The 56385-nt window shown below is 65.7% G+C and carries 57 protein-coding genes (2 of these 57 cut by a window edge); 25 read left to right on the top strand and 32 right to left on the bottom strand.

The window, feature by feature from the left end:
• Positions 1–535, bottom strand: partial view of a suppressor of fused domain protein gene (locus ACFQZZ_RS27890; RefSeq protein ID WP_378686662.1) — the 5' portion only. It extends 140 nt beyond the left edge of the window; 535 of the gene's 675 nt are visible here — the first part of the coding sequence; the start codon lies at positions 533–535; the stop codon falls past the left edge of the window.
• A 384-nt stretch (positions 536–919) separates the two neighbouring features.
• On the opposite strand from ACFQZZ_RS27890, the gene ACFQZZ_RS27885 reads away from it, so the two are divergent.
• Positions 920–1141: a hypothetical protein gene (locus tag ACFQZZ_RS27885; RefSeq protein WP_378686660.1), complete on the top strand. Its 222-nt coding sequence runs from the start codon at positions 920–922 to the stop codon at positions 1139–1141.
• 220 nt (positions 1142–1361) lie between these two features.
• Complete coding sequence (gene groL, locus ACFQZZ_RS27880) at positions 1362–2987, top strand: chaperonin GroEL (protein ID WP_378686658.1); 1626 nt, start codon at positions 1362–1364, stop codon at positions 2985–2987.
• A gap of 92 nt (positions 2988–3079) precedes the next feature.
• On the opposite strand, the gene ACFQZZ_RS27875 is transcribed toward groL, so the two are convergent.
• The 3 genes from ACFQZZ_RS27875 to ACFQZZ_RS27865 form a co-directional block, all read right to left on the bottom strand.
• Positions 3080–4189: a DUF6585 family protein gene (locus ACFQZZ_RS27875; protein WP_378686656.1), complete on the bottom strand. Its 1110-nt coding sequence runs from the start codon at positions 4187–4189 to the stop codon at positions 3080–3082.
• 95 nt (positions 4190–4284) lie between these two features.
• Positions 4285–5562, bottom strand: coding sequence for a PepSY-associated TM helix domain-containing protein (locus ACFQZZ_RS27870; protein WP_378686654.1), 1278 nt, complete (start codon positions 5560–5562; stop codon positions 4285–4287).
• Positions 5563–5684: 122 nt separating this feature from the next.
• Positions 5685–6707, bottom strand: a complete 1023-nt coding sequence (locus tag ACFQZZ_RS27865; protein WP_378686652.1) for an SMP-30/gluconolactonase/LRE family protein — start codon at positions 6705–6707, stop codon at positions 5685–5687.
• 124 nt (positions 6708–6831) lie between these two features.
• On the opposite strand from ACFQZZ_RS27865, the gene ACFQZZ_RS27860 reads away from it, so the two are divergent.
• The 4 genes from ACFQZZ_RS27860 (at position 6832) to ACFQZZ_RS27845 (ending at position 12019) form a co-directional block, all read left to right on the top strand.
• Positions 6832–7290, top strand: a complete 459-nt coding sequence (locus ACFQZZ_RS27860; protein WP_378686650.1) for a MarR family winged helix-turn-helix transcriptional regulator — start codon at positions 6832–6834, stop codon at positions 7288–7290.
• A gap of 90 nt (positions 7291–7380) precedes the next feature.
• Positions 7381–10011, top strand: coding sequence for an ATP-binding protein (locus ACFQZZ_RS27855; protein ID WP_378686648.1), 2631 nt, complete (start codon positions 7381–7383; stop codon positions 10009–10011).
• A 464-nt stretch (positions 10012–10475) separates the two neighbouring features.
• On the top strand, positions 10476–11108 hold the full coding sequence (locus ACFQZZ_RS27850; protein WP_378686646.1) for a TetR/AcrR family transcriptional regulator: 633 nt from the start codon (positions 10476–10478) through the stop codon (positions 11106–11108).
• Positions 11109–11158: 50 nt separating this feature from the next.
• Positions 11159–12019 (top strand): alpha/beta fold hydrolase, encoded by an 861-nt coding sequence (locus ACFQZZ_RS27845; protein WP_378686644.1) that lies wholly within the window; start codon positions 11159–11161, stop codon positions 12017–12019.
• On the opposite strand, the gene ACFQZZ_RS27840 is transcribed toward ACFQZZ_RS27845, so the two are convergent.
• Positions 12016–12453, bottom strand: a complete 438-nt coding sequence (locus tag ACFQZZ_RS27840) for a nitroreductase family deazaflavin-dependent oxidoreductase (RefSeq protein WP_378686642.1) — start codon at positions 12451–12453, stop codon at positions 12016–12018. The genes ACFQZZ_RS27845 and ACFQZZ_RS27840 overlap by 4 nt on opposite strands.
• A gap of 8 nt (positions 12454–12461) precedes the next feature.
• The gene (locus ACFQZZ_RS27835) at positions 12462–12950 is read right to left on the bottom strand and encodes a winged helix-turn-helix transcriptional regulator (protein WP_378686640.1); all 489 of its coding nucleotides are present in this window, start codon (positions 12948–12950) and stop codon (positions 12462–12464) included.
• Between the two features lie 39 nt (positions 12951–12989).
• Here ACFQZZ_RS27835 and ACFQZZ_RS27830 point away from each other — a divergent pair, with 39 nt between their 5' ends.
• Positions 12990–13475: a luciferase family protein gene (locus tag ACFQZZ_RS27830; protein ID WP_378686638.1), complete on the top strand. Its 486-nt coding sequence runs from the start codon at positions 12990–12992 to the stop codon at positions 13473–13475.
• 112 nt (positions 13476–13587) lie between these two features.
• On the opposite strand, the gene ACFQZZ_RS27825 is transcribed toward ACFQZZ_RS27830, so the two are convergent.
• Positions 13588–15651, bottom strand: coding sequence for a prolyl oligopeptidase family protein (locus ACFQZZ_RS27825; protein ID WP_378686636.1), 2064 nt, complete (start codon positions 15649–15651; stop codon positions 13588–13590).
• A 41-nt stretch (positions 15652–15692) separates the two neighbouring features.
• Positions 15693–16106: a hypothetical protein gene (locus ACFQZZ_RS27820; RefSeq protein ID WP_378686635.1), complete on the bottom strand. Its 414-nt coding sequence runs from the start codon at positions 16104–16106 to the stop codon at positions 15693–15695.
• 275 nt (positions 16107–16381) lie between these two features.
• Between ACFQZZ_RS27820 and ACFQZZ_RS27815 the strand changes: the two genes are divergently transcribed.
• Positions 16382–17359 (top strand): dipeptidase, encoded by a 978-nt coding sequence (locus ACFQZZ_RS27815; protein ID WP_378686634.1) that lies wholly within the window; start codon positions 16382–16384, stop codon positions 17357–17359.
• A 70-nt stretch (positions 17360–17429) separates the two neighbouring features.
• On the opposite strand, the gene ACFQZZ_RS27810 is transcribed toward ACFQZZ_RS27815, so the two are convergent.
• Positions 17430–18470 (bottom strand): NADP-dependent oxidoreductase, encoded by a 1041-nt coding sequence (locus ACFQZZ_RS27810; RefSeq protein WP_378686632.1) that lies wholly within the window; start codon positions 18468–18470, stop codon positions 17430–17432.
• A 151-nt stretch (positions 18471–18621) separates the two neighbouring features.
• Positions 18622–19704: an AraC family transcriptional regulator ligand-binding domain-containing protein gene (locus tag ACFQZZ_RS27805; protein ID WP_378686631.1), complete on the bottom strand. Its 1083-nt coding sequence runs from the start codon at positions 19702–19704 to the stop codon at positions 18622–18624.
• Between the two features lie 182 nt (positions 19705–19886).
• Between ACFQZZ_RS27805 and lpdA the strand changes: the two genes are divergently transcribed.
• Both lpdA and ACFQZZ_RS27795 read left to right on the top strand, forming a co-directional pair.
• Positions 19887–21287: a dihydrolipoyl dehydrogenase gene (gene lpdA, locus ACFQZZ_RS27800; protein WP_378686629.1), complete on the top strand. Its 1401-nt coding sequence runs from the start codon at positions 19887–19889 to the stop codon at positions 21285–21287.
• 114 nt (positions 21288–21401) lie between these two features.
• Entirely contained in the window at positions 21402–22103 is a 702-nt protein-coding gene (locus ACFQZZ_RS27795; RefSeq protein ID WP_378686627.1) for a polysaccharide deacetylase family protein, read from the top strand.
• Positions 22104–22157: 54 nt separating this feature from the next.
• Here ACFQZZ_RS27795 and ACFQZZ_RS27790 read toward each other — a convergent pair whose 3' ends face one another.
• Together ACFQZZ_RS27790 and ACFQZZ_RS27785 are read right to left on the bottom strand one after the other, a co-directional pair.
• Positions 22158–22574 carry a PPOX class F420-dependent oxidoreductase gene (locus ACFQZZ_RS27790; RefSeq protein WP_378686625.1) on the bottom strand — a complete coding sequence of 139 codons (417 nt, stop codon included), beginning with the start codon at positions 22572–22574 and terminating at the stop codon, positions 22158–22160.
• A gap of 85 nt (positions 22575–22659) precedes the next feature.
• Entirely contained in the window at positions 22660–23058 is a 399-nt protein-coding gene (locus ACFQZZ_RS27785; RefSeq protein ID WP_378686623.1) for a winged helix-turn-helix transcriptional regulator, read from the bottom strand.
• A 99-nt stretch (positions 23059–23157) separates the two neighbouring features.
• Here ACFQZZ_RS27785 and ACFQZZ_RS27780 point away from each other — a divergent pair, with 99 nt between their 5' ends.
• Complete coding sequence (locus tag ACFQZZ_RS27780) at positions 23158–24009, top strand: SDR family oxidoreductase (protein ID WP_378686621.1); 852 nt, start codon at positions 23158–23160, stop codon at positions 24007–24009.
• 58 nt (positions 24010–24067) lie between these two features.
• Here the strand turns inward: ACFQZZ_RS27780 and ACFQZZ_RS27775 are convergent, their stop codons facing one another.
• Positions 24068–24445 carry a VOC family protein gene (locus ACFQZZ_RS27775; protein WP_378686619.1) on the bottom strand — a complete coding sequence of 126 codons (378 nt, stop codon included), beginning with the start codon at positions 24443–24445 and terminating at the stop codon, positions 24068–24070.
• 144 nt (positions 24446–24589) lie between these two features.
• On the opposite strand from ACFQZZ_RS27775, the gene ACFQZZ_RS27770 reads away from it, so the two are divergent.
• Entirely contained in the window at positions 24590–25375 is a 786-nt protein-coding gene (locus tag ACFQZZ_RS27770) for a TetR/AcrR family transcriptional regulator (RefSeq protein ID WP_378686617.1), read from the top strand.
• A gap of 15 nt (positions 25376–25390) precedes the next feature.
• Here the strand turns inward: ACFQZZ_RS27770 and ACFQZZ_RS27765 are convergent, their stop codons facing one another.
• Complete coding sequence (locus ACFQZZ_RS27765) at positions 25391–25924, bottom strand: carboxymuconolactone decarboxylase family protein (protein ID WP_378687134.1); 534 nt, start codon at positions 25922–25924, stop codon at positions 25391–25393.
• 117 nt (positions 25925–26041) lie between these two features.
• On the bottom strand, positions 26042–26263 hold the full coding sequence (locus ACFQZZ_RS27760; RefSeq protein ID WP_378686615.1) for a hypothetical protein: 222 nt from the start codon (positions 26261–26263) through the stop codon (positions 26042–26044).
• On the opposite strand from ACFQZZ_RS27760, the gene ACFQZZ_RS27755 reads away from it, so the two are divergent.
• Entirely contained in the window at positions 26247–27137 is an 891-nt protein-coding gene (locus ACFQZZ_RS27755) for a nuclease-related domain-containing protein (RefSeq protein WP_378686613.1), read from the top strand. The two genes, ACFQZZ_RS27760 and ACFQZZ_RS27755, sit on opposite strands and share 17 nt — an antisense overlap.
• Before the next feature lie 126 nt (positions 27138–27263).
• Here ACFQZZ_RS27755 and ACFQZZ_RS27750 read toward each other — a convergent pair whose 3' ends face one another.
• The 6 genes from ACFQZZ_RS27750 to urtA form a co-directional block, all read right to left on the bottom strand.
• A complete protein-coding gene (locus ACFQZZ_RS27750) occupies positions 27264–27995 on the bottom strand; it encodes a GntR family transcriptional regulator (protein ID WP_378686611.1) in 732 nt (243 codons plus the stop codon).
• 10 nt (positions 27996–28005) lie between these two features.
• The gene (gene urtE / locus ACFQZZ_RS27745) at positions 28006–28698 is read right to left on the bottom strand and encodes an urea ABC transporter ATP-binding subunit UrtE (protein ID WP_378686609.1); all 693 of its coding nucleotides are present in this window, start codon (positions 28696–28698) and stop codon (positions 28006–28008) included.
• A complete protein-coding gene (gene urtD / locus ACFQZZ_RS27740; RefSeq protein ID WP_378686607.1) occupies positions 28691–29536 on the bottom strand; it encodes an urea ABC transporter ATP-binding protein UrtD in 846 nt (281 codons plus the stop codon). Before urtD ends, urtE begins: the two co-directional genes overlap by 8 nt.
• Positions 29536–30705: an urea ABC transporter permease subunit UrtC gene (gene urtC, locus ACFQZZ_RS27735; RefSeq protein WP_378686605.1), complete on the bottom strand. Its 1170-nt coding sequence runs from the start codon at positions 30703–30705 to the stop codon at positions 29536–29538. The genes urtD and urtC overlap by 1 nt, the downstream gene beginning before the upstream one ends.
• The gene (gene urtB / locus ACFQZZ_RS27730) at positions 30702–31586 is read right to left on the bottom strand and encodes an urea ABC transporter permease subunit UrtB (RefSeq protein WP_378686603.1); all 885 of its coding nucleotides are present in this window, start codon (positions 31584–31586) and stop codon (positions 30702–30704) included. The genes urtC and urtB overlap by 4 nt, the downstream gene beginning before the upstream one ends.
• A gap of 105 nt (positions 31587–31691) precedes the next feature.
• Positions 31692–32972 carry an urea ABC transporter substrate-binding protein gene (urtA, locus tag ACFQZZ_RS27725; protein ID WP_378686601.1) on the bottom strand — a complete coding sequence of 427 codons (1281 nt, stop codon included), beginning with the start codon at positions 32970–32972 and terminating at the stop codon, positions 31692–31694.
• 411 nt (positions 32973–33383) lie between these two features.
• Here urtA and ACFQZZ_RS27720 point away from each other — a divergent pair, with 411 nt between their 5' ends.
• Entirely contained in the window at positions 33384–35213 is a 1830-nt protein-coding gene (locus ACFQZZ_RS27720; RefSeq protein WP_378686599.1) for an acyl-CoA dehydrogenase, read from the top strand.
• 84 nt (positions 35214–35297) lie between these two features.
• Here ACFQZZ_RS27720 and ramB read toward each other — a convergent pair whose 3' ends face one another.
• The gene (gene ramB / locus ACFQZZ_RS27715) at positions 35298–36704 is read right to left on the bottom strand and encodes an acetate metabolism transcriptional regulator RamB (RefSeq protein WP_378686597.1); all 1407 of its coding nucleotides are present in this window, start codon (positions 36702–36704) and stop codon (positions 35298–35300) included.
• 93 nt (positions 36705–36797) lie between these two features.
• Here ramB and ACFQZZ_RS27710 point away from each other — a divergent pair, with 93 nt between their 5' ends.
• From ACFQZZ_RS27710 to ACFQZZ_RS27685, 6 genes are all read left to right on the top strand, one after another.
• Entirely contained in the window at positions 36798–38309 is a 1512-nt protein-coding gene (locus tag ACFQZZ_RS27710; RefSeq protein ID WP_378686595.1) for an ATP-dependent DNA ligase, read from the top strand.
• Positions 38310–38590: 281 nt separating this feature from the next.
• Positions 38591–39949, top strand: coding sequence for an inorganic phosphate transporter (locus ACFQZZ_RS27705; RefSeq protein WP_378686593.1), 1359 nt, complete (start codon positions 38591–38593; stop codon positions 39947–39949).
• 103 nt (positions 39950–40052) lie between these two features.
• Positions 40053–40337, top strand: coding sequence for a hypothetical protein (locus tag ACFQZZ_RS27700; protein WP_378686591.1), 285 nt, complete (start codon positions 40053–40055; stop codon positions 40335–40337).
• Positions 40338–40347: 10 nt separating this feature from the next.
• Positions 40348–40683: a DUF3349 domain-containing protein gene (locus ACFQZZ_RS27695; RefSeq protein WP_378686589.1), complete on the top strand. Its 336-nt coding sequence runs from the start codon at positions 40348–40350 to the stop codon at positions 40681–40683.
• A 9-nt stretch (positions 40684–40692) separates the two neighbouring features.
• The gene (locus ACFQZZ_RS27690; RefSeq protein ID WP_378686588.1) at positions 40693–41001 is read left to right on the top strand and encodes a DUF3349 domain-containing protein; all 309 of its coding nucleotides are present in this window, start codon (positions 40693–40695) and stop codon (positions 40999–41001) included.
• 96 nt (positions 41002–41097) lie between these two features.
• Positions 41098–41463: a hypothetical protein gene (locus ACFQZZ_RS27685; RefSeq protein WP_378686586.1), complete on the top strand. Its 366-nt coding sequence runs from the start codon at positions 41098–41100 to the stop codon at positions 41461–41463.
• Here ACFQZZ_RS27685 and ACFQZZ_RS27680 read toward each other — a convergent pair.
• Positions 41448–41906 carry a DUF4254 domain-containing protein gene (locus ACFQZZ_RS27680; RefSeq protein ID WP_378686584.1) on the bottom strand — a complete coding sequence of 153 codons (459 nt, stop codon included), beginning with the start codon at positions 41904–41906 and terminating at the stop codon, positions 41448–41450. The genes ACFQZZ_RS27685 and ACFQZZ_RS27680 overlap by 16 nt on opposite strands.
• 67 nt (positions 41907–41973) lie before the next feature.
• Positions 41974–42276: a hypothetical protein gene (locus ACFQZZ_RS27675; RefSeq protein WP_378686583.1), complete on the bottom strand. Its 303-nt coding sequence runs from the start codon at positions 42274–42276 to the stop codon at positions 41974–41976.
• A gap of 191 nt (positions 42277–42467) precedes the next feature.
• On the opposite strand from ACFQZZ_RS27675, the gene ACFQZZ_RS27670 reads away from it, so the two are divergent.
• Together ACFQZZ_RS27670 and ACFQZZ_RS27665 are read left to right on the top strand one after the other, a co-directional pair.
• Positions 42468–43328: a DUF5753 domain-containing protein gene (locus tag ACFQZZ_RS27670; protein WP_378686581.1), complete on the top strand. Its 861-nt coding sequence runs from the start codon at positions 42468–42470 to the stop codon at positions 43326–43328.
• 21 nt (positions 43329–43349) lie between these two features.
• Positions 43350–43559: a DUF397 domain-containing protein gene (locus ACFQZZ_RS27665; RefSeq protein ID WP_378686580.1), complete on the top strand. Its 210-nt coding sequence runs from the start codon at positions 43350–43352 to the stop codon at positions 43557–43559.
• A gap of 54 nt (positions 43560–43613) precedes the next feature.
• Here ACFQZZ_RS27665 and ACFQZZ_RS27660 read toward each other — a convergent pair whose 3' ends face one another.
• From ACFQZZ_RS27660 to ACFQZZ_RS27625, 8 genes are all read right to left on the bottom strand, one after another.
• Entirely contained in the window at positions 43614–44480 is an 867-nt protein-coding gene (locus ACFQZZ_RS27660; RefSeq protein ID WP_378686578.1) for a type IV toxin-antitoxin system AbiEi family antitoxin, read from the bottom strand.
• 301 nt (positions 44481–44781) lie between these two features.
• Positions 44782–45513: a hypothetical protein gene (locus tag ACFQZZ_RS27655; RefSeq protein ID WP_378686577.1), complete on the bottom strand. Its 732-nt coding sequence runs from the start codon at positions 45511–45513 to the stop codon at positions 44782–44784.
• A 407-nt stretch (positions 45514–45920) separates the two neighbouring features.
• Positions 45921–47222, bottom strand: a complete 1302-nt coding sequence (locus tag ACFQZZ_RS27650; protein WP_378686575.1) for a glycosyltransferase 87 family protein — start codon at positions 47220–47222, stop codon at positions 45921–45923.
• Between the two features lie 360 nt (positions 47223–47582).
• A complete protein-coding gene (locus ACFQZZ_RS27645; protein WP_378686572.1) occupies positions 47583–48437 on the bottom strand; it encodes a class II fructose-bisphosphate aldolase in 855 nt (284 codons plus the stop codon).
• Between the two features lie 139 nt (positions 48438–48576).
• Entirely contained in the window at positions 48577–49527 is a 951-nt protein-coding gene (locus ACFQZZ_RS27640; protein WP_378686570.1) for a 1-phosphofructokinase family hexose kinase, read from the bottom strand.
• Positions 49524–50693: an N-acetylglucosamine-6-phosphate deacetylase gene (locus ACFQZZ_RS27635; protein ID WP_378686568.1), complete on the bottom strand. Its 1170-nt coding sequence runs from the start codon at positions 50691–50693 to the stop codon at positions 49524–49526. Before ACFQZZ_RS27635 ends, ACFQZZ_RS27640 begins: the two co-directional genes overlap by 4 nt.
• A 142-nt stretch (positions 50694–50835) precedes the next feature.
• Positions 50836–52155 (bottom strand): ROK family protein, encoded by a 1320-nt coding sequence (locus ACFQZZ_RS27630; RefSeq protein WP_378686566.1) that lies wholly within the window; start codon positions 52153–52155, stop codon positions 50836–50838.
• A gap of 85 nt (positions 52156–52240) precedes the next feature.
• The gene (locus ACFQZZ_RS27625) at positions 52241–53185 is read right to left on the bottom strand and encodes an SIS domain-containing protein (protein WP_378686565.1); all 945 of its coding nucleotides are present in this window, start codon (positions 53183–53185) and stop codon (positions 52241–52243) included.
• Between the two features lie 163 nt (positions 53186–53348).
• Here ACFQZZ_RS27625 and ACFQZZ_RS27620 point away from each other — a divergent pair, with 163 nt between their 5' ends.
• The 3 genes in view from ACFQZZ_RS27620 to ACFQZZ_RS27610 are tightly spaced (at most 32 nt apart) and all read left to right on the top strand, a layout consistent with a single transcriptional unit that may run on beyond the window.
• Entirely contained in the window at positions 53349–54599 is a 1251-nt protein-coding gene (locus ACFQZZ_RS27620; protein ID WP_378686563.1) for an extracellular solute-binding protein, read from the top strand.
• A gap of 1 nt (position 54600) precedes the next feature.
• On the top strand, positions 54601–55509 hold the full coding sequence (locus ACFQZZ_RS27615) for a carbohydrate ABC transporter permease (protein ID WP_378686561.1): 909 nt from the start codon (positions 54601–54603) through the stop codon (positions 55507–55509).
• Between the two features lie 32 nt (positions 55510–55541).
• Positions 55542–56385, top strand: the 5' portion of a protein-coding gene (locus ACFQZZ_RS27610) for a carbohydrate ABC transporter permease (protein WP_378686559.1). The gene runs 62 nt beyond the window's last position; 844 of the gene's 906 nt are visible here — the first part of the coding sequence; the start codon lies at positions 55542–55544; the stop codon falls past the right edge of the window.

Below are 56385 nucleotides of genomic sequence, written 5' to 3'. Positions count from 1 at the left end.
TTCCGCCATGTGCGGCCCGGTACTCGGGCATGGTCAGGCCGACGATCTGTAGGAACCGCAGGCGGCCGTTCGGGGTGTCGATGGCGCCGAGTTCGGGGTCGACGGCGAATCCGACGGCGTGGACGGTCGAGTCCGCGTGGTCGGCGGCGATCGGCCCGTTCGCCTTGATGGTGTGTCCCGGCTCGAACCATTTGCCGGACTGGAAGACGTAGCGGGCGAGGTTCTGCATGAAGTCGGCAGGCCATATCGGCGGCTCGGTATCGGTGGGCAGGCGCACCAGTCGGAAGGTGAACTCGAATCCCCAACCGGATTCGGCCGGGTTGTCCCACTCCTTCTCGTACAGCTCGCTCATCCCATAGCTGAGGTAGTGCCAGTGCGGGACCGGGTCGGTGCGCGGATATACGCTGATTCCGTCGAGTGGATCGGGCCCGCCGAGCGACCAGTAGAGTTCCGGCGCCCAGTGGGCAGGTTCGACGCCGTCGTACAACTGTGCGAGGGCGCCGTCGATGGCGTCCCAGCCTGGTGCTTCACTCACGTCGCCACTCTAGTTCCGTGTCGCCGGCCCGGCGCGTCGCGCGGAATCGGAAGACGTTGGCGGACAGCGGTTTGCGGATTACCTGCGGGCGGGTCGTGCCGCTCGTTCCCCGCGACCTAGACTTCCGCCCTTTCGAGCGACCTGCAAGCAGTCGCTAGCGGTGCTGTTTCGAGCGACCTGCAAGCGTCGCTAGCGGTGCTGTTTCGAGCGACCTGCAAGCGTCGCTAGCGGTGCGACAGCCATGCGAAAGGCGAGGCGCGCCGACGCACGATCTGGACGGCGGTCAAGATCGCCGACCGGTAAGCTATAGCAATGGCGGATGACACGGATTCCGACCTAGTGGCAGGAGAGCGGCGCTCTGACCTGATACACGCGCTGTCATATGTGTCCACAGAGTCGGGCCCGGACGGCGAGTACATCGTCAACGGCGACCTTCCCCCGGAGGTGGCACCGCCATTCATCCGAGCTGTCATGCGGGTCGAGGCAGAGTTGCTGTTGCACGATGCCGAGCTCGTCACGGTCGAGGGCGGGGAGCCGCGCACGCCCGAGGAGCGTCGTACCGACGCCTTCGTGGCATTGGTGCTGCGTGTCGACGACAGAGACTGAGCGGGTGCGGTTTCGTCGTACCTTGCACTCGGCACCACTGAGTGCTAAAAATGGCTTTGGCACTCTCTACCTGTGAGTGCCAGGTCGGGACGGTGAGACCGGGTTCCATCGACACCCCCGGTCGTCCGTCGCGGGCACCGAACCTGGCCAGCGTAAATGGGGCGATCCGACAAGCGGTCGTCCTGCGTGTCAGCCTCATTACTTGGAGGATCACTTCGCAATGGCCAAGATGATTGCGTTCGACGAAGAGGCCCGCCGCGGTCTCGAGCGGGGCCTCAACGCCCTCGCCGACGCGGTAAAGGTGACGCTGGGCCCCAAGGGTCGCAACGTCGTTCTGGAGAAGAAGTGGGGCGCCCCCACGATCACCAACGATGGTGTTTCCATCGCCAAGGAGATCGAGCTGGAGGACCCGTACGAGAAGATCGGCGCTGAGCTGGTCAAGGAAGTCGCCAAGAAGACCGATGACGTCGCCGGCGACGGCACCACCACCGCCACCGTGCTCGCCCAGGCGCTGGTGCGCGAGGGCCTGCGCAACGTCGCGGCCGGTGCCAACCCCCTCGGTCTGAAGCGCGGCATCGAGAAGGCCGTCGAGGCCGTCACGGTGCGCCTGCTCGACACCGCCAAGGAGATCGACACCAAGGAGCAGATCGCTGCTACCGCTGGTATCTCCGCAGGCGACTCGTCCATCGGTGAGCTGATCGCCGAGGCCATGGACAAGGTCGGCAAGGAAGGCGTCATCACCGTCGAGGAGAGCAACACCTTCGGGCTCCAGCTGGAGCTCACCGAGGGCATGCGCTTCGACAAGGGCTACATCTCGGGTTACTTCGTCACCGACCCGGAGCGTCAGGAAGCGGTCCTCGAGGATCCGTACATCCTGCTGGTCGGCTCGAAGATCTCGACCGTCAAGGACCTGCTGCCGCTGCTGGAGAAGGTCATCCAGGCCGGCAAGCCGCTGCTGATCATCGCCGAGGATGTCGAGGGCGAAGCCCTGTCGACCCTGGTGGTCAACAAGATCCGTGGCACCTTCAAGTCCGTCGCCGTCAAGGCGCCGGGCTTCGGTGACCGCCGCAAGGCTCAGCTCGCCGATATCGCCATCCTGACCGGTGGCGAGGTTGTCAGCGAAGAGGTCGGCCTCTCCCTGGAGACCGCGGGCGTCGAGCTGCTCGGCCAGGCGCGCAAGGTTGTCATCACCAAGGACGAGACCACCATCGTCGAGGGCGCCGGCGACGCGGAGGCCATCAAGGGCCGCGTTGCGCAGATCCGTGCCGAGATCGAGAACTCGGACTCGGACTACGACCGTGAGAAGCTGCAGGAGCGTCTGGCCAAGCTGGCCGGCGGTGTTGCGGTGATCAAGGCCGGTGCCGCGACCGAGGTCGAGCTCAAGGAGCGCAAGCACCGCATCGAAGATGCCGTGCGCAACGCCAAGGCTGCCGTCGAAGAGGGCATCGTCGCCGGTGGTGGCGTGGCCCTGCTGCAGTCGGCTCCGGCTCTTGACGACCTGAAGCTCGAGGGTGACGAGGCGACCGGCGCGAACATCGTGCGTGTCGCGCTGTCGGCTCCGCTGAAGCAGATCGCCTTCAACGCGGGCCTCGAGCCCGGCGTTGTCGCCGAGAAGGTTTCCAACCTGCCTGCCGGCCACGGCCTCAACGCCGATTCCGGCGTGTACGAGGACCTGCTGGCTGCCGGTGTCGCCGACCCGGTGAAGGTCACCCGCTCCGCGCTGCAGAACGCGGCGTCTATCGCGGCTCTGTTCCTCACCACCGAGGCCGTTGTCGCCGACAAGCCGGAGAAGGCCGCCGCTCCCGCCGGCGACCCGACCGGTGGCATGGGCGGCATGGACTTCTGAGTCCAGCCACTCGGCAACACCTTTAGAAACCGAAGGCCGGTCCACCATCAGGTGGACCGGCCTTCGGCCTTGCTACGGCTGACGATCGTTGGTCACTTCGTCGCGGTACTCATGTCCGCCGGGTTCACGCTGTCGCGTGAGCTGTTCGGTCCCGCCTTATCCTGCGGCTTGTCGACCGCACCGGTCGCTTCGACGGTGCGTGGCTCGTCGGGCTCGATAACCGGTGTGCCGGAGGCGGGCGGTTCGGCCTTGGCGGCGGCTGGCTCGACCTCCGTACCTGCGGCCGGTCGCTCGAGCTCCGCGGTTTCCGATACTTCGGGCCCCTCGCTCGGGGCCGGTGCAGCGGCTATCTCCGGCGAAGGTTGTGCGCTCGTAGTCTCGGCTGCCGATAGTTCGGCGGCGGCGGTGAGGCGTAGCCGTTCGGCGAGTTCGTTGAAGATGTAGAAGTTCGGGATCCTGCCGACCGGGGTGAGCGATACCCAGTTGCCGTCGACTTTCATGCGGACCAATCCGCTGCGGGCGTCGATCAACTGGATGTGCTCCCACGCGAAGGTCTTACCTCGGAAGGTGAGTGCTTCCAGGTTCAACGCGATCTCGCCGAAATCCACGGTCGCACCGTCATCGATCGCGGCGACCGCGCGGGGCAACTGGGTCGCGGTGACCGCGGACTGGATCGCCCTGCCCCAATCTCGCGCATCGCCGAACAGCGTGTCGTCGAATGCGGCCTCGGCACCGCCGGGACCGTACATCGCGAGCGAGTAGTCGGAGGGTGCGGAGTTCTGGAACGGAATCACCTGCTGGCGTACTTCGGCACTGTCCCAGCGAAATCCGGCGATCTTCTCGCCCGAGCGATACACGGTCATGCCGAATTCGAATAGGTCGAGGCGTGCGGCACGGTTATGCCGGTTGCGCCGCCCCCAGAACAACGCCGATGACGCTGGGAGTAGCGCGAGCAGACCGACCGCGATGGCGCCCGGGTACGCGCCGACCACGGCACAGATGGCGCCGACCGTGACAAACCCGCCCGCGACGATCCCGCAGCCGCGCACAAAAGTATCGCTCGCAGGCGCCGGGAGAAATGTCTGACGGTGCGTGCCGAGCTTTTGGTATTCGGCCATCAAGTGGATCAGCTGCGACGGCGGAACCTTTTGCGGCACGCCGGTTCCGATTTCGCCTTGCTTCACCGTGCTCGGAGTGGTCAATTGTCCCTCCATGAGGCGGTTTTCCTCCGCGGCGAAGCGTATGCCACTCGACCGAAGGTCGCCACCCCAGTGCCGCTTGCCGCAGTCGGTCGATCTTATGCCACTGATGCGGGTCGATCGGGGAGGGTGCGGGCGTTTCGTCCAGTTCGGCGTTTGACCAGCCAGGTCGATATGCCGGTGATAGCGAGGGCCGATGGTGTCAGGCCGAGCAACAGCCAGAGAATTCGCCACCAGCCATTGACCAGCCAGCCGAAGTGCGCGGGGCGGAAGACCTTGTCGTAGAAGGTGTTTGCCACCGGTCGGTCGTGACTCGAGTCGACGACTTTGATATCGGAGTCGTCCCTGGCGTTGATGTAGACCAGGACATCGCCGCTGTAGAAGGCACGGTTTTCGTAGGGCGAGTACCCGCCGGCCACCGCGGCTCGGTAGTAGTCGGTTTTTTCGCTCGGCAGCATCAGGTAGGCGAGTCGCCCCGGGACCCGCTGTAGCGCAATGGTGCTCGCCTCGCTGATGGATACCGGTGAGTTCCGTGGCGACGTCGGCCGGGGAACGAAGGCGTCCTGCGGCATCTCGGTGACGGCTTCGCCGCAGGTGACGGCGAGCCAGGCCCGTTCCACCGCGGGGAATTCGAATGCGACGCCGGTGATACCCCACATGAGCAGGAAGGGGACGCTGATGATGCCGATGACATTGTGCAGGTCACGGTCCCGAGCGAAGCGGCCCTTGTTCGTCCGGACTCGAAAGCCGTGGCGCCAGCGCTTCAGCGACGGCCACCACACCACCGCGCCGGACACCGCGAGCAGTACCAGGAGCAGTCCCAGTATGCCGAGGATCAGGTAGGCCCAGGTGACGTCGAGAACCGGCGCCTTGCCGTTTACGGCGGGGACCGCGCCCGCGAAGCGTGGGCAGCCGAATGCGCAGTCGTGCAGGTTGACCAGCCAGCCGAGCACGCCGTCGGTCAGTCCGGCGTGCGCGTTGATCCGGCCGGTGCCGGGGTCCACCGAATACGCGGTGGTGAAGCCGCTGTCGCCGACGGCGATGACGCCGCCGTCCGCGCCGACCCAGCCGATGTCGAAGTCGGGGTCCGCGGCGCGCACGATGCCGACGGCCTGCTCGGTGCTGACCGTCGGCGCGGCTTCGGACTGCTGATAGAAGGAGCGGTGCCCGGCCCGGAAGAGTTCGCCGTGATAGAGCAGGACCGCACCGGTCGTACATTGGATGACCAGCAGCAGGCCGAGCGTCAGTGCGGACCAGCGGTGGGTGACGATCAGCGCGCGCCGGATCGGCTTGCGTTTGCGGCGTCGTGGGCGGTTCGCGGGTGCTGCGCGAGCGGACAACGGTGGCGTCGGAACACGCGTATCCACTCCTGTCATGCAGGGCAGGCTAACCTAAATCACGATGCCTGGGTAAGCCCGTGGTGTTCCTGGCGATGGTGAGTGCGGCCGCCGAAGGCCGGTCGGCGCTGTGGCGGTCCGGCCCCTGGCGCGCGGGGTGATCAGATTCCGTCGACACTCAGCACGGCGAACGGGGTTGTGGGTGTTCCCGGTCCCATCGGCCCGCCCTTGTCGAATTGAGAGGCGACGACCAGGGTCCGGTCGCCGACGCGAACCAATGTGGTTGGGATGCGCAGGGATTCGTCGGTGATGGAGTGCTCCAGGGTCGCCGTGGCTCCGTCGTCGGTGATCTTCCAGCGGGTGATGGTGTTGGTGGTGTTCTGGGCGGCCCACAGGGTGGCGCCATGGATTTCCAGGCCGTCGCCGTTTTTCAGGTCGGCGCCGTGCATGGCGATCTTGCGAATCGGGTCGGGTGAATTCGGTGCTGTCGCAACGCGATACAGGTCGCCCCCGTTCATGTCGACGATCAGCAGGTAACGGCCCGCGTCTTCGGACACGATGCCGTTCAGGGTGAAGCCGCCGGGGGTGTGCGGTGCGATGCTCGAGTTCAGGTCGAATTGAGTTGTCAGGTCGGCGCGTCCGCCGTGCGCCGCCGTGTCGGTCAGCTGCTCCACGGTGATGCGGTAGACGACGCCGCGGATGCTGTCGGTCAAATATGCGGTGCCGTCCGGTGTGATCGCCAGGTCGTTGACGAAGTGGGGGTCGGTGCCGGTGATGTCGAAGCGGGCGATCATGGCGCGACTGCCGGTGTCGTAGACGGCGACTCCCATGGTCGAGTCGATCACCCACAGGCGTCCGGCCTGATCGACTTTCAGGCCATTGGCGGTCTTGCGGCCGTCGGCTCCCTCGGCCAGGAAGGTCTCGGCCCGGTGGGCGCCCGGCGTGGCGCGGTAGATCGCGCCGTTGGCGTAGGAGCCGACATAGATGTCGCCGCTGCGAGGATCGACCGCGATGCCCTCCGGGTAGACGCGGTCGCTCGGCAGTTCGTACGCGGTGTCGATCCGAGCGGCGGCATGGTCGGTGGACTCGGTGGCATCCGTTGTCGTGCCGCAGGCGGCGACGGTGGTCAGCGCGACGGCGGTGGCAATGGTTGAAAAGTGGCGGCGGCGGATCGTGCGGGACATGGTCGTGCCTCTCATCGGGTCTATCAATCAGATGTAGTCACATCTAAGAGCGAGCACGAATGTATATTAGAGCTCGAATAATCGTCAAGATACTAATGATGGAATGGGCGGATACGATGCACCCATGACGTCGATGCCCGTGTCGGAGCGGATTGGATCCGCGATCAAGCGGGCTGAGCAGGCACTCGGCGGGGCCAAAAACGCCGCGTTGAAGCCCGCGGGTGTGACAGTCCCGCAGTACGCGGCCTTGATGTTCCTCAGCGAAAATCCCGGTATCTCGGCCGCCGCACTGGCCCGCCTGTGCGGCGTCACCCCGCCGACGATGAATACGGTGCTGACCAATCTGCAGGACCGGGGCCTCGTCGAGCGGACGCCACACGAATGGCACAAGAACGTCTTGGAGACCCGCCTCACCGAAAAGGGTGAGGCGGTCATGCGAGACGCGGACGCCCGGGCAGTCCGGGCGGAGCGCGCACTCGCCGCGGGCTTCACCGAAACCGAACGGGCGACACTGATGGAGTTGCTCACCCGCTGCGCGGATCTACTCGATTCCATCCGCCCCGAAGCCGTCCCCGAGAAGTAACGCCGAACGCCCCCGAACCGGGCTTGCCGATCGCATCAGCGCGATCCGAACTCCAGCGCGTGCCACCCGACGCGCGGGATACTGCCTGCTATGCAGGCTGCGTTCGTCGGTCGCCACCGCGAGCTCGCCAGGCTGCGGGCCACGGTGTTGTCCGCGGCGGGCGGCGCGGGCCGGTTGGTGTTGATCGACGGTCCCGCCGGGATCGGCAAGTCTCGGCTGGCGGATCGAACCGTGGAACTGGCCGCCGAATGCGGCATGCGCGTCGGGCGGGCATTCGCGGTGGACGACGCGGGGATGCCGCCGTTGTGGCCGTGGCACCAGCTGATCCGCGACATCCCGGAACTCGCCGAACCGCTGTCGGCCGATCTCTCGGATGGCCCGGTCCTGGATGCGGCCGCCCGGCGGTTCCGGATGTTCACCGCGGTCGCGGACACCCTCGAGCAGCTGACCGAGACCGCCGCGCTCGCGCTGTTCCTCGAGGACCTGCACTGGGCCGATCGGACCTCACTGCTGCTATTGCGGCATCTCGCGGCCGAGTTGCCCCGGCTGCGGCTCCTGGTCGTGGCCACCGCGCGAGATCCCGCGACCGCGACCTACCTGGAGCAAATGCCGTGGTTGCTTCGGATGCCGCACACCCAGTCGATGGCGCTGTCCGGATTGTCGGTCGAAGAGATCCGCTATTGGCTGGATCGGACCTGTCCGACGCTCGGCCACGACGACGTGGATCGGCTGCACGCCCGAACCGGCGGGAATCCGCTGTTTGTCCGGCTGGTCGTCGAATCACTGTCCGACACAGCCGATTCCGATGTCGCACCACTGGATCCGATGTCACCTACCGGCTTTCGTCGACTCGCGCTTGTCCAGATGGATCGGCTGGATCCGGCGAGCCGATCGATGCTGGGTGCGGCCAGCGTGCTCGGCGAGCGGATCGAACCCGAACTACTTCAGCTCGTCGTCGGCACCGGTATCGATGCGGCCTTGGATGCGGCCATCAGCGCGGGCGTGGTCCGACGACTCGACGATGGCGGGTTCGCGTTCGTGCACGCACTGATCCGTGACGCCGTCTACGCCGAGCTGGCCCCGTCGGAGCGCATGGCACTGCACCGCGCCGCCGCCGAACTGCTCGCCGTGCGCGCTGACGGCAATCCCGCGGCGGCGGGAACGATCGCGAGCCACTGGCGCAAGGCGAGCGGTCGGGATGCCGGTGCCAACTGTGCGTACTGGGCCGGGATAGCCGCGGCGGACGCGCGCGCAAGCGCGGCCTACGACGAGGCAATTCGATTCCAGCAGTGGGTTATCGACGCGATCGGACCGACGACCGCAGCGGCAGCGCTTGCCGAATTATGGCTCGACCTCGCGCGCGGCGAGTTCGCGGCCGGGCGGATCGACGACAGCGCGGCGCATTCCGCGCGCGCTGGCGAACTCGCCGACCAGGCGGACCGCCCGGATCTTATCGCCGCGGCCGGCCTCGTGGTCCACGGCATCACTACGCCACAGGTGATGGCAAGTGTAGATCGGCTGTGTGTCAACGCATTACGGCAACTATCGCCTGCGGCCGACAGCGAATTGCGTGTTCGGCTGCTGGCGCAGCGCGCCATGTCCGCCGCCGATATGTCCGAATGTATACGGGCAAGGGAACTTTCCGCGGCGGCCATGGCGGAAGCCGAGCGCGGCGGCGACCCCGATGCGCTGCTGGAGGCGATCCACGCCAGGCACCTGTCCCTGTCGGCGCCGCCCTACCTTGCCGAACGCCGCATCCTCGCGGACCGTGCCATCGAAATCGGCTCCCGCGCACAGCAACCCCTTGCCCGACTATGGGGGCACCTGTGGACCGCCGACGCCGGGTTCCAACTCGGTGATCTCGGCATGGTCGACAGATCAATGGACCAGATCGAACAGGTGGCGGACACCCGACTGCTACCGGTGGCACGCTGGCACCTGTATCGACTCCGCGCGACCCGCGCGGTCCTGGTAGGCGACCTGGCCGCCGCCGCGGACAGTGACGCGGCGGCCCACGCGCTCGCCCTGCGTATCGGTGATAATTCGTTGATCGGCTCGCATTACGCCTTCCGCGGCCAATTCTGCGTGATGCAGGGATATGCCGACGCGGCCGAGATTGCCGAGTATCTCGACGCGTTCCGCTTCGCGCCGAAAACCACACTGTCCCAGGTGTATTCGCCGATGATGCACGCACTGGCCGGGGACATGGCCGAGGCGCGGGCCGGATTCGAGGAGTTCCGCACACTGCCCGACACGCTCGAGGTCGGGCCTCGATGGCTCGGTCTGCTGTACATGATCGGCGTTGTCGCGGTGCTGCTGGGGGATGGGGACACCGCCGACCGCGTGTACCGGGTGCTCGGAGTGTCGGACGACTACTACATGGGCGACGGTAGCTGCGCGGTGTTCTGTGCCGGTTCGATCGCTCGTCCGATCGCCGACTTCGCCCGCACCGCAGGTCGGTTCGACGTGGCGATCGACCACTATCGGCACGCGATCGACATGGATGCCCGCCTCGGGGCGCGCCCCTTCCTTGCCCTCGGCCGGCTCGGCCTGGCAGGCGCCCTCCTCGACCGCGGCAGGCAGACCGACCTGCGCGAGGCTCGCGCAGTGGCAAACCAAGCGGCACAGGAGTTCCGACGGCTCGGCCTGACGCATCGGCTGCAATCGGCGGACGCGCTGCTGGTCGATATCGATCGCGCGGGCCGCAGCGCGAACCACTGACCGCGAGACCGAGCTCGCCGATTTACGCGGGCGCGGCACCCAATCCATTACACGGCTCGAGTCGCGGCACACGCCTCCCAATGGCCGCACATGTATACCCGCCACCGCCACACCGGACCGCACTGATCCGGGCTCGAAAATTTGCCCGCGAACCGCCGGAAAACATTCTAGAAAATTCCTTCAAAACTCTTCCTGCGGCTCGGTGCGCTCGGTATCGCCCGTTTCGGCAAACAGTCAGTGACAGCACCGTCACGTCAGTCGGATCGGGGTAACACCTTGAGCGGGTTCCCATTCGGCGTCCATGTGGGCGTGGTTGCTGAGTTGGCAGCAGGCGGTTCGGCGGGCTTGCCGACGCATTGGCAACCAAGCCGCCAACTTTCGGCAAACGCGCGTTCGGCCGAAGGTTTTCCCGAAGGGGCCGATCCATGACGAGGGGATCGAGCCCTTCGGTATTGTCTGCCCCAATGTCACAGGATGCGAATACGGGACGAATGTATGCCGGGCAACCCGTAGAGGACCGGCAACGTCAGCGGCGTGCGCGTTTTCTGGAATCGGGCCTCACGGTCTTTGCGCGCGACGGCTACGCCAATAGTTCGGTCGGCGCTATCTGTAAGGACGCCGGGCTCTCGTCGCGGCAGTTCTACGAGGAGTTCACCGGCCGCGAATCTCTCCTACTCGAGCTCTACGAGCAGATCGATAAGGAGTCGCGCGAGGCGGTCTCCGCCGCCTTGGACAAGAAGTCCGACGCGACCGCACTCGAGATCATCGACGCGTCCGTACGCGCCTATGTCGAGGCTATCGGGGCCGATCCGCGCAAGGCGCGCGTGGCGCTGGTCGAAGTGGTCGGCGCGGGGCCGAAGGTAGAGAAGTTCAGACTCGAGTTGCGCAGAGTCTGGGGTTCGCTGCTGGCGAGTGCCGCGGAGGATGCGGCCATGCACGGCGAAATCCCCACCGGCGACTACGAGATGCGCGTGCTGGCGATCATCGGCGCGGTCAACTATGTCGTCGACTCATGGAGCGGCGCGGACCCGCGTCCGCCGCTCGACGATGTGATCAGAGTGCTCAGCCGGGTGATCATGGGTGCGGTCGGCGCCTAAACGCCTGGTCGGAATCGGCGCTGCGCCCCGTGGCGCGGTAGCGTCGCGGCATGGAGACAGTTCCGATCCAGATGCCGGACGGCAGTGTCGTTCCGGTGCGGCTGATTCCGGCGAGCGGTGCGCACAGCCATCCGGTGACCCCGGACGCGCCGCGCCCGGTCGTGGTGATGATCCCGGGGCTCGGTGTCCCGGCCGGATACTACGAACTGTTCGCCGCCGGATTGGCTGAGCGCGGGTTCGATGTGGCGATCGGGGAGTTGCGCGGCCAGGGCGACAGTAAGCCGCGGCCGAGCTCCTCGAGTGCGTACGGCTACCACGAGCTGGCATCGGTCGACTTCCCGGCGATCTTCGAGGTCGTGCGCGACCGCTTCCCGGCCAGCACGCCGTACCTGCTCGGTCACAGCATGGGCGGCCAGCTGGCCGTGCTGTACGCCTCGCGGATCCGAGGCAGGCTCGGCGGGCTGATCCTGGTCGCGTCCGGATCTCCGTATTACCGCGGCTTCCGCGGCCTTTCGGGGCCCGGCATGCTGATGGGTACCACGGCGATCTCGCTGACCGCCAACATCGCGGGCTTCTGGCCCGGCGACCGGATCTCGCTGGCAGGCTTCGGCAGACAGTCGAGGGTGTTGATCTCCGACTGGGCGCGCCTGTCGCGCACCGGCCGATTCGTGCCGGTCGGCGCGGACATCGACTACGAGGAGCGGATCGGCAGACTGAAGCTGCCGATCCTGTCCATTACGATGACCGACGACGATCTCGCGCCGCCGAGTTCCGCGGAGCACCTGCTCGGCAAGATGCCCAAGGCCGACGTGACGACCTGGCACCAACCGGAACCATTGGGCCACAACGGCTGGATTCGCCAGTACCGCAGCACCGTCGATCAGATCGAGAAGTGGCTGCGCGACCGCTAGCCCGCGGCGTCGCCGTTGGCCGGGGTGAGTGCGAGGACCGGAATCTCCCACGGCACCGCGTCCTGGAAGTTGGCCAAGAAGGGCGCGACCACCAACTCGCTGTCCCACAACCGCTTCCGCTCCTCGCCCTCGACAATCGAGGCGACCACCGGCCATGAGTCGGTGCCGACCTCGACGGTGGCCTCGGGGTGTGCCACGAGATTGTGATACCAGCCTGGCTTGTTCGGCCGACCGCCGTTCGCGGCGAAAACCACCACCCGATCGCCGTCGCGCAGATAGCCGAGCGGCCAGGTGCGCTGCTCGCCCGTGCGCGCGCCGGTCGTAGTCAGAAGAAGCAAGCTCATGTTCGCGAACTGACCGCCGACGGCTCCACCGTTGGCGCGGAACTCCGCGATAATTTCCCGATTCAGTTGCTGCCGTTGCTCATTGGACACGCCTCATGCTATCCGCGGCCATCCGTTTCGGCGCGCCGATCGCTGCCCGCTGCCGCGTCGTATCGGAGGCGGGCGGTGGCCATGTACTCGCGGTGCCCCTCTGCCCAGTCGATGAGCGCGTCGACCTGGTTCGAGAGCGTGGCGCCGACGGGAGTCAACGCATAGTCCACTCGTGGCGGCGAGGTCGGAGTCACCGTACGCGCGACCATGCCGTCGCGTTCGAGGCTGCGCAGTGTGAGGGTGAGCATCCGCTGCGAGATGCCCTCGATCGAGCGCTGCAATTGTGAGTAGCGCTTGGGCCCGTCGGCCAGCAGCGCCATCACCAGGACGCTCCACTTGTCGCCCACTCGATCCAGCACCTCGCGCAGCTGACAGCTCGCGGTCTCGGCGCCGATCGGCGGCGCGGCATCGACCGGGTTACGCACATCGGTGTGCGGTAGGCGGGGCAAAGTGCCTTCTTCCATCACCGTGTCATTGTCGGCCAGACTCGAAGTCACGCACAAGAAGTAATCAACGAACAGAAAGTGCGGTACACCGTGACAGTGCAGCACCAGACGGTCGATCTCCACACTCCGCCACGCCGCCGCGGACCTCGGCCGACGACCACCGGGCGCGAGATTCCGCACGACCAGCTCGATCAGTTCTCGCCGCCGCAGCTCCGCGCCGCGCTCGTCGGGCACGCCACGGCATTGCCGGGTGTGTTCACCGGTCCGAGCCAGGTGTCCGAGCCGGCTTCGCTGGCGCTTCGACTACACGATCCACGCGGGCCGTGGGAGGCGTTCCTGTACCCGAGCCCGGACGAGTTCGGGCACATTCACCGCACCGGGTTCATGCATCTGACCGTGCCACGGCCGATCATCGCACCGCTGATCGGTGCCGGTTGGGTCGAGCCGCATCCGATCACGTTGCGCCCGCAATGGCCGGACACGATCGTGATGCTCTACGCGCCCCGTGATGTGGACGAACTTGCCTTGGCGACAGCTGTTTTGGATGCTTCGTGGCGGCAGGCAACCGAAGGCTGAGCTACGCCGGTATTTCAGTCGAGGTGGGTGCCGAATCCGTCGAGCATGGCGGTCAGCCCGATCTCGAAGTGATCGCTGTCGGCGGTTGCGGCGCGCGCTGGTTTCTCGCTGGTCAGCGGGCTTTGCCACCCTCCATCAGCATCTGGGTGAAGAACTCGTAGATGAGTCCGGCCTGGAACGCCGACTGCTTGTTGTCGGCCGCACCGCCGTGGCCGCCCTCGATGTTCTCGTGGTACCAGAACGTGTGGCCCTGCTCCTCGAGCAGCGCGGCCATCTTGCGGGCATGACCGGGGTGCACACGGTCGTCGCGGGTGGAGGTGGTGAGCAGGATCGGCGGATAGGCGATATCGGCGCTGGCGTTCTGGTAAGGCGAGTACTTGCTGATGTACTCCCATTCCTCCGGCTTGTCCGGGTCGCCGTACTCGGCCATCCACGAAGCTCCGGCCAGCAGCAGGTGATAGCGCTTCATGTCCAGCAGCGGCACCTGACAGACGATGGCGCCGAACAGTTCCGGGTAGCGGGTCAGCATCACGCCCATGAGCAGGCCGCCGTTGCTGCCGCCCACCGCGCCGAGCTGGTCGGCGGTGGTGATGCCGCGCGCCACCAGGTCCTTGGCGATGGAGGAGAAGTCCTCGTACACCTTGTGCCGATTGGCCTTCTGCACGGAGGTGTGCCACTCGGGGCCGTATTCGCCGCCGCCGCGGATATTGGTCATCACCCAGGTGCCGCCGCGCTCCAGCCAGCCCATACCGGAGGCGCCGCTGTAGGCGGGGGTGCGCGACACCTCGAAGCCGCCGTAGCCCGACATCACCGTCGGTCCCGGGCTGCCCTTGCGGTCACGATGGCGGATCACGAAGTACGGCACCATGGTTCCGTCGTCGGACTCGGCGAAGAACTGCTCGGTCTCGATGCCGGCTGCATCGAAGAAGCCCGGTTCCTGCTTGAGCTGTTCGGTCTGGCCACCGACCGCGCTGGCGAGCAGCGTCGCGGGATTGGTGAATCCGCTTGTGGTCAGCATGAACTCGTCGCCGCCCTCGAGCGGGTCCAGATTCATCACGCTGGTGGTGGCCATGGGCGGGGTGTCGGCCAGCGGCTCCTCGGTCCAGCCGTCGGGCCCCGGAGTCAGGACGTACAGCTTGGTTTGCACGTCCTCGAGGGTGATCAGCAGCAGATGGTTCTCGGTCCAGCCGTAGCCGTGCAGCGAGGTGTGCGCGTCCGGCGTGAAAATCACCTCGAATTCCCTTGCGCCGGAAAGAAATTTCTCGAAGTCGATGGCAAGCAGCGCGCCCGCGGGGTAGCGCGTTCCGCCTACCTCCCACGGCGACTTCAGCCGGATCAGCAGCCAATCCTTGTACCAGGATTCGCTGGCATCGGTGGGCACGTCGAGATGCCGCAGGCTGCCGTCGTCTTCGAGCAGGTACACCTCTTCGTTGAAGAAGTCGGTGGCACGTCCGACGAAATGCCGTTCATATCCGGGCGTGCGGTCGTAGCCTGCCGAGACCGCGACGTCGCCCGCTTCACCTTCGAATACCGTCTCCGCTTCGGTGAGCGGGGTGCCGCGCCGCCAGCGCTTGGCGATCCGCGGGTAACCGGAATCGGTCAGTGAGCCCGGACCGAAATCGGTACCGACATACACCGAATCGATATCGATCCAGCGCAATTCCGATTTCGCCTCCGGCAGGTGGAAACCACCGTCGGCCGGATCGATGAATTCCAGCTTCTCGATATCGAATTCGCGCACGACTTTCGCGTCGGCCCCACCGCGCGACAGGCTGATGAGTGCGCGGGACTGCTCCGGTCGCAGCACCGCGGCGCCACCCCACACCCAGTTCTCGTCCTCGGCGGTAGCCAGTGCGTCCACGTCGATCAGCACGTCCCAGTCGGGTGCGTCCTTGGCGTACTCGGCGAAAGTGGTACGCCGCCACAGCCCGCGCGGGTGTTCGGCGTCACGCCAGTAGTTGTAGAGCCACTGACCGCGCCGTCCCGGGTAGGCGATCTTGGTGTCGGTGTCGAGCATGTCGAGAATGCGGCGCTCGAGCTCGGTGAACCGCTCGGACGCGGCAAAACGCGCCACGACCACATCGTTGTGCGCGCGGGCCCAGTCCAGGGCCCGCTCATCGGTCACTTCTTCGAGCCACAGATACGGATCGTTCACACTCTGCTCAACACCGCTCATGCCCACATTGTTGCCGAGCGGCGCCGAGGAGGGTGGCCCGGTCACCAGAAGTGCGCGACGTCCAGGATGACCCGCGACCCGTTACCTGGGCCTTCGAGGGTGAAGACCCGGAAAGGGAGCCGATCACGGACGCCGAGTCCGACTGTTGTCTGCCCCTCGAACGAGCCTGCCCATGCCGCCTGGCGGAAGGTGCGGTAGCCCGTCACGTCGACCAGTTCGTTCCGATTCGACGGGCGGTAGGTGCCGTTGCCCGCATTGTCGTAGGCGGGCGCGAGCACGACAATGGTCAGGAATGCGCCGCCGCGCAAGGGAACCGGCGCGCCCGACGCGTCCATCACGACTTCGTCGACATAGCCGACTCGGTAGCCCGCGACCGAACCCGCGAGATCGAATACCAGTCGGTCGTAGCAGTCGTGGCGACCGGAACGGATGTTGATGATCGGGGCGGTGGACATGGCTGGGGTCCCTTTATCGAGCGAACCCCAGACGAATCCGCAATAGGGAGTCGCGGCGGCCGGTCCCGGGATGATCCAGAGGCCTACGCAAGTCGCGATCGAGGCAATCAAGAGCACTATGCGACGCATGGCCGCACCGCCTTCGGCAGAGGGGTGAAATATTCCGATAAATCGGTCGAATCGGACATGTTGTTACGCGGTGCTCGGCCGACGGGTATTCACAAGATCAGGCTCCGTAGTATCGGCATTTCCGTCCGAGCGAACAGGAGCCCAGCTTGTCTCCATTTCTGTGGGAACAGCATTGCTGTCTGCCGCTGCTGCCATCGGCGCGAATCGAGGAGTTGGCGCGGTATCCGCTCGGGTCCTACCTGTCGGTGAATATCGGATACAGCAGGCAATCGACCGCGGATTCGCTGGCGCTTGCACGGCAGTTCCGTCGGGATGCGTTGGCGGATAGACGATTTCGTTTGGTGCAGGGCTACGACGATGTCGTGGCCGACGCGGAAACCATTGCGCTGGCCTTCGACCTGGAAGACGCCGGTCCGCTCGGCGGGAAGCTCGACAACGTCGAAGTGTTCTACGACCTCGGCGTTCGCTCGCTGCTGCCCGCCTACAACCACGCCAACGAAGCGGGCGGCGGCTGCCTCGATACCGAGGACACCGGACTCACCGCCTACGGCCGTGACCTGGTGCGCACACTCAACGAGATCGGCATGTTCGTCGACGGCGCGCACTGCTCCCGGCGCACCGGCCTCGACCTGGCTTCGTGCACCGAGGTCCCGATGATCTACAGCCACGCCAACTTCGACACGCTGTGGAAGCACCCGCGCAATATCACCGACGGGCAGGCAGTGGCATGTGCGGGCACCGGCGGTGTAATCGGCATCAACGGTGTGGGAATCTTCCTGGGGCACAACGAACCCGATGAACGCGCCGAACGCGTGGAAGCGATGGCCAGGCATATCGAATACGGCGTCGAACTGGTCGGCGTCGAACATATCGGCATCGGCTCGGATTATTCGTTCGATGCCGCGGACTTCAACCATGAACTGCTGAGCAACCCGGCGGCGTTCTCCGATGCCTACACCAAATGGGGTCCACTGCAATGGGTTCCGCCCGAGGACCTACTCGGACTGAGTGAACTACCCGGCCTCGACGAGATCTTGGCGCGCCGAGGTTTCAGCGCCACCGATCGCGCTGCGGTATTCGGCGGAAACTTCGCCCGAATCGCACGACAGGTCTGGCGCGACTGACCCGCAGACGGGTGTGGCGCGACCGCTGAACGGTCGCGCCACACATCCCAGCGGCTCCTATTCGGCCTGGTCAGCCGAGGCGGACGAGCATCTTGCCGGTGTTGGCACCGGACAGGACACCGAGGAAGGCGGCGGGGGCCTGCTCGAGTCCTTCGTAGACCGTCTCCCTGGTGCGGATGGTGCCATCGGCCAGCCAGCCCGCTGCCTTGCCGATGTACTCGCCGAAGATCGGGAAGTAACTGTTCACCAGCATGCCGCGTAGCGAAAGCTCCTTGGTGGCGGCCTTGTACAGATCGGGCTGTACCTCGGCGGCTTCACCGTTATAGCCGCTGATGGCGCCGACGAGCGCGATCCGGCCCTTGGGCCGCATGGCCTCCACCGCGACGCGCAGCTGCTCGCCGCCCACGCTGTCGAGGTATACATCGATGCCGCCGGGCGCCGCCGTCGCGAGCTGCCCGGCCAGGTCGCCCGCTCGGTAATCGATGGCGGCGTCGTAGCCGAATTCGTCGAGCAGCAGCTTGGTCTTGGCCGGTCCGCCCGCGGAGCCGATGACACGGCCGGCGCCGAGCGCCTTGGCGATCTGTCCCGCGACGCTGCCCACCGCGCCTGCCGCGGCGGAAATGAAGACGGTGTCGCCGGGCTGGATCGGCGCCACGTCGGTCAGCGCCGCGTACGCGGTGAGGCCGGTGGTGCCGAGTGCGCCCAAGAAGTGATGCGCCGCGGCAAGTTCCGGCGCGATCGGGGTGGCGGTCGCGGCATCGAGCACCGCGTACTCGCGCCAGCCCGCGAAATGCGAGACCGTCGTGCCGACGGGGATGTCCAGGCTGCGTGAGGCGATCACCTCGCCGAGCGCCGAACCCTCCAGCGCGGTGTCGAGCTGGAACGGCGGGATGTAGGAGGGGCGGTCGTCCATCCGGCCACGCATATACGGGTCGACCGACATCCAAGTGTTGCGAACCAGGATCTGCCCGTCGGCCAGCTCCGGAATCGGCCGCTGCACCAGCGCGAAGTGTTCGGCTGTCGGAGCGCCGGTCGGCCGCGCGGCCAACCGGATCTCCCGCGAGGTGCGTGGGAGGGTCTGGACGTCGTTCTGGGTGGTGACGGTCTGCATGACACTGCCTTTTCTTCGGTCGATCCGAACCGTGTCGATCCGGTACCGAAGACGTTATGGACTCGCGGACCCGGTTCCCAGGTCCTCCGATGCCACCGACCGGTCCAAACGTGCCACCTTTGTGACCTGGTGAAACAGCCCGGTTCGGCGGCTAATGGACGCCCGCGGCCCGCAGCCGTGACGGCGATGAACCGCTCCATCGCTGGACCGCCTTGCGCAGGGCGCGATCGTCGGTGAACCCGAGCCGCCCCGCGATGGCCGCGGTGGTCAAACGGCCTTCTCCCAGTAGGGTTTTCGCTTGTTCGTAGCGAACGAGGTCGAACTCGTGCCGCCAGGTGGTGCCCTGCTCGGACAGTTGGCGTTGCAGGGTGCGCGGGCTGACCGCCAGCCTGCGGGCGACCGCGGCGAGCGACGGGTCGCCGTCGGCGATCGCGGCGGCCACCGCGATGCGGAACGCGTCGAGCGGACCGGAGATCGGGCGCGCCGTGGCCAGCACCAGATCGGCATGGCTGCGCAGCAGGTCCGCCAGCATCGGGTCGTTGCGCGGCAGCGGGGCGGTGGCGTCCGCGGCTGTGAAGGTGATGGTGTCGGCGGGTGCGTCGAATTCGATGCGGTCGGTACCGAAGGCGTCGGTGAGTGCCGTGTGATCGCGTGGCGCGGCATGACCGAAGGTGACCTGGGTCGGGATCACACTGCGGCCGGTGGCCTCTCGGGCCCGCCGCAGGTAGTAGGCGAGCACGTATTCGTTGACAACGGCCGCGACCGCCGGATCACCCGCGGTGGTGCGAAATCCGACGGTGAGGTCGCCGTCGTGATGCAGGTCGAAGCCTTCGGCTGCTGCGGTCACCAGGCGGTGATACGGCTGGGCCGCGCGCAGCGAATCGGCCAGTGTCGGCCCGGTGGTGACGAGATAGTCCCAGGTGGTGAGGGTGCCGAGCGGCGCGGCATCGGCTACCGCGACACCGGCGCCCGGACCCGGCCTCGCACCGGCGAGCAACTCCCACAGCCGAACCAGCGAACGCAGCGGAATCCGGTTGAGCTCCCCGGCCAGTGCCGCGTCGTCGATGCCGTGCACGGCCGCGAGTTGTTCGGCGCCGACACCCGCGCGCCGAGCCTCAGCGAGGACCAACCGGATCAGATGGGTCGATGCGGTCTCGTCCAACGGGTCGAGAGCCAGTGGCACCGATCGCTGTGCGGTGCGCGGATCATCGAAACCCACTCCGCGATCTGCCACGAGTCCACAGTAGTGAGCGGGCCGGGGTCGGTCACACCGCCGCCGCGACCGACAGCTTCCGACCGCCACGGGATCCGTTCATTTTGTTCACGCCGAAGATCTGCCAGGTCGATGTGCCGTGCTTCTCACCGTTGCGGGGGACCGGTGAGTGAAGTCCTGGCGGCGGAGTTAGGCTCGGTGGCGTGACTTCCCATTACGACGTTGTCGTTCTCGGTGCCGGTCCTGGCGGTTATGTCGCCGCCATCCGTGCGGCACAACTTGGCCTCCGTACCGCGATCGTCGAGCAGAAGTATTGGGGCGGCGTCTGCCTCAACGTCGGCTGTATCCCCTCCAAGGCATTGTTGCGCAACGCAGAACTGGCGCACATCTTCACCAAGGAAGCCAAGACCTTCGGCATCTCCGGTGAGGTGAGCTTCGACTTCGGCGTCGCGTTCGACCGCAGCCGCAAGGTCGCCGACGGCCGCGTCAAGGGCGTTCACTTCCTGATGAAGAAGAACAAGATCGACGAGTTCGACGGTAAGGGCACCTTCACCGACGCGAACACCCTCTCGGTCGCGCTGTCCAACGGCGGCACCGAGACGATCACCTTCGGCAACGCGATCATCGCCACGGGCACCGTCACCAAGCTGCTGCCCGGCACCTCGCTGAGCGCGAACGTCGTCACCTACGAGGAGCAGATCCTCACCAAGGACCTGCCCGGTTCGATCCTGATCGTCGGCGCGGGCGCGATCGGTATGGAGTTCGGCTACGTCCTGAAGAACTACGGCGTCGACGTGCGCATCGTGGAGTTCCTCGACCGCGCCCTGCCGAACGAGGACGTGGACGTCTCCAAGGAGATCACCAAGCAGTACAAGAAGCTCGGCGTCACCATCACCACCGGTGCGGCCGTGCAGTCCATCGACGACGACGGCGCCAAGGTGACCGTCAGCATCAAGGACAACAAGAGCGGCTCGGTCGAGACCGTCACCGTCGACAAGGTGCTGCAGGCCGTCGGCTTCGCGCCCCGGGTCGAGGGCTACGGCCTGGAGAACACCGGAGTCGCGCTCGACCGTGGCGCCATCGCCATCGACGACAACATGCGCACCAACGTGCCGCACATCTACGCCATCGGTGACGTGACCGCGAAGCTTCAGCTCGCCCACGTCGCGGAGGCCCAGGGCGTCGTCGCCGCCGAAACCATCGCGGGCGCACCGACCCTCACCCTCGGTGACTACCGCATGATGCCGCGCGCCACCTTCTGCCAGCCGCAGGTCGCCAGCTTCGGCCTCACCGAGCAGCAGGCCCGCGACGAAGGTTACGACGTGAAGGTCGCGACCTTCCCGTTCACCGCCAATGGCAAGGCGCACGGCCTCGGTGACCCGACCGGTTTCGTCAAGCTGGTCTCCGACGCCGAGTACGGCGAACTCCTCGGCGGCCACCTCATCGGCCCGGACGTCTCCGAGCTGCTGCCGGAACTCACCCTCGCCCAGAAGTGGGACCTGACGGTCAACGAGCTGACCCGCAACGTCCACACCCACCCGACCCTGAGCGAGGCGCTGCAGGAAGCCTTCCACGGCCTCGGCGGCCACATGATCAACTTCTGATCGGTTCACGCCGCGCCGTGACGGTGGCCGGTTCGCTTCGGCGGACCGGCCACCGCCGTTTCAGCGCAGCCGCGGTCGCTGGTAGCGCGGCTACCCGGCTGCTATACAGGTCGGATGCGTAGGTGGTTGATCGGTGGCGCACTGGTACTCGTCGTGGTGGTGACGCTGGCGATCGGCGGCTACTTCCTGATGAATTCGCGGACGCACCAACTCGCGGGTCGATTGGTGAACCGGGTCGATACCACCGAGAAGGTGGTGGCGCTGACCCTGGACGACGGCCCGACCGCCAAGACCCCCGACGTATTGAAAGTCCTTGCGGAGGCTACAGTTCCGGCCACCTTCTACCTGGTCGGCGGCGACCTGGCCGCTAACCCGCAGCACGGCAAGGCAATCGCCCAGGCAGGGCACGAGATCGGCAACCATACCTACAGTCACCGCCGAATGGTCCTGGTCTCCTCCGGCACCGTCCGCGACGAGCTGGAACGCACCGACACCGAAATCGCGAAAACCGGCTACCAGGGCCCGATTACATTCCGCCCGCCCTACGGCAAGAAGCTCTGGACACTACCCAAGTACCTGTCCGACCAAGACCGCACCACGGTCACCTGGGACGTCGAACCCGATTCCGGCAAAGACGCGAGCACCGACGACATTGTCGCCGAGACCGTCCGCCAGGTCCGCCCAGGATCCATCATCCTGCTCCATGTCATGCACGAATACGCCGCCACCGCCCTGGCCGCCATCCCCCGAATCGTGTCCGAACTCCGCTCTGCCGGATACCGTTTCGTCACCGTCTCGGACCTACTGACCCGCTGAGACTCGATACCTACCTCGGCTGTCGAGGTCAGCGAATGGGTTACGTGCTGGCGATCAGAGCATGCCGTAGGCGTGGGTTGGGGTGAGGCGGACCAGGGCGCGGCGGTCGGTGACCATGGCTTTGCGGTAGTCGTCCCAGTCGGGGTGTTCGCCGGAGCCCGCCCGGTAGTAGGCGACCAGTTCGTCGACGGTGGGGTCGTCGGGGGCGGCCGCTACGGGGGTGAGTTCGACGGTGCCTTCGATGACGGCGTAGGCGAAGAAGTCGGGGCGGGTTACGTGAATCGCGGCCCATGGGTCGCGGACGAGGTTGTGATACTTCGCGCGGTCGGCGGTGATGGAGATGCGGATGATGCCGTCGTCGCCGATGACGTGCAGGACGTTGGACAGCTGGGGACGGCCGTTGCGGCGGATCGTGGTGAGCACGGACCGGGGGATGGTGCGGGCGAAATCGATTGCGGCAGTGAGTTCCATGACTGTATTCAACCGATCGCCCGGCATGGTCGTTCCCGGCTGCCGCGCGACACGCCGTTCGAGCGCCAGCGGCTCGGTGCCGTCCTCATTCCCGGTGGTAGGCGGCCTGGGCGTCGCGGACTCGTGGCATGTTCGTTTCGAGCACTTGGATCAAGGACTCCAAGTGTGCGGCAACGTCTGCGCCGAGGTCGGTGAGGGTGTATTCGACGCGGGGCGGAATGGTTTCGTGGACCTCGCGGTGCACCATGCCGTCGCGCTCGAGGGCCTGCAGGGTCTGCGACAGCATGCGCTCGCTGACGCCGTCGACGCGCCTGCGCAGCGCGCTGAATCGGTACGAACCCTCGCGCAACGCGACGAGGGCCAGGATGCCCCAGCGGCTGGCCACGTTCTGCAAAACCGGTCGTGACGTGCAGTTTCTGGCGAAAACGTCGGCTTCCAGCGCGGGATCGTCGGTGTCCACCGACTGGAGGCGCTGTGTACTCATGAATCCGATGGTACCCAACTTGACCAAAGTAGTGTAGAAATGCATAGTACTTACTATTAGTTAGTGCTTGCAGATCGGTACACACTCTTGGAGGTAGTCATGACCGTCGCAGTAACAGGAGCAAGCGGGCACCTGGGTCGTCTCGTGGTGGAGGCGCTGTTGCGTGAGGGGTCGACGCCGGTTGTCGCGATCGTGCGTGATCCGCAGAAGGTCGCCGATCTGGCCGAGCGGGGCGTCGAGGTCCGGCAGGCCGGTTACGACGACGCGGCCGCGCTGGACCGCGCCCTCGACGGCGTCGATCGCGTGCTGCTCATCTCCGGCAACCAGTTCGGCCAACGAGTAGCCCAGCACACCAATGTCATTCGGGCCGCTGAGCGGGCCGGTGTGAAACTTCTTGCCTACACCAGCATTCCGCGTGCCACCGAGAACTCGCTGATCCTGGCGCAGGAGCACAGGGGAACCGAGGCCGTGCTCGCGGAATCGGCTGTCCCGCATGCCGTACTACGCAATGGCTGGTATTGGGAGAACTACTTCGGCGGGCTCGGGCACGCGGTCGACACCGGCGTGTTGCACGGTGCGGCGGGCGAGGGCCGGGTGGCGGGAGCCGCGCGCGCCGACTACGCCGAGGCGGCCGCGCGCGTGCTCACCACCGACGGGCACGAGGGCAAGGTCTATGAACTGGGCGGCGACGAGCGTCTCACCTATGCCGAACTGGCGCAGGTGATCTCGGAGGCGTCGGGTAAGCCGGTGCGCTACCGGAACCTGTCGCAGGCGGACTACAGCGCCGCGCTCGAGCAGGCGGGTCTCGACGCGGGCTACGCCGCGGCGCTGGCCGACGCGGACGCCGGAATCGCCTCGGGGATTCTCGACGTGGACAGCGGCGACCTGCAGAAACTGATCGGCCGCGCCTCGACGCCCGCGGTCGAGGTGTTCCGCACCGCTCTCGCCTGACCGGCCCCGGCGGACACTGTCGCGGCTCGCTCGCGGCAGTGTCCGCCGAATGGACCGGTCACACCCACTGCACGAGCTGCAGAATGATCCCGTTCGGATCGCTCATCTGGAAGTAGCGTTCGCCCCATTCCTCGGTTTCGATGGGCGTCACGATCGGCACCCCCTCGGCTTGTAGCCGCGCGTACTCCGTGTCGATGTCGTCCACGACGAATACGACGAGCAGGCCGTCACTGGCGCTGCCCGCCGCGCTCATGGGCTTGAAGGTCTCCAGCCCGGTCCGCAGAAAAATCAGGTTCAGGCCTGCGTCCGGCCGATCCAGCGACACGAATCCGTCGGCCGACATCCGCTCGGTGAACCCGAGGTGGTCGATGGCGAACTGTGCCGACGCCTGTGGGTCGGCGACATTGAGCGAGATGGCGGAAGCGGTGATGTTCATAGGCCCTCCTCTGGGCTGCGCTTTATCTCTATACTAAGTACGTTATACTTTGTAGAGAATTCCCCGCCTTGCTGCACTATGACCTGTGTCACATCGATACCATCGAAGGCTCGGGCAGTACGTCCGCAGAACTGAGGAGGCGGTGTGGCCGACGGCCTGGACAAGCAGCCGAAGGAGCGCAGCGGCGCGGGCGATCCCGTGCGGACTCTGGAGCTACTCTGGCGAGTTCCTGGGAACCAGGGCGCCGTGCGTGGCCCGAAGCAGCGCAGCAGCGTGGACGCCGTGGTCGTCGCCGCGATCGGGATCGCCGACGCGGACGGGATCGGCGCACTCACCATGCGCGCCGTCGCCAACCGGCTCGGCCTGACGCCCATGGCCACCTACACCTATGTGCCGGGCAAGGCGGAGCTGATCGACCTGATGCTGGACACGGTCTATCGCGACATGTCTCGCGCGGACCTGACCGATCTGCCGTGGCGCGACCGGGTCACGATGATTGCCGCGGAGAACCGTGCGCTGCTGGCGCTGCACCCGTGGGTGGCGTACCTGCCGACCACTCGTCCGCCGCTCGGCCCCGGTCTGGCCGCCAAGTACGACCACGAACTGCGTGCCTTCGACGGCCTCGGGCTCGGCGATGTCGAGATGGATGCCGCGCTCACCTTCGTGCTCGGCTTTGTCACCTCGGTCGCCCGCATAGCCATCGACACCGCCCGAGCAGCCTCCGACAGCACGATGACCGACCTCGAATGGTGGGAGCGTGCCGCGCCGGTGCTGGAGCGGGTGTTCGACGCCGATCGCTACCCGCTGGCCGCCCGCGTGGGCGTCGCGGCAGGCCAGGCACACGACTCCGCTTACAGCGCCGACCACGCCTACGAATTCGGGTTGATCCGGGTCCTGGACGGTTTGGCGAAATTGATCGAAAACCGTTGAACGGCAGCGTCCCCGTCAGACCCCGTCGCGCTGGATGCGCAGGGCGGTGATGGTCGAGGCGAGGCCCTCGTATTGGTTGACGAGCAGGACGATTTCGATGAGGCTGCGGTCGTCGTAATGCTTGGCCAGGGTCGACCAGACGGTGTCGTCGATGTCGCGAGACTCCACCAACTGGTCGACGGCGGCAAGCAGGGTGTGGTGTTTGTCCGACCATTCGGGTGCGGACGGTCCGCTGCGGAGGCGATCCAGGATTTCGGGAGTGACACCCGCTCGTTTGCCGAGGCGAATGTGGTGGTCCATCTCGTATGCGCAGTTGCGCAGGTGCGCGACGCGCAGGATCACGAGTTCCGACTCATGCCTCGGCAGCCTGCCGCCCGGCATGAGCTTGCCCGAATAGTGTAGCCAGCCGCGGAACAGGCCCTTAGTGCGTCCGAGGGTACTGAATAGATGGGCATCGTCGGTCCCGGCGGCGCGTGAGAGCACCTGCCAGACAACCCAATTGACGGGACCCAACTCCCGGAGCCGACCAGGTGAAACCCGTGGTTGCAACGCCGAAACCATGCTTGCGCCTCCTCCTCCGAGATCTCCACATAGGCAGCGCACCGGCGCGCTGCCGGAGATCTTGGTTGCGGGGCCCGCGGTGGGGACGGGCCCATTCGAAGCGTACTAAAGCGTGTGTCCCAAACCGGTGGGGTTGGTCGACACCGATCCGGAAAAACAACGCGACCATCCGGTCTGCATCGGCGTGTTCTTCCTGGCGCTCTTCGGTTTCCGGTGGTTTTCGGGGTGATAGCGCGTCATCATCAGTACCGGCGCGGTCGTGCGGCGGGAGGTCCGCGTCGATCCGATATAGGCGGGCAGGGAAAACGCGATGCTGGTGAAGATCAAGACCGGAGCGACTCTTTCCGGGGCCGAACAGGAGTTCGTCGAGAGTCTGCGGTTGTTTCCGACGACCTGCCTCGCGGTGATCGATCTGGAGGTGGGCGACAACGGGGCCCGGCAGGTCGACGCGGTGCTTTTCACCGCACGCGGGATCACGGTGATCGAGGTCAGGGGCTTCCGGCGGCGCCAGAGCGGCATCCTCAATGTTCCTGGCGACGGGCCGTGGACGATCAGCGACGCGCCGGTCGACCTGGACGACGAGGGCACGGTCAGCCCATCGGACCAGCTGGAGCACGCGGTGTACGCGGTGAAGAGCAGGCTGGAGCGGGCGTTGCTCGACCCCGGCCATGTGTGCGGTGCGGTGGTGCTGGTTCCCTTCCGTGGCGTCGTGGTGCGTCCGGCGCGCACCAACCTGCGTCCCGGCATCGACATTCTCGCCGCCAATGCTCGCGATGCGACAGAACTGCGCATATACCTGGAAAGCTTCTCTGCCGGGCCGCGCGACTGGACCGCCGACCGTGTCTTCTCCGCGTGCCGAGCGCTTGGTGCCGACAGTGGCCCCTCACGCGCCGAGCTCATCGCCGACGGTTTCGACGCGGTGGCGCCCGAGGCGAACCCGCTCGGGTTGCCTGAGGCCAAACCGCCGCGCGTCGCGGCGATCCCCGGCGAACCGACGCGACGTCAGAGCATTGCCTCCTGGGTCGTCGTCGCCCTTGCGGTCATCGGACTACTCGTCGTACTCGGAGCCGTCATCAGCGGTATCGCACACGACTCCGGTCGCGCGCACCCCGACCCTGGCAGCGGGTCGTCATCGAGCTCGGAGCCCTCACCACCGCCGTATCGCCCGGTCGAATGCTGGCCCCTCCAGCCGGATTGCTGATCACTCGAATCCGCTTCGGCTGTCCCGGGTCGGCAGGTGATCCTGGAGGCAGCAGCGCGCTGGTCGCATAGCCGAGAGCCCTCGGCCAGGTCGACCGGATGGTTGACGAACCGGTTCGGCGAGGCGTCAATCGCGCACGGCGCGGGCGAGTTTGGTGAGGTCGAGGGCCTGTTGGGCGCGAGAAAGGACGTGGGCTCGTGAGCTGTCGATGTGGGCGGTGAGTGTGCCGAGGGCGGTGTCGGGGTTGCCGGACAGGAGTTGTTCGGCAATGGCGATGTGTTCGGCGGTCATGGTGGCAATGCGGTCGGGGGTTGGCAGATCCAAGGTGCGGACCGGGCGCACCCGGACGTAGACGCCGGTAAGCGCGTCGGCAAGCGCCGTATTGCCGGCTGCGGCAAGCAGAGTCGTGTGGAACTGCTCGTCGTCGGCAACCAGTGCCGGGCCGGGTTCGGGTGGCTCGTCGAGCATCCCGCGCCACTTGTCGAGTTCTGCGCGCACCAGTGACAGATCGTGTGCGGGCGGGGGGTCGAAGCTGCGCTCCACCCGTTCGGTGGCGTGGACGACATCGAGGATGCGCTGAATGCCCCTGGTTTCCAACACTGTCCGCAGCTCGTAGAGGTTGTCCAGCTCCTCGATCCGCGGCCGGTACGGGTAAAGGCCGTCGGCGTGCCGCTCGACAAGGCCGTCGGCTTGCAGTCGGGCGAGCGCCTCCCGCACCGGAGTGCGCGACACACCGTAGATCTCGGCGAGCCTCTCCTCGCCGAGCCGTTCGGTAGGCACGATCGCTCCCGTGGCAAAGTCTCGCCGCAGCGAGTGATACACCCTCTCGCTCAGCGGGACTCGCCCCCTGCGCGTCACGGCGGCCAGCTCAGATCGCCATCGCCGAGCGGACCGCGGTCTCCGCACTCGCACCGCCCGCGCCATCGGAGGTCACGCGTCCGGATTGCAGGACGTAATAGTGCTGCGCAGCCTGCAGCGCGAAGCCGATGTGCTGTTCGACAAGCAGCACGCTCAAGCCACCACGCTGGGTGAGATCGATGATGGTGCGCTCGATTTCGGCGACAACCGAGGGCTGGATGCCCTCGGTGGGCTCGTCGAGGATGAGCAGCTTCGGCTCGGTGATCAGTGCCCGCGCGATCGCCAGTTGCTGGCGCTGGCCACCGGAAAGCAGCCCCGCCTTGCGGGTCAGCAACTCGCGCAGCGCCGGAAACAGGTCGAGCGACTCATCGATCAGCGCCTTGCCGCGCTTGCGGCCGTCGGCGACAACCTGGAGGTTCTCCGCGGTGGTCAACTGCGGGAAACTCTGTTGTCCCTGCGGCACATACGCGATGCCGCGCTTCACCCGCCGCGACGGCGACATCTTGGTGATCGCCTCGCCGTCGAACTTGATCTGACCCGACTTGGTACCGATCAAACCGACAGCGGTGCGCAACAGAGTGGTCTTGCCCGCGCCGTTGTGTCCCATGATCGCGACGACGCTGTCGTCCGGAACGGCCACCGAGACTCCGTGGATCACCTCGGTCCGGCCGTAACCGGAGTGGATATCGACGAGTTCAAGCATCGGCGGACTCCTTGTTCGCTTCGGTGGAGCTCTCTTCGATGGCTTCGTCCATGCCGATGGCCGCCGCCGTTCCGAGGTAGACCTCCTGCACCTTCGGATCGGCCTGAACCTGCTCGACCGTGCCTTCGCTGAGCACCTTGCCCGCGGCAAGCACCGTTACCGAGGTGGCAAACGCGCGCATGAAATCCATGTCGTGCTCGACCACGATGACGATGCGTTCGCCACCGATGCGGCGCAACAGGTTTCCGGTCTCCGCACGCTCCTCGGCACTCATACCCGCGACCGGCTCGTCGAGCAGCAGCACCGACGCGTTCTGCACCAGCAGCATGCCGATCTCCAGCCACTGCTTCTGCCCGTGCGCGAGCACGCCCGCCGGTTTGTCGCGCAGCTCGCCGAGGCCGGTGATCTCCAGCGCCTCTTCGATACTCGGCAGCACCGACTTGCGCCGCCGCAGCATGGTCAGCGCCGAGCGGCCTGCGCCCGCGGCGATATCGAGGTTCTGCAGCACGCTGAGCTGTTCGAAAACGCTTGCCGTCTGGAAGGTTCGGCCGATGCCGAGCCGCGCGATCTGGTGCACTTTCTTGCCGAGCAGTTCGACGCCGGACTTCTGCGCCGATCCGGTGGCGGGCACCAGCCCGGTGATCGCATCGATGAGCGTGGTCTTCCCCGCGCCGTTCGGACCGATGAGAAAGCGCAGATCACCTTGCAGCACAGTGAGATCCACGTCCGTCACGGCCTTGAAGCCGTCGAAGGCGACCGAGAGGCCGCGGATTTCGAGGTACTCGCTCGACATTCCGGCATTGCCGCCGAGCTTCGGTTCGTGTGTTGTCTCGGTCATCAGGACTTCACCTTCTCCTCGACCAGTGCCGCGTCGACGTCGGGCAGCGCGGTACTCGCCGTCACCGGAACCGGTTCGGCGGGCGCCTTCGGCGTGGTTCGGCGGAATCTGCCGTCCAGCGCGCCCTTCACCATCGGCCACACACCGGCAAGACCGGCCGGGATGAAACCGACCACCACGATGAACAGCACGCCCTGCAGGTAGGTCCAGCTGGACGGGAACTCCTCCGAAAGCGCGGTCTGCGCCCACGCGACGCCGATCGCACCGAGCACCGGGCCGAGCAGGGTGGTGCGGCCGCCGATCGCGACGCCGATGATGAACGCGATGGACGGCACGACACCGATGTCGGCGGGGGAGATGATGCCGACGATGGGGGTGAACAGCGCGCCGGCGATACCGGCGAAGAAGGCCGCGACGACATAGGCGACGATCTTGACGTTGGCCGGGTCGTAGCCGAGGAAGCGCACGCGCTCCTCCTGATCACGCACGGCCACAAGCAATTCGCCGTAGCGGCTGCGCATCAGCTGGCGAACCAGCGCGACAACCACGAGCAGCGTGCCCGCCGCGATGAAGAACAGCATCTGCCGGTTGGCCGGATCGGAGAGCTTGAACCCGAAGAAGGCGCGGAAGTCCGAGAGGCCGGTGAAGCCGCCGATCTTCTGCTGGCCGGTGAGCAGGATCGCCAGCGCGGCGGCGAGCGCCTGGCTCAGGATGGCGAAGTAGGTGCCCTTGACCCGGCGCTTGAATACGCCGTACCCGAGCGCGGCCGCGACCAGCGCGGGCAGCACCAGGATGCCGATCAGCGCGACCGGGCCGGAGGCGAAAGGCTTCCAGAACGAGGGCAATTCGCGAATGCCCGCGATCTCCATGAACTCCGGCACGTCATTGTGCAGCCTGGCCGCGTCGGCCATCTGCAGGTGCATCGCCATGATGTAGGCGCCGATGCCGAAGAACACGCCCTGACCCAGGGTGAGCATTCCGCCACGGCCCCACGCCAATCCGATCCCCGCCGCGACGATGGCGAAGCACAGGAACTTGGCGAGCAGGTTCAGCCGGAAGTCGCTGAGCATGGCGGGTGCGACCGCGAACAGCAGGATCGCGGCGACGGCGAAGCCGCCGAGCGCGGTCAGCGAGGAGTGTGCGCGCCACCGTTGTGCGAGTGTGGTCATGCCAGACTCCTTGTCCGGACGGTGAACAGGCCCTGCGGCCGGACCTGCAGGAAGATCACGATGATGACGAAGACGATCACCTTGGCGATGGACGCGGTGGTCGAGTATTCGATGTAGGAATTGAGCAGACCGAGCGCGAACGCCGCGATGACGGTGCCCTTGATCTGGCCGAGACCGCCGATCACCACCACGAGGAAGGCGTCGATCAGATAGCTCTGTCCGATGGTGGGGCTGGTCGAGCCGATCAAGGTGAGCGCGACGCCCGCGACACCGGCCAGACCGGAGCCGATGAAGAACGTGCTGATATCGGTCACGCGGCTGGAAACGCCACTGGTCTCGGCCAATCCGCGGTTCTGCACGACCGCGCGGACGCGGCGGCCGAGCGGGGTCGTCTTGAGTACCGTGGCCAGCGTGGTCACCGCGACTATCGCGAGGACGAGGATGAAGATGCGGGTCTTCGGTACCACCGCGCCCATGATGGTGATGCCGCCGCCGAGCCATTCGGGGACGAGCACGTTCTTGGCCGGTGCGCCGAAGATATCGCGGGCCAGCTGTTGCAGCACCAAGCCGACACCGAAGGTGACGAGCAGGGTGTCCAGCGGCCGGTCGTACATCCAGCGGATCAGGCCCATCTCGAGCGCGGCGCCGAGCAGGCCGCCGACGAGGAAGCCGATCAGCAGCGACACGACGAGCGATACGCCTGCCGACGAGAACACCTTCTGCACAACATAAGTCGTGTAGCAGCCGGCCATGATGAACTCGCCGTGCGCCATGTTGATCACGCCCATCTGACCGAAGGTCAGCGAAAGGCCGAGCGCGGCGAGCAACAGAATTGATCCCAGACTCAGCCCGGTGAAGAGCTGGCCGATCAGCACGTCCATAGAGGTTCCTAACGGTGTCTGCCGGTGCGGGTCGCGTCCCCTCGACGAAACCCGCACCGGCGCTGACCATTTCGAGCGACCTGCAAGCAATCGCTACGGACTCGACTACTTCAGGCCCTTGGCCCAGTCGTAGGACTTCAGGTAGGGGTCCGGGGTGACGGCCTTGCCCGAGTCCCACACCGTGTAGATGAGTCCGTCCGGCCGGATTTCACCGATGCGGGCGGTCTTGGTGATGTGATGGTTGGAGCCGTCGAGGGTGACAAGACCCTCGGGGGCCTCGAAGCTCACACCGTCGGCCGCGGCCTGAATATCGGCCACCCCGAACGACTTCGCCTTCTCGACGGTGTTCTTCCAGAGGTAGACCGAGGCGTAGGCGGCCTCCATCGGGTCCGAGGTCGGCTTGTCGGCGCCGAACGCGGCCTTGTAGTCCGCGACGAACTTCTTGTTCACCGGAGTGTCGACGGTCTGGTAGTAGTTCCACGCCGTCAGCTGGCCCGCGATGTTCTGCGCGCCGATGCCCGCGACCTCTTCTTCGGCGATGGACACCGAAACAACCGGCATCTCGGCGGCTTTCAGGCCGGCGTTGGTGTACTCGCGGAAGAACGCGACGTTGGAGTCACCGTTGAGGGTGTTGAACACCGCGCCTGCCTTGGCGGTGCGCACCTTGTTCACGATGGTGGAGAAGTCGGTCGAGCCGAGCGGGGTGTAGTCCTCGCCCTTGATCTCGATGCCGTTGGCCTTCGCGTATTCCTTGATCTCGCGGTTGGCGGTCTGCGGGAAGACGTAGTCGCTACCGACCAGGTAGAGGGACGTGATGCCCTTCTGCTTCAGGTAGTCCAGTGCGGGGATGATTTGCTGGTTGGTGGTCGCACCGGTGTAGAAGATGTTCTTACTGTCTTCCAGGCCCTCGTATTGGACGGGGTAATAGAGCAGCGAGTTCAGGCTCTCGAACTTCGGCTTCATGGCCTTGCGGCTCGACGAGGTCCAGCCGCCGAACACCGCCGCGACGCAGTCGGAGCTGATCAGCTTTTCGGCTTTCTCGGCGAAGGTCTTCGGGTCGGAGGCGCCGTCCTCGAGCACCAGTTCGATCTTCTTGCCCATGACGCCGCCCGCAGCGTTGATCTGGTCGACCGCCAGCTTGGTGGAATTGGCAACGGTGACCTCGGAAATGGCCATCGTGCCCGACAGCGAGTGCAGTGAACCGACCTTGATCGAATCCTTCGACGTGTCGACGCAGGACGCGGCGTTGGAGCCGCTGGTCGAGTCGTCGTCCTTGGCGCCACAGGCGGTCAGCAACAGACCGGCGAGTACGACGGCCGTCGGAGCGACCAGCGCTTTTGCCGCGCGACGCGAGCGCGGCCGATGGATGTCACGGGAATCTGGCATGGGGCGCGACCCTTCTCACTTCATCAGGTGTTCGGCGGCGCTGCGTGCGCCGCGGGCGAATACGCCCGCCTTTGCACCGGTCAACGCCGTAGCGACTGCTTGCAGGTCGCTCGAAACGGTCAGTAGCGACTGCTTGTAGGTCTGTCGACCGGGATGTATACAGCGGCTGTATTCGTGGTGCGAACACTAGACAGAAGTTGTTGCGCCGGAATGACTCCCGGTGACGAGTCCGTTGCCTGTGTTTCCGCCGTGTGAACCTTTGTGGTAAACGTCCAGTGAACGACTGTGAGGCTTCCCAGTGGCTACGGTTGCGTAGCGTCGCTGCGGTACGGCAGGCTTCGTTTGTACATCGTCAGAAAGCCGATCCCGTGGCGCGCCTGGCCGCGGAGTTGTCAGTCGAGGAGGACCACGGTGGGTCACTACAAGGCGAACGTCCGCGATATCGAATTCAATCTGTTCGAGGTACTGGAGCTGGACAAGCTGCTGGATACGGGTGCCTACGGTGATCTCGACTCCGACACCGTGCGTGAGATCCTGGCCGAGGTGAAGCGCCTTGCCGAGGGGCCGGTGGCGGAATCGTTCGCCGCGGCGGATCGCGATCCAGTGGTGTACGACCCGACCACCTTCTCCATCTCCGTGCCGGAGCCGCTGCGCAAGACCATCACGGCCGTGCGCGAGGCGGACTGGAGCAGGCTCGGCATGCCGGAGGGCATGGGCGGCACGCCCGCGCCCGCGGCCGTGGTCTGGGCGGTCAACGAGATGATCACCTGCGCCAACCCGTCGGCGAGCTTCTTCAATATGGGCCCGGTGATGGCCTCGGTGCTTTACAACGTCGGCACCGATGAGCAGAAGGAATGGGCCACCAAGGGTTACGACCGCGGCTGGCAGGGCACCATGGTGCTGACCGAGCCGGACGCGGGCTCCGATGTCGGCGCGGGTCGCACCAAGGCGATAAAGCAGGAAGACGGTACCTGGCACATCGAGGGCGTCAAGCGCTTCATTTCCGGCGGCGATGTCGGTGATACCGCCGAGAACGTCTTCCATCTGGTGCTGGCTCGCCCTGAGGGCGCCGGTCCCGGCACCAAGGGCCTTTCGCTGTTCTATGTGCCCAAGTTCCTTTTCGATCACCAGACGCTCGAGCTGGGTGATCGCAATGGTGTGTACGTGACCGGTGTCGAGCACAAGATGGGCCTGAAGTCCTCGCCCACCTGCGAGGTGACCTTCGGCGGCGGGGACGTTCCCGCCAAGGGCTGGCTGGTCGGTGAGGTGCACAACGGCATCGCACAGATGTTCCAGGTGATCGAGAACGCGCGCATGGTGGTCGGCATCAAGTCCACCGGCACGCTGTCCACCGGGTACCTGAACGCGCTCGACTATGCCAAGCAGCGGGTGCAGGGCGCTGACCTGACTCAGATGTCGGACAAGGCCGCACCGCGCGTCACCATCACCCAGCACCCGGATGTGCGGCGCAGCCTTGCCATGCAGAAGGCGTATGCCGAAGGTCTGCGTGCGGTGTATCTGTACACTGCGGCGCATCAGAATCCTGATGTGGCGCAGCTGGTTTCGGGTGCGGATGCCGATTTGGCGCACCGGGTGGACGATTTGCTGTTGCCGATCGTCAAGGGTGTCGGTTCCGAGCGCGCCTACCAGTACCTCACCGAATCGCTGCAGACGCTGGGTGGTTCGGGATACCTGCAGGACTACCCGATCGAGCAGTACATTCGCGACGCGAAGATCGACTCGCTGTACGAGGGCACTACGGCCATCCAGGCGCAGGACTTTTTCTTCCGCAAGATCATTCGCGACAAGGGCGTTGCCATCGGGCACGTCACCGGCCAGATCTCCGCGTTCCTCGACGTGAAGACCGGTCGCTTCGAGACCGAAAGGGCGCTGCTCGCCACGGCGCTGGCCGACGTGCAGGCGATGGCGGCGACGCTGACCGGATACCTGATGGCGGCGCAGCAGGATCAGGCCGAGTTGTACAAGGTCGGTCTCGGCTCGGTGCGTTTCCTGTTCGCCGTCGGTGACCTGCTGATCGCCTGGCGGCTGCTGGTGCAGGCCGAGATCGCCGCTGCCGCACTTGCTTCCGAGACGTCGGAGAAGGACCGGCCGTTCTATGCCGGAAAGGTCGCTGTCGCAAGCTTCTTCGCGAAGTACGCACTACCGGAGTTGACCGCGGTCAAGAGTATTATCGCCGCGATCGACAACGACATCATGGAGATGGACGAGGCCGCGTTCTAGCCGGATCGCCGGCGTCCTCGCGCAGTTCGACCGGGCCGCAATCGTTGGATTCGTGCTGCTGCCGCGGGATCGAGAAGACGTGGGCTACTTGAGGACGTACGGGGATACCGAGCTGCGATGCTCGCTGATATCCAGCACTTTGCCGAGTGGCGGAAACGCGCGCTGCGGGCAATTGGCCCGCTCGCAGACGCGACAGCCCGCGCCGATGGGGGTGGCTTTGGCTTCGTCGAGATCTATGCCGTCGGCGTAGACGACGCGGCCCGCGTGCCGCAATTCGCAACCGAGGCCGATGGCGAAGGTCTTGCTCGGCTGGCCGTATCGGGTGGCGCGGCGCTCCACGGTGCGGGCGACCCACAGGTATTTGCGGCCGTCGGGCATCTGGGCGATCTGGGTCATGATCTTGCCGGGGTAGGCGAAGGTCTCGTAGACGTTCCAGAGCGGGCAGGTGCCGCCGCTGGCGGAGAAGTGGAAACCGGTGGCGGACTGGCGTTTCGACATATTGCCCGCCCGGTCGACCCGGACGAACGAGAACGGCACACCGCGCAACTTGGGGCGTTGCAGCGTCGAAAGCCGGTGGCAGACCGTTTCGTAGCTCTGGGTGAAGAAGGCCGACAGACGCTCGATGTCGTAGCGGAAGTCCTCGGCGACCTCTAGGAAATGGGTGTAGGGCAGCACGGTTGCCGCGGCGAAGTAATTCGCCAGGCCGAGCATGGCCAGCTTGCGGGTGTCTTCTGAGGCGAAATTGCCCTCCTCGACCAGCTTTTCGAGCAGCTCGCCGCATTCGAAATAGGCCAATTCAGCGGCGAGTTTGAAGGTGCGCTGTCCGCCGGACAGGTGCGGCGCTATCTCGAGTCGCTGGGTGTCCGGGTCGTACCGGTGCAGCACCCCTTCGCCGAGGTCGATGCGTTCGACGATCCGCACGTCTTGCGCCCGCAGTCGGCGCGCGATCTCGTTGTTTATGTCACCGCCGTGGAAGCGGATGCGTGCGGTGAGTTCTTCTGCGGCGGTATCCAATTCGTGGATGTAGTTCTGCCGCTGATAGAAGAAGTCGCGCACCTCCTCGTGCGGCTTGCTGATCGTGGCGCTGCCGGAACCGTCGGCGAATCGGTCCTCGGTGGCGGCGGCGAGCTGCGCGGAGGTATTGCGGTAGCGGTTGTGCATATTCACCAGTGCGCGCGCCATGCTCGGGTGCGCGGAGACCATGTCGGCGATCTCCTGGGTGTCGGCCTCGATACCGAGCTCCTGGTCCATCACGACCTCTTGGAGTTCGGCGATGAGCCTGGTGTCGTCCTGGGAGGAGAAGAAGGTGGCGTCGACGCCGAATACTTCGCTGATCCGCAGCAGCACCGGCACGGTGAGCGGGCGCACATCGTGTTCGATCTGATTGAGGTAACTCGCCGAGATCTCCAGCTTCTGGGCGAGTGAGACCTGGCTCAGCCCTCGTTCGGTCCGCAGCTGACGAAGCCGCGCCCCGACGTAAGTCTTGGCCATGCGTCCAGTTTATTGGCGCTTTCACAGCCCTGCCAATGGTGAATTAGCAGCAGAGCTGAGCGATATGTCACACCCTGGGGTTACCGTCAGGTGATGCTGATCTCGGATGTCGTACTGGCCTCGGAGACCGTCCGCGCGACGCGGTCCCGGAAGACGAAGATCGCCGCGTTGGCCGGACTGCTGTCCGAGGCCGCGCCCGACGAGCTCGTCCCGGTGGTCGCCTGGGTCTCCGGTGAGCTGCGGCAGGGGCGCATCGGTACCGGCTGGCGCACGCTCACCGCGATGGATGGTGCGCCGAGCGATGTTGCCACACTGACGGTTTCGGGTGTCGACGGTGCACTGAGCGAGTTGGCGACGATCTCGGGCGCCGGCTCGGCGAACCGGCGTAAGGAGCTGCTGACGGCGCTGTGGACCGCGGCGACCGCGGACGAGCAGGTTTTCCTACTCCGCCTGCTGACCGGTGAGCTGCGCCAAGGCGCGCTGACCGCGATCGTCAGCGAGGCGGTCGCCGCGGCGGCGGCGGTGCCGGTGGATTTGGTTCGCCGGGCCTACATGCTGTCCGGGCAGCTGCATGTCACCGCTGTTGCCGCGATGACCGGCGGGGTGGACGCGCTGACCGAGTTCCGGCTTGAGCTCGGTCGCCCCATCCAGCCGATGCTCGCCTCGCCGGGCGCCTCGCTGGAGGAGGCGATGGCCGAGTTCGGCGGCGAGGTGACCGTCGAGCACAAAATGGACGGCGCCCGGATTCAAGTACATCGCGACGGGTCACGAGTGTGGGTGTTCACCAGGACGCTGCGCGATATCACCGCGAGCGTGCCCGAGCTGGTCGAGCTGGTTTCCGGGCTGCATTGCACCAGCGTGGTGCTGGACGGGGAAACGCTCGCGCTGACCGATTCGGGGCGGCCGCGCCCGTTCCAGGAGACGATGAGCCGCTTCGCCGAGGTGAGCTCGACCAGGGAACTGCTGCTGCACCCGTACTTCTTCGACTGCCTGCACCTGGACGGCCAGGACCTGCTGGACTCCCCGCTGCACGAACGTCGCACGGCACTGACGAAAGTCGCTGTCGAACACAGTATTCCGGCGCTGCTGCGGCCCGATCCGGAGGCGGCCGCCGAGTACTTCGACGGTGCGCTTGCCTGCGGGCACGAGGGCGTGATGATCAAATCGTTGAACGCACCGTACGCGGCCGGCCGCCGCGGGCGGGCCTGGCAGAAGATCAAGCCGACTCACACCCTCGACCTGCTGGTGCTTGGCGCCGAATGGGGATACGGCCGCCGTACCGGCTACCTGTCGAACCTGCATCTCGGCGCCCGCGATCCGGAAACCGGCGACCCGGTGATGGTCGGCAAGACCTTCAAGGGCCTCACCGACGCGTTGCTGCAATGGCAGACCGCCGAATTTCCGCGCCACCAGCGGGCCCGCGACGATCAGACTGTGTACCTCTGGCCGGCACTCGTCGTCGAGATCGCCCTCGACGGTGTCCAGGTGAGTTCCCGGTATCCGGGCGGCGTGGCCCTGCGCTTCGCACGTGTCGTTCGCTATCGCCCGGACAAGGAGCCCTCGGACGCCGACACCATCGACACAGTCCGCGCTCTCTTGCCCTGAGTGAGCTCGGACAACCGGGCTGTCCGCGCCCGCGCCCGATCTCCGTTACCTGGGTACGGCCATGCTCGGCACGACCGCCGCTGTCGACATGCTCGGTGCCGTGCCCAACCCGGTCCAGAGAGCCGATTCCTGGACCGATGATCGCTTCGCGAGACGCCCGCCCCGAGGGTTGCACGAGCGTCGGCGGGTAGAGGCCAGGGCTACCGTAGCCGATCAGTATGGAGTCCCGGCAGACGGCAACCGCATCGCAATCGAGATGGCCGGTACTTCACACTGGAGGGGTGACCGTCGAATTATTGGTTCTGCTGATCGTCATCGTCACGGCACTCGCATTCGATTTCACCAATGGCTTTCACGACACCGCGAACGCGATGGCGACCTCGATCGCCACCGGCGCGTTGCGGCCGCGGGTCGCGGTCGCACTGTCTGCGGTGCTCAACCTCATCGGTGCGTTCCTGTCGGTGGCTGTCGCCGCGACGGTGGCCAAGGGCATCGTCCGGCTCGATGGCGTCGACGGCCAAGACCTGTTGATCATCGTGTTCGCCGGTCTGGTCGGCGGCATTCTGTGGAACTTGCTGACCTGGCTGTTCGGCCTGCCGTCGAGTTCCTCACACGCACTGTTCGGCGGCCTGATCGGGGCGACTATCGCCGCGCTCGGCTGGAGCGGCGTGATCTGGGCATCGGGCTCGGACGGTGTGCTCACCAAGATCGTGCTGCCCGCCGTGCTCGCCCCGATCGTGGCGGCGCTGGTTTCGGCCATCGGCACCTGGGGCGTTTACCGGATCACCAGGAACTCGGATCCGAATAAGGTCGACGAAGGATTTCGCTGGGGCCAGATCGGTTCGGCCTCGCTGGTTTCGTTAGCACACGGCACCAATGACGCGCAGAAGACGATGGGCGTCATCTTCCTGGCACTCGTCGCGCACGGCACGCTCACCAAGAACGACGAGATGCCGTTGTGGGTGATGGCGGCCTGTGCCGTCGCTATCGCGGCGGGCACGTATCTGGGTGGTTGGCGCATCATCCGCACCCTCGGCAAGGGCCTCGTCGAGATCGACTCCCCGCAGGGGCTTGCCGCCGAATCCTCGTCGGCCGCGATCATTCTCACCTCGGCCCACTTCGGTCTGCCGCTCTCGACCACGCAGACCGCGACCGGCTCGATCCTCGGCACCGGGTTGGGTAAGGGCGCGGAGGTGCGCTGGAGTGTGATGGGCCGGATGACCGTGGCGTGGTTGCTGACGCTGCCGCTCGCCGGCGTGGCAGGTGCCGTCTGCTGGGCCATCGCGCACATCATCGGCGGGCTCGCCGGGGTGCTCGTGGTCTTCGCGATCCTGATCGCGCTGTCGGCGGTCATGTACCTGCGCTCCCGGCGTGACCCGGTCGACACCAGCAACGTCAACGAATGGCCAGGCGAGACATCGGACGTGCCCGACACTCCGGACACCGTCGCCAACGGAGTCGGCGGCGAGACATCGGACGCGGCCGACACGCCGGAGGCCGTTTCCGATATTGCGAAGGAGGCTTCGACGACGGCTGAGAAGCTGCCGGGAGGTGTGGCCGCCGACGGGTTGTCGCCACCCGCCGACGCGTCGTCGCCGCAGGGACCCGGTACCAAATCCACCCGTTCCGCCCAGGTTTGAAGCGTGTCGAACAACCTGCTCGATCCCACCCCTCACGGGCGCTCCCGAGAGCCGGTGGATCGTTCCCGACCCGTGGCTCACAGTAGGCATTAGGAGGCGCACCGTGCACACGCTCATCACGAATTTGAACTCGCTGTGGAAGGTGACCGCGGCAGGCCTGGTGCTCGGCGCGGGGTTGCCGATCATCTTCGCGGTCGGGGTGCGGTTCTGGTCGGCGGCCGATTCGGTCACCGCGGATGGCCGTGCCGCCCAACGCAATTACCCGGCGCTGGCCGGTGCGCTGGTGTGCTTCGGGCTGATCATCGCCGCGATCATCACCGGGATCCTGTACACCGCCAAGGCATTCCTCGCCGCCCAATTCGGCATTCACCTGTTCGGACAGTCCTGAAGGGCATACCGTGACCGATCAACCGAAAACGCCGCACGCGCGACCGAATGTGCTCAGCCGGGTCATCGGCTGGCTGCGCGCCGGATATCCGCAAGGGATCCCCAGCTCCGACTATGTCGCCCTGTTCGCGGTGCTGCACCGGCATCTGACCGATTTCGAGGTCGTCGAGGTCGCCGAGGAATTGGTGAGATCGAATCCTGACACCGAAATCAGTCAGTCCGATATCGAGTCGGCGATCGCCCGTATTGCGATGGAGCACCCGGACGCGCACGATATCGCCAGAGTGACCTCACACCTCGCGGCAGGCGGCTGGCCACTCGCCACCCCCTTGTCCGACGCCGACTGAAACCTCCCGATGCCACCGTTCCTGAACGCGATCATCGACTGGCTGCGAGCCGGATATCCGGACGGTGTCCCGGAATCCGACTACATCCCGCTGCTCGCCCTACTGCGCCGCCGCCTGTCCGACGACGACGTCCGCCAACTGGCCGCCGAACTGACGGCCACCGGCGACCTCCCCGCCGACAAGACCGACATCCAGGTCATGATCACCAAGACCACCAATGAAATGCCCTCGGAAACAGACGTCGCCCGAGTCCGATCCCGCCTCGAGGCCCACGCCTGGCCAGACCCCGACCCCCCGGCACCCGCCGCCGACGAATAACCAAGGCCACGCCGAACATCCCGGCACGCTGTCGAGTCTTGCTCGGATAGGGGGTTTAGGTATTGCCAGGATGGGGAACTGGTTAGGGTCGGCGGGGTGATGGATGCGGCGTTGCGGGTGGAGACGGCGAGCGGGCAGGCTCGGGAGAACCCTTCCGCGGACTTGTTGTTCGATCTGCTGAGTGAGATGAATCTGCGGCACAGGTTCGTGGTCGTGGATCGGTTGGATGTCGAGCCCGTCGGGCAGCACTACATGCAGGTCTATCTCAACGACAATATGAGTTGTCAGATCGAGTTCCGCGAGGGTGGCTCCGACCGACATTTCGCGGCGCGAGTGGCCGGGCCGTTCGAGATGTCCGGGCACGAGACCGTGGCAAAGGTGTTGCAGGGCTGGGCTTTCGGAGACCCGGGATGGCGGGAAGCGCTACCGTGGTCTCGGGTGGAGATTCAGAGCCAGCCCTGATCGGAATCGTAGGGTCGGTTGCCGCCGAGGTCGGGGATGCGGCGGATGCCCGCGGAGACTTCGAAGGCGAGGTCTTGGTAGCCGAGGGCCAGTTCGGCCAAGCGCTGCCAAGCGTCGTGGACGATCCAGTCCGGTGCGGTGCGCAGGGCCGCATGCGCGCAGGTGGAGAATTGGGCCATTCTGTCGACTACGGTGCCGACCGTTTCCGTGTGCATGTGGGCGCCACCGTGTGGGAGCGGGACTTCTGAGGCGATCCAACGGTCGATCGCGAGCACGAGATGTGCTCGGCGCTGGTCGATTTCGGTCGTCGAACCCGGCGCGCAGTGCGTGCGCCGCTGATGCAATCCCGCCAGTCGGTGCGCGGATTCCAAGATCGGGTGATCGCCGCGCGGCAACACGCGGCAGGCTTCCAAGATCAGTTCCTTCGGTGGCAGCGGTTCCATCCCGGTTCCCCCTCATTCGAATGATGTTGCTGGACAACGACCTATCTGCACAGCTGACCGACAATGCTCAACGCCGGTGCCGTCCACCGATCTTGGAAATCCGGTGCCGATGCCTGGACGGCGGTGTATCCCAAGGGGTTTCGTTGACGGCAAGCCCCAGTGCCTCCAGCGCGGTAAGCCCCATCCGCGCCGCGAGCTCATCCATCACCGCAACAAACTCCGCCGCCTGTATGGCGGCCACCGCCTGCTCGGTAGTAAGCATCCGCCCCCGCAAATACGAAACCACCCACGCGCCATCACTGACCCGCCGCGCCTGATGCGCAGTCCGATCCCCAATCATCCACACCCGATCGACAACATGCACAGCCATGCGCCCCCCTCGATCCCGCGCCGTGCGGGCCCGGCTGGAACGCTCCCGCCTGTGATGTGTAGCACACGGAGCGTAGAGTTTTGTCTATCGATAAGTCAAGTGGACCTGTCGACAACGCCGAGATCGGTTGGGCCTGCTGGGGAGTACGGTCATCTCCACGCATCGCTGAGCTGGAAGGACACCATCCGTCGATGGCACCACTCTCGCCAACAGTCGCCCGCTGGGAGCTCATGCTCCGAATCAAGCGCAGGCGCAGCGAATTCGACGTCAGCGCATCGGTCATCGCCAAGGAACTCGGCTTCACGCTGTCGTACTGGTCGAAGGTCGAGAAGGAACGCGTCCTGGCCGAGGACAAGCTGAAGAAGCTGATGTCGCTGCTCGAGTTCGACGCGGCCGAACGCGACGAGATGCTGCGGTTGCGGGAGATCGCGAAGCAGCGTGGCTGGTGGTCGAGCTATGCGGGATTGTTGGCGGGCGATGTGGCAAGGCTGTTCGGACTCGAGTTCGGGGCGCGGCGCATCGAGACCTATGAAAGTGTGCTTGTCCCTGGGCTTTTGCAGACCGCAGACTACGCGCGGGCATTGTTCACCAACGACCTCGCGCGGGTCCGGCGGGTCGAAATCGACCGTTGGGTGGAAGTGCGCATGCGCAGGCAAGAACGGTTGACCGAGGAAGATCCCTTGGAGTTGACGGCGATTATCGGCGAAGCGGCCCTCGCTCACCGGACTGGCGGATCTGATGTGTTGAAAGGCCAGCTTCGGCACCTGATTTCGATGAGCGAAGATCACCCGGAGACTGTGGACATTCGAGTCATTCCGTTCGGAGCTCCGGGAGGTGTCCTGCTCGGCGGTGCGACGTTTCATCTGATCAGCTTCGACAGTCCGCTGCTGCCTGATGTGGCATGGAGTGAGACCCTGGTTCACTACGGGCTGATCGAAGACATGGAGCCGGTCCGCCATCTCAGCGCGATGTTCGACAGCGCAATTGATGATCATGCGCTGCCACGTGCGGAATCGCTCGCGTTGATCGAACGCAGAATCGACGCTTTGTAGACTGACGATGTGGATAGCCGAATGTCCTCTTCGGGAGGTTGGTTCAAGTCGTCCTACTCGAGCGACAGCCAGGCATGTGTCGAGGTTCGATTCGAAGGCGAACGGACTCTCGTCCGTGACAGCAAGTATCAAGGTCTGCCTGACGCCCAACCAATCCTCGAGTTCAGCCGAGCGGAGTGGTCTGCCTTCACAGCAACCATCCGAGCTGTCCATCATGGGGGTGGTTGGTGAGTGGCACATGGTTGTGGGGAAGTGTGAGACGTGGTCTCCGTGGTGTGCCACTCGTCAGAGGTTTGCGCCGTGGGCTCGGAGGGCGCGGTGGGTTCGGTCGATGATTGTGTGGGGGCGGGTGGTCAGGAGGGTGGCGCTTACTCGGATCAGGGTCCAGCCTTGGGATTCCAGGAGTGCGGTGCGGTCGATGTCCCAAGCTCGCTGTGAGCCGGTGGTCCAGTGATGTGCGCCGTCGTATTCGACGGCGACTTTCCAACGGCGCCAACCCATGTCGAGGCGGGCAATGGTCATGCCGTCGGGACCGTGCACTCTTATCTGGGTTTCCGGTGTCGGTAGTCCGGCCTGTCGGAGTAGTAGGCGGGTGCGGGTCTCTTGGAGGGATTCGGCGCCACCGTCGACGTAGGGCAGAAGGTGGCGCAACCTAGCGCAGCCGCGCATGCCGGGATAGCGTCCGGCGAGGTGCTCGACTTCTTCCGCTTCGAGCTTCGTGGCGTGGCAGAGGGCATCGAGCACTTCGACGGCATCGTCGAACGGGAGGCGTCGTCCGAGGTCGAACGCGGTGCGGGCGGGTGTGGTGCAGCGGAAACCGGCCAGCGTACACACCTGGTCGTCGGGTATTACGTCGCGGTACACCAGGACTTTTCGTGGCGGCCGGGCGCGACGGGGTAACGCGATCTCAGCAGGCTTGTCGTCCAGCCAGCTGGTGCCGTGCATGACAGCAGCCGAATACCCGACCAGAACGCCGTCGCCCTTTGCCCAGTGGCCGACCGCTTGCGCCCGCACCCGCGCATCCAACTCGACGCCCTTGCGGATGTATACGTCCGGATGGATCCGGTCGAAGTATTTGCGCAACTCCCACGCGCTCAGCTGTCTGCCATGGACGGCCCAGCTCCCCGGAAACGGCTCATCGATTCCCCCCATCCCACGATCCTGCCCGCCTTCTACCGGCGAAAACCGTCTGTCCCCAGAAAATGTCGCCATTCACAATTGCTCGAATTGGTGAGTGGCACATGACTGCGGCGAAGCGCGAGTGCGCCTCTCCATGGTGTGCCACTCACCATTCGATCGCCTCGCAGTTCCCGGCCGGCGGCGCCGGACCCTCGCCCGCGCCGCCGGTCAGCATCGGAGGTTACGTCGGACGATCCGTGTATTGGGCGAAAACTGTTCTGGCCCTGATGGTTCAGATTGTCACAACGCTACGAGATCGGAACCGGCCCGAATCTCACTCCTTGCTGTCGTCCGACTTTTCCTCGTCGTACGGCTGGTTCATGGTGTTCTGGAACTTGATCGCAGCGGCAATGCCCACCGGGACACCGAGCACTCCGGCGCCGACGATGGCGCCCAATCCGCCGAGCACGCCGGCACCGGCAAGGCAGCCTGCGATAATGGTGAGGCCTCCGGCATCGAGGATGGGCGCGCCGAAGACCGCGCCGGCCACGGCACCGACACCGCAGCCGATGGCCGCACCGATCAGGCCACCAGCCAGGGTTCCCATTCCGACAGCCAAATCGAACTCGTTGATAGCAGCCTGAATTGCCGTGTCGAACCGCTCGGTCCGCGGATCACCGCTGATCTCGTCGAGGTGCATGTCCGGCGTCGCCGCTTGCACGGCCGCCTTCACTTCCGCCGGAGCCTCGACGGCCTCGAGGGCTTTCGGCTTGACCGCGAAAGACGCAACGCCGGCCACCGTGTTGCCGGTCGCGTCCTTCACCTGAAACTGCCCGCCCTGGGTGATGAGGGTGGACATCCCGGTCTCGATGACCACGGACTGGTCCAGAGAGTTACTGGTGTACTGCACCCCTGGCACGATCTCGGTACTCAGTGTGCGCCGGTCCGGCATCACGGGCGCGGCGGTCGCCGTAGCGGACCCAATTCCTACGGCACTCGCAACCGTCACAGCAAGGACGGTCGCGCGGGTGATCTTGTTCATGTAGCCCTTATCTCTGATATCCACTGACTGAGCTCTCGACTCCGGAGGGCTAACTTAACGGAAACGATTTTCGTTGTCCATCGGCGCATCATTTGTGAGCGCTGGTGTGGACGACTGCCGCGCAGGTGTTATTCCAGTGGGGCTCAAGGGAATTGAAGCTGTGCACCCATCTCTGAACTGACTCTTCTTCAGAGTTCCGCGACTTCCCATCAGTGAAAACGACAGGCGCCACATCGCCACCGGCTCGATCGGACTGCTGCCGACCGTCGGGGCGGGCGCGGCGTCGATCCCGGACCGTGGCGCCGCGCACCGACCGCTGCCTGCGCCCCGCATCCCCCCGGGATATAGCGGGCATGGGCGGACGGCGGCTACGGCCTCACTCGCGCCCGACCGGCACATCCGTTGCGGGGCGGGCGATGTCAGGGTGGTGTCTATCGAGACGTTCTTGGGCTTCGGGGGAGCAGGTAGACGATTGCCGCTAGCAGGGCGGCGGTGGCCAGGAGGGTGTAGGAGTTGCCGAGGAGGAATTGGGGGAGGGTCCAGTGGAATTCGCGGCCGGTGGTTTGGGGGACCATCCAGATCAGGCCCTGGGGGAGGAGGGGGAGGTCTGGGTCCCAGGATCCGATTCGATCTATCTGTAGCGGCCACGCGAAGGTGAACAGGTAGATGGTTGTGGGGATGGCGATTCGGATGGTGCGTGAGTGGTGGCGCAGCGCGTGGAACAGCCACATCAGGGCAGGGGCGATCCAAACCCAGTAGTGGGTCCAGGATATCGGTGAGGCGAGCAGCATTACGGTGGCTGCGAGGAGGGCGCCGAGTAGTTCGTCGCCGCGCAGGTATGCGATGCGGGCCGCTGCTATTCCGGCGATCGCGAGGAGTCCGGCGCCGACGAGCCAGGCCCCGCTGTTGCCCCAAGTCGTCCATTGCAGGCGACCGAACAGGCCATTGATCGACTGATTCTGTACGTAGGCGAAGCCGATTCGGTTCTGCGACGACATGGTGGTGGTCCAGAACTCGAGCGCCTGGGTCGGGCGATACCAGAAGCCGATCGCGACGGTAGTGGCGAAAGTTCCGCTGGCCACGGCGGCGGCTCTGAACTGGCGCGTAATGAGCAGATAGACAATGAAAACCGCGGGGGTCAGCTTGAGTCCGGTGGCGATGCCGATGAGGATGCCTCGATACCGGCGGTCCTTGGGGATGGCCAGGTCCGCGAGTACCAACGCCATGAGAATTACGCTGAGTTGCCCGAACTGAAACGCCTGCTGAACCGGCTCCAGCCAGATCGCGGCGGCGCTGACGGCGATAGTCATCGCGATCATGCCGATTCCGCGCCGGTGCCGTTGCAGCACACCGGCACTCCACACGCTCACATACAGCGACGCCATGGTGAGGACCACGATGCCGGTCCCGATGTAGTTGATCGGGAATCGGGCCAATTCGGCGCAGATCCACGCGGCGAAGACGGGATAGAGGAACGGGAGGTTCATGGGTCCGCGGCCGTCGTACAGCAGCTCCGGGTGCATTGCCGCGGTCGAACCGCCCCACATATAAACCTGTAGGTCGATCTGGTGCCAGTACATCTCCCAGTTCGGCCGCAGGAACTCGAGCCAGATGCCGACGGAGAGACTGGCGAATGCGATGGCGGCTACGAGTGCCGTCAACTTCTGCGGGGCCCGGGGCTGTTCGACAGTACCGGCGACGCGCTGTTCTCCCATTTGCAGGATGGCAGCCATGTAGTTGTTTTTCCTTCATCAGGTGAGACAGCACAGGCGAGCGAGCAAATACTTAGCTAAACTAAGGGCTATTTACCCTATCATTCACTCTCGCGTATGCGGTGCCCATGCTTTCCCTGGCATGGGGACGCTTTCAGCGCCGATGTCTCGAGTGGACATGCCATCTGACCTGGGGCGACGCGTCGCCCCAACGGTATTGGTCTGCGGAGGCGGTCGCCGATACTCCTTGTTGCGGCCCCGATGGCGAACGCGGTTCCGGTTGCTTGATGCTTGCCGTATGACGGCTTCCGGCTAGGTGGCGAGCAGGCAACGAAGGTGTTCGACCCCTGGTCGCTCGACGGCCAGGGCGAGTGCCGGTATCTACGCGGACGGGCGAGCGGGTGCGGACTGCGCGTCGAGTAGCCGCAAGAGGTATTCGACCTCTGACTGGACGGCGGCGCGCGCGGGCGTCAGGTACTTGCGGGGATCGGAAATATCGGGACTGCCTGCGAGAGTGGTCCGGATCGCCTCGGTGGCAAGGACATTCAGCCGGGTGGCGATGTTGATCTTTGTCATGCCGTGTTCGACGGCAGCGCGTAGGCCTTCGTCGGGCACGCCGGAGGAGCCGTGCAGGACAAGGGGGACAGGCACTTTCGCGGCCAGGCCAGCGATGAGGTCGTTGTCGAGTTCGGCGGTGCGGGTGTGCATGGCGTGGGAGGAGCCGACTGCTACGGCCAATGCGTCCACGCCCGTTGTCGCGACGAACTCGACTGCTGCATCGGGGTCGGTGCGGACGCCAGGGGTGTGGGCGCCGTCTTTGCCGCCGACTTCGCCCAGTTCGGCCTCGACGAAGACATCGTGATCATGGCACCAGCGGGTGATCTCGGCGGTGGCGGCGACGTTGGCGGTGTAGTCGAGGGTGGAGCCGTCGTACATGATCGAGCGGATGCCGAGATCGACGGCGGCTCGGATGAGGTCGAACGAGGTCGCGTGGTCGAGATGGACGGCGATGTCGGCGGTGCTGTCCGCAGCAATGCGCAGGCACGCAAGCGCGATCGGGGCTATGCTGCCGTGATAGGCGACGGTGTTCTCCGAAAGTTGCAACACCACAGGACGTTTCGTCGATTCGGCTGCTGCCGCAATGGCCTCGGCGTGTTCCAGGGTTATCACATTGAACGCACCGAGACCGCCCGGGCGAGCGGTGGTGATCAGTTCGGAGACGGGCGTCAAGGGCATTGTCGGGTCTCCTGGAGCTCGGTGCGGTCGGCCGTCGGGCGAGGATCAACAATCGGGTTGTCCCGGCGCCGCGGGTGACCGGCTCTTCGTTGAGCACAGTCGGGGCGATGAGTAGGTCGGTGGTTGACGTGGTTCGGGCTCACGGTGAGCCCGAGGGGCTCGGTTCGGCCAATTTCTCGATGCGGACGGCGGGGGCGATTCGGGTGCGGGCGCAGCGGTCGATTTCGCCTGCTACCGGGATCAGTACGGCGGCGGCGGCGGTGGCCACCGCGTCGACGAGGATGGCGGGCCAATCCGGGCCGGTGCCTTCCGAGAGGGCCGAGATGACGGCGGCGGCCGCGGAATCGCCTGCGCCGGTGGGGTTTCCGGACATCGGTTCGGGCAGGGTCGCGTACCAGGCTCCGGTCGCGGTGATCGCAACCATACCGTCGGCGCCACGGGTGGCGATGATGGCGCCCACTCCTCGATCGATGAGTGGGCGCGCGGCGATGGCGACCTCGTCGGGGGTGAGCGGGACTCGGCCGGTTAGTCGTTCGAGCTCTTCGGTGTTCGGCATGAGGATCACGCCGGGGACCTGGGCGGCCAGACGTAGCGACTCGCCGTCGACATCGCAGATGGTCGGCACGTTGGCCGCGATGGCGGTGCGGGCGAGTTCGGCGGGGAGGCTGGGGGAGACGCCGCCTGGCAGTGAGCCGGAGATCACGAGGCCGTTGATGTCGGGGAGCAGGCCGGCCACCCGCACGGCGAGCTGTTCGACGGCATGTGGATTCGATATGCGCGCACCGGGTTCCCACAATGCGGTGGCGGTGCCGTCCTCGGACTCACTGATCACAACGGTGCGCCGGACCCAGGGCAGCGCGTGCACGAAATCGACCGGCATCTCCAGTTCGGCGGCGGCGGCGAACGCATGGTCGGAGAAACCCGTTGCCCGGGCGTACTTTCCGAGCTGGTTCAGCACCCGCGTCACATTGATGCCCTTGCCGCCGATGCGCTGCTCGACCGACCGGACCCGATGCGCCTGGCCGCGCTCGAATCGCTCGACGCGATAGGTCATGTCATAAGCGGGATTCATTGTCACGGTGAGGATCACGTCAACCACTGTCCATGTCTGAGCACCCGGCGCAACTGTAGATTGTCATCGACTATCAACAGGTCGGCGAACTGGTCGGTCGAGATATCGCCCACATCGGCCAATCCGGCTGCCAGGGCCGGAATGGAAGTGGCGGCAATCACAGCGTCGCGAAGCGGCACTCCGCAATCGCGCACGGCCCAGGCCAGGCACCGTAGAAGGTGGGCGGTACCCCCTGCGATGGATCCGCTTGCCACTCTTGCCACGCCATCGGTGACCCGGACCGCCTGTGGACCGAGCTGGTAGTCGCCGTCCGGCATGCCCGCCGCCTGCATGGCATCGGTGATCAGCGCGACCCGCCCCGGCGCGGTCGCGAAAGCCAGGGCGGCGAAGCCGGAGTCGACATGTACCCCATCGCCGATCAGTTCGACGACCACATCCCCGTTGGCCGCGGCGACCAATGCGGCGGCGACCGGTCCTGGCTCGCGATGGTGCAGCGGGGGCATACCATTCGCCAAATGAGTGACCAGGCTTCCGAACCCATTGGGTCGCAATGCCTCCCGGAATTCGGCGAAGGCAGAGTCGCTGTGCCCCAAGGACACCACCACATCGCTGTCGGAAAGCCGTTCGGCGACTGACTCATACCCGGGAAGTTCCGGCGCGATCGTCATCACGCGCAGGTGCCCGCCCGCGGCGGCCAGCAGCTGATCGGTCAGCTCGAGGTCGGGATCACGCAGGTAGCGCGGATCCTGGGCGCCGCAGCGTGCCGACGACAAGAACGGCCCCTCAGCATGTATTCCGCCGATCACCCCGGCCTCGGCCAGCTCCCGCAGCATCGCTGTCTGCGCCACCATATCCGCCGCGGCTCCGGTGACAATGCTCGCCAACACGGTGGTCGACCCGCGCGAATGATGAAACTCCGCCGCCGCCCGCGCCTCGGCGGCATCGACCGTATCGAACCGATGCCCGAACCCACCGTGATTATGGATATCCACCAGCCCGGGCAACACCGTGCCGCTGAATGCCGGAACCTCCGAATCCGGATGCGCCGCAGCCCACTCCGCCACCGACCGCACCGCCAGGATTCGCTCGCCGCGAATCGAAACCACGCCATCATCGAGCACGCGCGCCGCCGAGACAATCCGTCCGCGAACGTCTCGTTCGGCCGCCCCGGCCTGGCGGGTCATGCGCAGGCTCCGTTCCGGATGGCGGCGCAGCCACCGGATAGCACGTGACGCCTGTGGACTGGTCTCACTCTCGGATGTGGCGACGTGGTACCGGCTAGCTGCTGTCGCACAGCCCGAAGCGTCATCGATGCGTTGGTGTGCTTCATTCCAACGCTCCACGGCGGGCGAAGAGGGCGGCACCCGCCAGGCCTGCTCTGGCGCCGAATTCGCCGAGGACAACCCGGGGAGCGGGGACTAATCGGAGTCGTTCGGCGATGGTGCGGTGCAGGGGTTCGGTCAGGGCGGCGCCTGCTCCGGCTAAGCCGCCGCCGAGGACGATGAGTTGGGGGCAGGCCGCGTGGACGATGCCGAGCAGGCCGTCGGCCAAGGCGCTGATGGCGTCGTCGACTACGGCCTTGGCGTCGGGGTCGGTGTCCAGTAGGGCGAAAACATCTGCCGCACTGTCTATTTCGGTCCCCGTGCGACGAGAGTAGGCGCGGGCGATAGCGGCGCCGGAGGCTACCGTTTCGACACAGCCGATGTTGCCGCACGGGCAGCGCAGTCCATCCGCGTGGCGAACGGGGATGTGACCGTATTCGCCGGTCTGGCCGTATTCGCTGCGGACGAGTCGGCCGCCGACCGACAGGGTTCCGCTGATGCCGGTGCCGAGAATGACCACGCACACGCTGTCGTGGTCGCGCCCGGCTCCGTACCGCCACTCGGCCCAACCGGCCACCGCGACATCGTGTTCGATCAGCACCGGCATGTTCCAGCGCTTGATGAACCGATCGCCGATGTGCACATCCCGCCAGCCGACATTGCTGCTGAACACCGCAATCGAACGGATGTGGTCGACGATCCCCGGCAGCACCACTGCCGCCCGCGCCACCCTGCCGCGCTGTTCATCGGTGAGCTCGGCCAGCAGTCGATCCCCCAATGCGCCCATCGCCTCGAAGGCCGCCTCGCCATGTGGGGTGGCCGTAGCGCCCGAGGCCAGCACTACACCGGCCGCGTCGGTGATCTCACCCTTCATGGTTGTGCCGCCGACATCCATGCCGAGCACCAGGGCATCATCAGGAAGTACGGCATCCAGCATCGTGCCCGCGTGCGGCTGCTCCGCCTCCGCGATGCGCCCGACAGCTTCTGAGCCGGGCCGGGCCTGCTCGGTGTTCGGCCGTGCGGTGCGGTCGTCGGGCCAGGTGGCCGTTGGTTGGGCCGGATCGCCGTCGCGCAGGTTCGGGCTGTTCGAGTGTGCGGCGTCGAGGTGTAACGCAGCGCTCGGCTGTGTCGCCGAATCGAGCTGTCCGGCTCCCGGCGCGTGGCCATCACGCGTGGATGGACTCTTCGACCGCAGCCAGGTAGCAGGGTGAACCGCAGTGTTCCTCGGGCTGGCGGCCGAGCCGGGCGCGACCACGTGCGGGCCGGGCCGGGGTGATCCGGCGTCCGGTCGCGTTGCTCCTGCTGCGGGCTGCGCCGTTCCCATCTCGGTCAGGGTAACCACTTGTGGTGGTGTGAGCAGCGCAGATCCGCGAGACGGTATCGGGGAGTCGGTCATGGTGGTGCCAGGGTCATTGCTCGAGGACCACCGAGCGGTTCAGGTTGCGGGGATGGTCGGGGTCGAGGCCTCGGTCGGCGGAGCGCAGGACGCAGAGTTGGTGGACTCGGACCAGGTCGGCCATCGGGTCGATATCGCGGTGTTCGAAATGGGCGCCGGTGACCGACACATCGGCTTCGAAATTGGCCACCAGTGGGCCTAAGGCCCAGACGGCGCGGCCGGGGGTGGAGATGCTGATGGGGCCGTGGCGATATTCGGTCTGCAGGTAGGCCTCGGTCCAGGACTGGCAGGACTCGCGCAGTTTCAGGCCCGCCTCATCCGCGATGGCGGCGGCGAAGCCCATGCCGACGAAGCTGATCTGTTCGGCGTGGCGGACCTCGGCCAGCGATACCGCGGGATCCTCGGCGAGGATGGCGCGGGCCTGTGCAATCGCGGGGTTCAAGTCTTCGCCGAGATGCCAGCGCAGGATGGCCAGCGTGGTGGTGGCGAAGCGGGTCTGCACCACGGATTGCTCGTCGACCTCGTCGATCAGGATCGGGTCGCCCAGCTCGAGCACAGGGGTGCCCGGGCTGCTGCAGATGACGGTGCGCGGAATGTGTGTTGGGATCTCCCGCATGGCGTTCACCACCTCGGTGGTGGTGCCGGAGCGGCAGATGACGAGGTAGCGGTCGTATTCGCGACCGCCGCGCACCTCGCTGGCCGGCCAGGCGTCGGTGACGCCCTGGCCCGCGCCCTCGCGCAGTGCGGCAATGGCCCGGGACATGAACAGTGAAGTGCCGCAGCCGATGACGGCGACGCGTTCGCCCGGTTGGGGCAATACGGCGCGGTGTTCGGCAGCGATGGTTTCGGCGCGCGCCCAGTCGTCCGGCTGGGTGGCGACCTCGGTGGCCAGATGGGTCACGGGGGTGGGGTGAGCGGAGATCGGCACCACAACAGAATCGACCTGATGATCGTTCATGTCAAATTTACGAGCGAAACAGTCACATATGATCATCCTAGGGTTTAGATTTGTCGCTAGTGACTGCTTGCTGGTCGCTCGAAAGGATCGGCACAGTCGATACGTTCGCTCCAATCATCGGCGGTCCGCTGGCGCCGGGTGTGAAAATTGAAAGGTTCTGCTCGTGAAAAGACCACTCCACGGCGTGCTCGCGGGGATTGCGATGGCCACCGGCCTCGCCCTCGCAGTCTCGTCCTGTGGGTTCGGCTCGAAAGACTCCGCCGACTCCGACTCCACGATCAACTTCCTGGCTCCCGTCTACAGCGACGGCGCTACCGGTACAAAGGCGCTGTGGGACGGCATCATCGCCGACTTCGAGAAGGCCAACCCTGGTCTCGAGGTGAACCTGCAGATGGAGTCGTGGAACTCGATCAACGACGTGGTGCGGACCAAGCTGCAGTCCGAGTCCACCACGCCGGACATCCTCAATATCGACGCCTACGCGAGCTTCGCCGGTGACGGCATGCTCTATGCGGCGTCCGAGGTCGTCTCCCCGAACGTGCTGTCGGACATCCAGCCCGGCTTCGCCGAGAACGCCTCGCTGAACGGTCAGCAGTTCGCGCTGCCGCTGTTCGCCTCGACGCGCACCCTCTTCTATAACACCGACCTGTTCGCCAAGGCGGGCGTCGCGACGCCGCCGAAGACCTGGACCGAACTCACCGACGCGGCCAAGAAGATCCAAGCGCTCGGCGGCGGCGTCTCCGGCTACGGTCTCCCCCTCGGCAGTGAGGAGGCCCAGGGCGAGACCTCCATCTGGACCTTCGGCGCGGGCGGCAACTGGGCCGATGGCGACAAGGTCACCGTGGATACCCCGCAGAACCTCGAGGGTGTCCGGGCGATGCGCGAGCTCATCGATGCCGGTGCGACCCAGCCCAATCCCGGTGCCACCGATCGCAAGGACGTCATCAACGCCTTCATCCAGGGCAAGATCGGCATGATCGAGGGTCTGCCGCCCACCATCGGCCAGATCGCGTCGAAGAATTCGGGCCTGCAGTACGCGACCGCGCCCTCGCCGACCAAGTCCGGTGCTCCGGTCACCCTCGGCGTGGCCGACCATCTGATGGCATTCAAGAAGGACGGCAAGAAGACCGAGTCGATCAAGAAGTTCCTCGACTTCTTCTACGGCGCCGACACCTACTCGAATTTCGTGCAGCACGAGGGCTTCATCCCGATCACCAATAGCGCGGCCGCCAAGCTCGCCGGTGACCCGGTGACGAAGGCGTTCGCCGCGACGCTGCCGGTCGCCAAGTTCTACCCGAGCAACAACCCGAAATGGGCTGCGGCGCAGGGTGCCATCCGTCAGCAGATGGGCACCATCGCGCAGGGCACGGACCCGGCGCAGGTGTTGCAGCGCATTCAAGAAGCCGCGAAATAACGTGGGGCGCACAGGAACCCGGGTATCGCCGGGACGGGAAAGCGTGCTGCGGGCGATCCCGTGGCTCGGGCCGTCTCTGGTGCTGATCGCGGCCATCGTCGCTTTCCCGGTCGGCTACATGGTCTGGACCAGCACCCGGGACCTGAGCGCCTACGGCCAGGATCGCGGCTCCGCCGGGTTGGCCAACTACCGCAACCTGTTCGACATCAGCGAACTGGGATCGGTGCTGCTGCATACGGTGATCTGGGTGGTCTGCGTTGTGCTGATCACCCTGCTCCTCTCGGCGGCGCTGGCCCAGTTCCTGAACAAGGACTTTCCCGGACGCACCGCGGTGCGGATGGCGATCCTGGTGCCGTGGGCGGCCTCGGTGGTGATGACGACGACGATCTTCTACTACATGCTCGATCCCGACGTCGGCATCGCCAACCGGTTCCTCGTCGATATCGGACTGCTCGACCGCGGTTACGGCTTCACCAAGCAGCCGATCCCCGCCTTTCTGGTGGCGATGGGGGTCGCGGTGTTCGTCTCGATTCCGTTCACCACCTACACGATTCTGGCGGGGCTGCAAGGGATTCCGGCCGAGATCGGGGAGGCGGGCCGGGTCGACGGCGCCAGCCCGTGGCAGCGCTATCGGTATCTCACACTGCCGCAATTGCGTCCGGCGATCGCGGTGGCCACCATCATCAACATCATCAACGTGTTCAATTCGCTGCCGATCCTGCAGGTGATCACCGGCAGCATTGCGGGCTTCTCCGCCGATACGACAACCACGTTGACGTTCAAGCTGATTCGACAGAACCAGCAGATCGACACCGCGGCCGCCATGAGCGTGCTCAACTTCGCCCTGATCGTGGTGATCATCGCGATATACGTGAAGGTCATCAAGCCCACACAGCAGGTCGATGGATGAGCGTGGATACACCCCGAGGGAAAGGGGGACCGATGACGACACGGGCCGATAGCCGCGTCGACGGCGTCGAAATCCTGCCCGCCGCGGCGATTCGGGAGGCAACCGGTGGACGCGGCAGGCGGCGACGCTGGGAGCTCACGGCGGTCGGCGTGCTGGTGGCCGCGATCTTCCTGATCCCGTTCATCGTCATGGTGCTCGGTTCGCTGAAGAGCAGGGCCGAAATCCTGCGCATCCCACCGACCTACCTGCCGGAGTCCTGGCGTCCGGACAACTACGCCACGATGTGGGACACGCCGGAAACGCCGCTGCCGTTCAACATGGTCAGCACGATCGTCATCTCGGTGTTCGCCACCGTGCTGGTGCTCATCGTCGCTGTTCCGGCCGCGTATTACACCGCGCGCCACCGATTTCCGGGCCGGGCGGTGTTCCTCGGGTTGGTGCTCGTCACCCAGATGCTGCAGCCGACCGTGCTGGTGACCGGCTTGATCCGGCAGTTCTTCACCCTCGGCATCAACGACACCTGGCTGGCGATGATCCTGGTGAATGCCGCGTTCAACCTGTCGTTCGCGGTGTGGATTCTGCACAGCTTCTTCGCCGCGATTCCGGTGGAGATCGAGGAGGCCGCGCAACTCGACGGTCTCAACCGCTGGCAGATTCTGACCAAGGTGAGTCTGCCACTGGTGTGGCCTGGCATCGTCACCGCGACAATCTTCACCGTGGTCGCCTGCTGGAACGAGTTCGCGGCCAGCCTGGTCGTGCTCACCACCCCGGAGAATCAGCCGCTGTCGGTGGCGCTGACGAAGTTCGTCGGGCAGTACGACACGGCATGGCAGTACGTTTTCGCCATCTCGACCGTCGGCATCATCCCGGTGGTCA

Origin of the sequence: Nocardia sp. GCM10030253, from assembly GCF_042675075.1 — a bacterium.
Taxonomy (GTDB): domain Bacteria; phylum Actinomycetota; class Actinomycetes; order Mycobacteriales; family Mycobacteriaceae; genus Nocardia.
This window is presented reverse-complemented; position numbering and strand designations above follow the sequence as displayed.

Coding starts and splice junctions, on each gene's coding strand:
- ACFQZZ_RS27675 (WP_378686583.1), bottom strand. CDS start 42,276: ATGGCTGTGCATGTTGTCGATCGGGTGTGGATGATTGGGGATCGGACT.
- ACFQZZ_RS27870 (WP_378686654.1), bottom strand. CDS start 5,562: ATGACAGGAGTGGATACGCGTGTTCCGACGCCACCGTTGTCCGCTCGC.
- ACFQZZ_RS27775 (WP_378686619.1), bottom strand. CDS start 24,445: ATGAACATCACCGCTTCCGCCATCTCGCTCAATGTCGCCGACCCACAG.
- ACFQZZ_RS27820 (WP_378686635.1), bottom strand. CDS start 16,106: ATGTCCACCGCCCCGATCATCAACATCCGTTCCGGTCGCCACGACTGC.
- ACFQZZ_RS27635 (WP_378686568.1), bottom strand. CDS start 50,693: ATGACCCGCCAGGCCGGGGCGGCCGAACGAGACGTTCGCGGACGGATT.
- urtC (WP_378686605.1), bottom strand. CDS start 30,705: ATGACCACACTCGCACAACGGTGGCGCGCACACTCCTCGCTGACCGCG.
- ACFQZZ_RS27670 (WP_378686581.1), top strand. CDS start 42,468: ATGGCACCACTCTCGCCAACAGTCGCCCGCTGGGAGCTCATGCTCCGA.
- urtB (WP_378686603.1), bottom strand. CDS start 31,586: ATGGACGTGCTGATCGGCCAGCTCTTCACCGGGCTGAGTCTGGGATCA.
- ACFQZZ_RS27825 (WP_378686636.1), bottom strand. CDS start 15,651: ATGAGCGGTGTTGAGCAGAGTGTGAACGATCCGTATCTGTGGCTCGAA.
- ACFQZZ_RS27795 (WP_378686627.1), top strand. CDS start 21,402: ATGCGTAGGTGGTTGATCGGTGGCGCACTGGTACTCGTCGTGGTGGTG.
- ACFQZZ_RS27680 (WP_378686584.1), bottom strand. CDS start 41,906: ATGGAACCGCTGCCACCGAAGGAACTGATCTTGGAAGCCTGCCGCGTG.
- ACFQZZ_RS27850 (WP_378686646.1), top strand. CDS start 10,476: ATGTCACAGGATGCGAATACGGGACGAATGTATGCCGGGCAACCCGTA.
- ACFQZZ_RS27790 (WP_378686625.1), bottom strand. CDS start 22,574: ATGGAACTCACTGCCGCAATCGATTTCGCCCGCACCATCCCCCGGTCC.
- ACFQZZ_RS27665 (WP_378686580.1), top strand. CDS start 43,350: ATGTCCTCTTCGGGAGGTTGGTTCAAGTCGTCCTACTCGAGCGACAGC.
- ACFQZZ_RS27630 (WP_378686566.1), bottom strand. CDS start 52,155: ATGGGAACGGCGCAGCCCGCAGCAGGAGCAACGCGACCGGACGCCGGA.
- ACFQZZ_RS27660 (WP_378686578.1), bottom strand. CDS start 44,480: ATGGGGGGAATCGATGAGCCGTTTCCGGGGAGCTGGGCCGTCCATGGC.
- groL (WP_378686658.1), top strand. CDS start 1,362: ATGGCCAAGATGATTGCGTTCGACGAAGAGGCCCGCCGCGGTCTCGAG.
- ACFQZZ_RS27690 (WP_378686588.1), top strand. CDS start 40,693: ATGCCACCGTTCCTGAACGCGATCATCGACTGGCTGCGAGCCGGATAT.
- ACFQZZ_RS27860 (WP_378686650.1), top strand. CDS start 6,832: ATGACGTCGATGCCCGTGTCGGAGCGGATTGGATCCGCGATCAAGCGG.
- ACFQZZ_RS27780 (WP_378686621.1), top strand. CDS start 23,158: ATGACCGTCGCAGTAACAGGAGCAAGCGGGCACCTGGGTCGTCTCGTG.
- ACFQZZ_RS27625 (WP_378686565.1), bottom strand. CDS start 53,185: ATGAACGATCATCAGGTCGATTCTGTTGTGGTGCCGATCTCCGCTCAC.
- ACFQZZ_RS27755 (WP_378686613.1), top strand. CDS start 26,247: ATGCTGGTGAAGATCAAGACCGGAGCGACTCTTTCCGGGGCCGAACAG.
- ACFQZZ_RS27710 (WP_378686595.1), top strand. CDS start 36,798: ATGCTGATCTCGGATGTCGTACTGGCCTCGGAGACCGTCCGCGCGACG.
- urtA (WP_378686601.1), bottom strand. CDS start 32,972: ATGCCAGATTCCCGTGACATCCATCGGCCGCGCTCGCGTCGCGCGGCA.
- ACFQZZ_RS27650 (WP_378686575.1), bottom strand. CDS start 47,222: ATGGCTGCCATCCTGCAAATGGGAGAACAGCGCGTCGCCGGTACTGTC.
- ACFQZZ_RS27785 (WP_378686623.1), bottom strand. CDS start 23,058: ATGAGTACACAGCGCCTCCAGTCGGTGGACACCGACGATCCCGCGCTG.
- ACFQZZ_RS27865 (WP_378686652.1), bottom strand. CDS start 6,707: ATGTCCCGCACGATCCGCCGCCGCCACTTTTCAACCATTGCCACCGCC.
- urtD (WP_378686607.1), bottom strand. CDS start 29,536: ATGACCGAGACAACACACGAACCGAAGCTCGGCGGCAATGCCGGAATG.
- urtE (WP_378686609.1), bottom strand. CDS start 28,698: ATGCTTGAACTCGTCGATATCCACTCCGGTTACGGCCGGACCGAGGTG.
- ACFQZZ_RS27645 (WP_378686572.1), bottom strand. CDS start 48,437: ATGCCCTTGACGCCCGTCTCCGAACTGATCACCACCGCTCGCCCGGGC.
- ACFQZZ_RS27845 (WP_378686644.1), top strand. CDS start 11,159: ATGGAGACAGTTCCGATCCAGATGCCGGACGGCAGTGTCGTTCCGGTG.
- ACFQZZ_RS27855 (WP_378686648.1), top strand. CDS start 7,381: ATGCAGGCTGCGTTCGTCGGTCGCCACCGCGAGCTCGCCAGGCTGCGG.
- ramB (WP_378686597.1), bottom strand. CDS start 36,704: ATGGCCAAGACTTACGTCGGGGCGCGGCTTCGTCAGCTGCGGACCGAA.
- ACFQZZ_RS27810 (WP_378686632.1), bottom strand. CDS start 18,470: ATGCAGACCGTCACCACCCAGAACGACGTCCAGACCCTCCCACGCACC.